The organism is Roseitalea sp. MMSF_3546 (assembly GCF_030732865.1).
Taxonomy (GTDB): Bacteria; Pseudomonadota; Alphaproteobacteria; order Rhizobiales; family Rhizobiaceae; genus Roseitalea.
In genome coordinates, this window is the sequence record NZ_JASHKB010000026.1 from 1 (window position 1) to 56,699 (window position 56,699).

General features: G+C 67.4%; 53 protein-coding genes (1 of these 53 running past the window's edge). 10 read left to right on the forward strand and 43 right to left on the reverse strand.

The features are described 5' to 3' along the window. Positions 1-65: 65 nt before the first annotated feature. Genes RBB34_RS16500 through RBB34_RS16540 form a run of 9 tightly spaced genes read right to left on the reverse strand, consistent with a single transcriptional unit; the run spans position 66 to position 9,512 of the window. Positions 66-1,211 (reverse strand): ABC transporter substrate-binding protein, encoded by a 1,146-nt coding sequence (locus tag RBB34_RS16500; protein WP_306120342.1) that lies wholly within the window; start codon positions 1,209-1,211, stop codon positions 66-68. A gap of 34 nt (positions 1,212-1,245) precedes the next feature. Further along, a complete protein-coding gene (locus RBB34_RS16505; protein ID WP_306120343.1) occupies positions 1,246-1,482 on the reverse strand; it encodes an Lrp/AsnC ligand binding domain-containing protein in 237 nt (78 codons plus the stop codon). 58 nt (positions 1,483-1,540) lie between these two features. Further along, on the reverse strand, positions 1,541-3,175 hold the full coding sequence (locus tag RBB34_RS16510; protein ID WP_306120344.1) for a benzoate-CoA ligase family protein: 1,635 nt from the start codon (positions 3,173-3,175) through the stop codon (positions 1,541-1,543). 16 nt (positions 3,176-3,191) lie between these two features. Next, positions 3,192-4,028: a tryptophan 2,3-dioxygenase gene (kynA, locus tag RBB34_RS16515; protein ID WP_306120345.1), complete on the reverse strand. Its 837-nt coding sequence runs from the start codon at positions 4,026-4,028 to the stop codon at positions 3,192-3,194. Continuing rightward, positions 4,021-5,184: an acyl-CoA dehydrogenase family protein gene (locus RBB34_RS16520; protein ID WP_306120346.1), complete on the reverse strand. Its 1,164-nt coding sequence runs from the start codon at positions 5,182-5,184 to the stop codon at positions 4,021-4,023. Before RBB34_RS16520 ends, kynA begins: the two co-directional genes overlap by 8 nt. Next, a complete protein-coding gene (locus tag RBB34_RS16525; RefSeq protein WP_306120347.1) occupies positions 5,184-5,984 on the reverse strand; it encodes an enoyl-CoA hydratase family protein in 801 nt (266 codons plus the stop codon). Before RBB34_RS16525 ends, RBB34_RS16520 begins: the two co-directional genes overlap by 1 nt. Further along, complete coding sequence (locus RBB34_RS16530; RefSeq protein ID WP_306120348.1) at positions 5,981-6,463, reverse strand: MarR family transcriptional regulator; 483 nt, start codon at positions 6,461-6,463, stop codon at positions 5,981-5,983. The genes RBB34_RS16525 and RBB34_RS16530 overlap by 4 nt, the downstream gene beginning before the upstream one ends. Then, positions 6,460-7,221, reverse strand: a complete 762-nt coding sequence (locus RBB34_RS16535; protein ID WP_306120349.1) for an SDR family oxidoreductase — start codon at positions 7,219-7,221, stop codon at positions 6,460-6,462. Before RBB34_RS16535 ends, RBB34_RS16530 begins: the two co-directional genes overlap by 4 nt. Then, positions 7,218-9,512 (reverse strand): bifunctional salicylyl-CoA 5-hydroxylase/oxidoreductase, encoded by a 2,295-nt coding sequence (locus tag RBB34_RS16540; protein WP_306120350.1) that lies wholly within the window; start codon positions 9,510-9,512, stop codon positions 7,218-7,220. Before RBB34_RS16540 ends, RBB34_RS16535 begins: the two co-directional genes overlap by 4 nt. Before the next feature lie 153 nt (positions 9,513-9,665). Here RBB34_RS16540 and RBB34_RS16545 point away from each other — a divergent pair, with 153 nt between their 5' ends. Next, positions 9,666-11,663: a 3-hydroxyacyl-CoA dehydrogenase NAD-binding domain-containing protein gene (locus RBB34_RS16545; RefSeq protein ID WP_306120351.1), complete on the forward strand. Its 1,998-nt coding sequence runs from the start codon at positions 9,666-9,668 to the stop codon at positions 11,661-11,663. Here RBB34_RS16545 and RBB34_RS16550 read toward each other — a convergent pair whose 3' ends face one another. Both RBB34_RS16550 and RBB34_RS16555 read right to left on the reverse strand, forming a co-directional pair. After that, positions 11,664-12,539 carry an aldose 1-epimerase gene (locus tag RBB34_RS16550; protein WP_306120352.1) on the reverse strand — a complete coding sequence of 292 codons (876 nt, stop codon included), beginning with the start codon at positions 12,537-12,539 and terminating at the stop codon, positions 11,664-11,666. Between the two features lie 25 nt (positions 12,540-12,564). Beyond that, a complete protein-coding gene (locus tag RBB34_RS16555; RefSeq protein ID WP_306120353.1) occupies positions 12,565-13,698 on the reverse strand; it encodes a fumarylacetoacetate hydrolase family protein in 1,134 nt (377 codons plus the stop codon). Between the two features lie 186 nt (positions 13,699-13,884). On the opposite strand from RBB34_RS16555, the gene RBB34_RS16560 reads away from it, so the two are divergent. Further along, on the forward strand, positions 13,885-14,199 hold the full coding sequence (locus RBB34_RS16560) for an antibiotic biosynthesis monooxygenase (RefSeq protein ID WP_306120354.1): 315 nt from the start codon (positions 13,885-13,887) through the stop codon (positions 14,197-14,199). A gap of 15 nt (positions 14,200-14,214) precedes the next feature. Here RBB34_RS16560 and RBB34_RS16565 read toward each other — a convergent pair whose 3' ends face one another. Continuing rightward, complete coding sequence (locus RBB34_RS16565; protein WP_306120355.1) at positions 14,215-14,661, reverse strand: DUF3775 domain-containing protein; 447 nt, start codon at positions 14,659-14,661, stop codon at positions 14,215-14,217. 199 nt (positions 14,662-14,860) lie between these two features. Here RBB34_RS16565 and RBB34_RS16570 point away from each other — a divergent pair, with 199 nt between their 5' ends. After that, on the forward strand, positions 14,861-15,286 hold the full coding sequence (locus tag RBB34_RS16570) for a DUF2267 domain-containing protein (protein ID WP_306120356.1): 426 nt from the start codon (positions 14,861-14,863) through the stop codon (positions 15,284-15,286). Positions 15,287-15,291: 5 nt separating this feature from the next. Here RBB34_RS16570 and RBB34_RS16575 read toward each other — a convergent pair whose 3' ends face one another. From RBB34_RS16575 to RBB34_RS16585, 3 genes are all read right to left on the reverse strand, one after another. Continuing rightward, on the reverse strand, positions 15,292-15,696 hold the full coding sequence (locus RBB34_RS16575; RefSeq protein WP_306120357.1) for a L,D-transpeptidase: 405 nt from the start codon (positions 15,694-15,696) through the stop codon (positions 15,292-15,294). Positions 15,697-15,740: 44 nt separating this feature from the next. Continuing rightward, positions 15,741-16,949 carry a hypothetical protein gene (locus RBB34_RS16580; RefSeq protein WP_306120358.1) on the reverse strand — a complete coding sequence of 403 codons (1,209 nt, stop codon included), beginning with the start codon at positions 16,947-16,949 and terminating at the stop codon, positions 15,741-15,743. A 95-nt stretch (positions 16,950-17,044) separates the two neighbouring features. Beyond that, a complete protein-coding gene (locus RBB34_RS16585; RefSeq protein ID WP_306120359.1) occupies positions 17,045-17,722 on the reverse strand; it encodes a phosphoribosyltransferase family protein in 678 nt (225 codons plus the stop codon). Positions 17,723-17,927: 205 nt separating this feature from the next. Here RBB34_RS16585 and metH point away from each other — a divergent pair, with 205 nt between their 5' ends. Next, on the forward strand, positions 17,928-21,674 hold the full coding sequence (gene metH / locus RBB34_RS16590; RefSeq protein ID WP_306120393.1) for a methionine synthase: 3,747 nt from the start codon (positions 17,928-17,930) through the stop codon (positions 21,672-21,674). A gap of 57 nt (positions 21,675-21,731) precedes the next feature. On the opposite strand, the gene RBB34_RS16595 is transcribed toward metH, so the two are convergent. After that, a complete protein-coding gene (locus tag RBB34_RS16595) occupies positions 21,732-22,721 on the reverse strand; it encodes a pyridoxal-phosphate dependent enzyme (RefSeq protein WP_306120360.1) in 990 nt (329 codons plus the stop codon). A gap of 192 nt (positions 22,722-22,913) precedes the next feature. Between RBB34_RS16595 and RBB34_RS16600 the strand changes: the two genes are divergently transcribed. After that, a complete protein-coding gene (locus tag RBB34_RS16600) occupies positions 22,914-23,750 on the forward strand; it encodes a universal stress protein (RefSeq protein ID WP_306120361.1) in 837 nt (278 codons plus the stop codon). A 16-nt stretch (positions 23,751-23,766) separates the two neighbouring features. Here RBB34_RS16600 and RBB34_RS16605 read toward each other — a convergent pair whose 3' ends face one another. Genes RBB34_RS16605 through RBB34_RS16615 form a run of 3 tightly spaced genes read right to left on the reverse strand, consistent with a single transcriptional unit; the run spans position 23,767 to position 28,071 of the window. Continuing rightward, positions 23,767-24,975, reverse strand: coding sequence for an HlyD family efflux transporter periplasmic adaptor subunit (locus RBB34_RS16605; RefSeq protein ID WP_306120362.1), 1,209 nt, complete (start codon positions 24,973-24,975; stop codon positions 23,767-23,769). Between the two features lie 4 nt (positions 24,976-24,979). Next, positions 24,980-27,343 (reverse strand): ABC transporter permease, encoded by a 2,364-nt coding sequence (locus RBB34_RS16610; protein WP_306120363.1) that lies wholly within the window; start codon positions 27,341-27,343, stop codon positions 24,980-24,982. 2 nt (positions 27,344-27,345) lie between these two features. Then, entirely contained in the window at positions 27,346-28,071 is a 726-nt protein-coding gene (locus tag RBB34_RS16615) for an ABC transporter ATP-binding protein (protein ID WP_306120364.1), read from the reverse strand. A 134-nt stretch (positions 28,072-28,205) separates the two neighbouring features. Between RBB34_RS16615 and RBB34_RS16620 the strand changes: the two genes are divergently transcribed. Continuing rightward, a complete protein-coding gene (locus RBB34_RS16620) occupies positions 28,206-28,403 on the forward strand; it encodes a DUF3329 domain-containing protein (protein ID WP_306120365.1) in 198 nt (65 codons plus the stop codon). Here the strand turns inward: RBB34_RS16620 and RBB34_RS16625 are convergent. The 6 genes from RBB34_RS16625 to RBB34_RS16650 form a co-directional block, all read right to left on the reverse strand. Then, entirely contained in the window at positions 28,373-29,809 is a 1,437-nt protein-coding gene (locus RBB34_RS16625; protein ID WP_306120366.1) for a mannitol dehydrogenase family protein, read from the reverse strand. The two genes, RBB34_RS16620 and RBB34_RS16625, sit on opposite strands and share 31 nt — an antisense overlap. Beyond that, on the reverse strand, positions 29,806-31,221 hold the full coding sequence (gene uxaC / locus RBB34_RS16630; RefSeq protein ID WP_306120367.1) for a glucuronate isomerase: 1,416 nt from the start codon (positions 31,219-31,221) through the stop codon (positions 29,806-29,808). Before uxaC ends, RBB34_RS16625 begins: the two co-directional genes overlap by 4 nt. A gap of 90 nt (positions 31,222-31,311) precedes the next feature. Further along, a complete protein-coding gene (locus tag RBB34_RS16635; RefSeq protein WP_306120368.1) occupies positions 31,312-31,749 on the reverse strand; it encodes a Fur family transcriptional regulator in 438 nt (145 codons plus the stop codon). A 99-nt stretch (positions 31,750-31,848) separates the two neighbouring features. Continuing rightward, the gene (locus RBB34_RS16640) at positions 31,849-32,259 is read right to left on the reverse strand and encodes a Fur family transcriptional regulator (RefSeq protein ID WP_306120369.1); all 411 of its coding nucleotides are present in this window, start codon (positions 32,257-32,259) and stop codon (positions 31,849-31,851) included. A gap of 12 nt (positions 32,260-32,271) precedes the next feature. Next, complete coding sequence (locus RBB34_RS16645) at positions 32,272-33,063, reverse strand: metal ABC transporter permease (RefSeq protein WP_306120370.1); 792 nt, start codon at positions 33,061-33,063, stop codon at positions 32,272-32,274. Then, positions 33,056-33,928: a metal ABC transporter ATP-binding protein gene (locus tag RBB34_RS16650; RefSeq protein ID WP_306120371.1), complete on the reverse strand. Its 873-nt coding sequence runs from the start codon at positions 33,926-33,928 to the stop codon at positions 33,056-33,058. The genes RBB34_RS16645 and RBB34_RS16650 overlap by 8 nt, the downstream gene beginning before the upstream one ends. Before the next feature lie 137 nt (positions 33,929-34,065). Here RBB34_RS16650 and RBB34_RS16655 point away from each other — a divergent pair, with 137 nt between their 5' ends. Continuing rightward, positions 34,066-35,139 (forward strand): zinc ABC transporter substrate-binding protein, encoded by a 1,074-nt coding sequence (locus tag RBB34_RS16655; RefSeq protein ID WP_346432548.1) that lies wholly within the window; start codon positions 34,066-34,068, stop codon positions 35,137-35,139. A 3-nt stretch (positions 35,140-35,142) separates the two neighbouring features. On the opposite strand, the gene RBB34_RS16660 is transcribed toward RBB34_RS16655, so the two are convergent. The 13 genes from RBB34_RS16660 to uxuA all read right to left on the reverse strand — a co-directional run bounded on the left by RBB34_RS16660 (position 35,143) and on the right by uxuA (position 50,278). Continuing rightward, complete coding sequence (locus RBB34_RS16660) at positions 35,143-37,323, reverse strand: SdrD B-like domain-containing protein (protein ID WP_306120373.1); 2,181 nt, start codon at positions 37,321-37,323, stop codon at positions 35,143-35,145. 124 nt (positions 37,324-37,447) lie between these two features. Then, positions 37,448-38,395 (reverse strand): hypothetical protein, encoded by a 948-nt coding sequence (locus tag RBB34_RS16665; protein WP_306120374.1) that lies wholly within the window; start codon positions 38,393-38,395, stop codon positions 37,448-37,450. A gap of 137 nt (positions 38,396-38,532) precedes the next feature. Next, on the reverse strand, positions 38,533-39,342 hold the full coding sequence (gene pcaD, locus RBB34_RS16670; protein ID WP_306120375.1) for a 3-oxoadipate enol-lactonase: 810 nt from the start codon (positions 39,340-39,342) through the stop codon (positions 38,533-38,535). An 8-nt stretch (positions 39,343-39,350) separates the two neighbouring features. After that, positions 39,351-40,430, reverse strand: coding sequence for a Gfo/Idh/MocA family oxidoreductase (locus RBB34_RS16675; protein WP_306120394.1), 1,080 nt, complete (start codon positions 40,428-40,430; stop codon positions 39,351-39,353). Beyond that, positions 40,430-41,455 (reverse strand): Gfo/Idh/MocA family oxidoreductase, encoded by a 1,026-nt coding sequence (locus tag RBB34_RS16680; protein ID WP_306120376.1) that lies wholly within the window; start codon positions 41,453-41,455, stop codon positions 40,430-40,432. The genes RBB34_RS16675 and RBB34_RS16680 overlap by 1 nt, the downstream gene beginning before the upstream one ends. A gap of 3 nt (positions 41,456-41,458) precedes the next feature. Then, entirely contained in the window at positions 41,459-42,499 is a 1,041-nt protein-coding gene (locus RBB34_RS16685; RefSeq protein WP_306120377.1) for a Gfo/Idh/MocA family oxidoreductase, read from the reverse strand. Next, complete coding sequence (gene ugpC / locus RBB34_RS16690) at positions 42,496-43,626, reverse strand: sn-glycerol-3-phosphate ABC transporter ATP-binding protein UgpC (protein ID WP_306120378.1); 1,131 nt, start codon at positions 43,624-43,626, stop codon at positions 42,496-42,498. The genes RBB34_RS16685 and ugpC overlap by 4 nt, the downstream gene beginning before the upstream one ends. Before the next feature lie 18 nt (positions 43,627-43,644). Next, positions 43,645-44,661, reverse strand: a complete 1,017-nt coding sequence (locus RBB34_RS16695) for an NAD(P)-dependent oxidoreductase (RefSeq protein WP_306120379.1) — start codon at positions 44,659-44,661, stop codon at positions 43,645-43,647. Next, positions 44,658-45,743, reverse strand: a complete 1,086-nt coding sequence (locus tag RBB34_RS16700) for a carbohydrate ABC transporter permease (protein ID WP_306120380.1) — start codon at positions 45,741-45,743, stop codon at positions 44,658-44,660. Before RBB34_RS16700 ends, RBB34_RS16695 begins: the two co-directional genes overlap by 4 nt. Then, positions 45,743-46,774 carry a sugar ABC transporter permease gene (locus RBB34_RS16705; protein ID WP_306120381.1) on the reverse strand — a complete coding sequence of 344 codons (1,032 nt, stop codon included), beginning with the start codon at positions 46,772-46,774 and terminating at the stop codon, positions 45,743-45,745. The genes RBB34_RS16700 and RBB34_RS16705 overlap by 1 nt, the downstream gene beginning before the upstream one ends. 235 nt (positions 46,775-47,009) lie before the next feature. Beyond that, a complete protein-coding gene (locus tag RBB34_RS16710) occupies positions 47,010-48,296 on the reverse strand; it encodes an ABC transporter substrate-binding protein (protein ID WP_306120382.1) in 1,287 nt (428 codons plus the stop codon). A 52-nt stretch (positions 48,297-48,348) separates the two neighbouring features. Then, positions 48,349-49,080 carry a GntR family transcriptional regulator gene (locus tag RBB34_RS16715; protein WP_306120383.1) on the reverse strand — a complete coding sequence of 244 codons (732 nt, stop codon included), beginning with the start codon at positions 49,078-49,080 and terminating at the stop codon, positions 48,349-48,351. Next, complete coding sequence (gene uxuA, locus RBB34_RS16720) at positions 49,058-50,278, reverse strand: mannonate dehydratase (protein WP_306120384.1); 1,221 nt, start codon at positions 50,276-50,278, stop codon at positions 49,058-49,060. Before uxuA ends, RBB34_RS16715 begins: the two co-directional genes overlap by 23 nt. Before the next feature lie 74 nt (positions 50,279-50,352). Here uxuA and RBB34_RS16725 point away from each other — a divergent pair, with 74 nt between their 5' ends. Continuing rightward, a complete protein-coding gene (locus RBB34_RS16725; protein ID WP_306120385.1) occupies positions 50,353-51,306 on the forward strand; it encodes an alpha/beta fold hydrolase in 954 nt (317 codons plus the stop codon). A gap of 73 nt (positions 51,307-51,379) precedes the next feature. Here RBB34_RS16725 and preA read toward each other — a convergent pair whose 3' ends face one another. Beyond that, entirely contained in the window at positions 51,380-52,687 is a 1,308-nt protein-coding gene (preA, locus tag RBB34_RS16730; protein WP_306120386.1) for an NAD-dependent dihydropyrimidine dehydrogenase subunit PreA, read from the reverse strand. Positions 52,688-52,751: 64 nt separating this feature from the next. On the opposite strand from preA, the gene RBB34_RS16735 reads away from it, so the two are divergent. Further along, entirely contained in the window at positions 52,752-52,973 is a 222-nt protein-coding gene (locus RBB34_RS16735) for a type II toxin-antitoxin system HicB family antitoxin (protein ID WP_306120387.1), read from the forward strand. 3 nt (positions 52,974-52,976) lie between these two features. After that, complete coding sequence (locus RBB34_RS16740) at positions 52,977-53,210, forward strand: type II toxin-antitoxin system HicA family toxin (protein WP_306120388.1); 234 nt, start codon at positions 52,977-52,979, stop codon at positions 53,208-53,210. Positions 53,211-53,223: 13 nt separating this feature from the next. Here RBB34_RS16740 and RBB34_RS16745 read toward each other — a convergent pair whose 3' ends face one another. From RBB34_RS16745 to RBB34_RS16760, 4 genes are all read right to left on the reverse strand, one after another. Further along, on the reverse strand, positions 53,224-53,598 hold the full coding sequence (locus tag RBB34_RS16745) for a glyoxalase superfamily protein (protein ID WP_306120389.1): 375 nt from the start codon (positions 53,596-53,598) through the stop codon (positions 53,224-53,226). A 180-nt stretch (positions 53,599-53,778) separates the two neighbouring features. Further along, positions 53,779-55,128: an NAD(P)-dependent oxidoreductase gene (locus tag RBB34_RS16750; protein ID WP_306120390.1), complete on the reverse strand. Its 1,350-nt coding sequence runs from the start codon at positions 55,126-55,128 to the stop codon at positions 53,779-53,781. A gap of 298 nt (positions 55,129-55,426) precedes the next feature. After that, entirely contained in the window at positions 55,427-56,425 is a 999-nt protein-coding gene (locus tag RBB34_RS16755; RefSeq protein ID WP_306120391.1) for an ABC transporter substrate-binding protein, read from the reverse strand. Between the two features lie 55 nt (positions 56,426-56,480). Beyond that, positions 56,481-56,699, reverse strand: the 3' end of a protein-coding gene (locus tag RBB34_RS16760) for an ABC transporter permease (RefSeq protein WP_306120392.1). 654 nt of this gene lie beyond the right edge of the window; 219 of the gene's 873 nt are visible here — the last part of the coding sequence; its start codon lies beyond the right edge, outside the window; its stop codon occupies positions 56,481-56,483.

Consider the following 56,699-nt stretch of genomic DNA (forward strand, 5'->3'; position numbering starts at 1 on the left):
GGGGTGGAAGGGCGGGTCAGGGGCCGCGCCGGCGCGGCGCGGCCCCGACCAGGCGTGTCCGGCGATTACATGTCGCACTGGTCGACATAGGCGTCCTGGTGGTCCTCCAGCGCCGTGCCGATGATCCTGTTGGTCAGCACGTCGCCTTCCATGACCACCTCGCGAACATAGATGTCCTGGATCGGATGGTTGTTGGCGCCGAAGGCGAAGTCGCCGCGCGTGGAGGCGAAGTCCGCCTCGCGCAGCGCCGCGCGGAAGGCGTCCATGTCCGAGATATCGGCCTTTTCCATGGCGCTCAGCAGCAGGTTGGCGGTGTCGAAGCCCTGGCTGGCATAGAGCGAGGGCAACCGGTCATATTCGGCCTGAAAGCTCGCAACGAAGGCCCGGTTGGCCTCGTTGTCGAGATCCTTGGACCATTGAGAGGTGTTCTTCACGCCCAGCGCCGCATCGCCCACGGCCTGCAGGATGCCCTGGTCGAAGGAGAAGGCGGGCCCGATCACCGGAATGTCGACGCCGGAATCGGCGTACTGCTTGAGGAACGAGATTCCCATGCCGCCGGGCAGGAAGAAATAGACGCTGTCGGCGCCCGAGGCGCGGATCTGCGCGATCTCGGCGGCATAGTCGGTCTGGCCGAGCGTGGTGAACACCTCGTCGGCCAGTTCGCCCTCGTAAAAGCGCTTGTAGCCGGTCAGCGCGTCCTGGCCGGCCGGATAGTTCGGCGCCATGATGAACGAATTGGTGAAGCCCGCATCATTGGCATAGGCGCCGGCCGCCTCGTGCAGATTGTCGTTCTGCCAGGCGACGTTGAAATAGTTCTCGTGGCAGCCCTGCCCGGCAAGCTGGCTCGGGCCGGCATTGGGCGACAGATAGATGACGCCCTGATTGACCGTGCTCGGCACCACCGCCATGGCCAGGTTCGACCAGATGATGCCGGTCAGGACATCGACGTCCTCGGCCTGGATCATCTTGTCGGCAAGCTGGACGGCGATCTCCGGCTTGCGCTGGTCGTCCTCGATGACGACCTCGATGTTCTCGTTGCCCGACTGCTTGACGGCGAGCATGAAGCCGTCGCGCACATCGATGCCAAGGCCGGCACCGCCGCCCGAAAGCGTGGTGATCATGCCGACCTTCACGTCGCCGTCCTGCGCCATCGCGCTCGTTGCCATCAGCGCCGCCGCCGAGGCCGCCACTATCATGGTCCTGGTTCTCATCTTTGATCCTCCCGTCGATGAGGTTGAAAGGGTGTCAGAATGCCTTGAACGTCAGGGTCGTGAGCGTCCGCTCGATGCCGTCGATGTCATGCACGTGGTCGTTGATGAACTTGCCGACATCGGCGTCCTTGGGAATGTACAGCTTCATCAGGAGCTCGAAATCGCCGCTGGTCGAATACAGTTCGGAATGGATCTCGCGCAACGCGATCTCCTCGGCCACCTTGTAGGTGGTGCCCGGCCGGCAGCGGATCTGGACGAAGACGCAGTTCATGTCTGAAGGCTCCTGACGAAAGGCGTGTCGACGGTTTTGGCCCGGTCCGGGACAGCCGTCAAACCGTTGTTTCCTGCTTCAGGCGGAACCGCTGGATCTTGCCGGTCTGGGTCTTGGGCAGTTCGGTGACGAACTTGATCGAGCGCGGGTACTTGTAGGGCGCGATCTCCGCCTTGACGTGGTTCTGGAGCAGCTTGGCCATTTCCGGGCTCGCCACCGCGCCGCGCCTGAGCACGACATGGGCTTCCACGATATGCCCGCGCGCCTCGTCGGGCACCCCGACCACCGCGCATTCGGCCACGTTCTCATGCGATAGCAGCGCCGCCTCGACCTCGGGCCCGGCGATGTTGTAGCCGGCCGAAACGATGATGTCGTCGCTGCGCGCGGCAAAGTGAAAGTAGCCGTCCGCATCGCGCCAGAAGGAGTCGCCGGTCAGGTTCCAGCCGTTCTGGACATAGTCGCGCTGGCGCTCGTCGGACAGATAGCGGCAGCCGGTCGGCCCACGCACGGCCAGCCGGCCGACTTCGCCATCGCGGGCGTCGGCCCCGTCCTCGCTGACGATCTTGGCCTCATATCCGGTCACCGGCCGGCCGGTGCAGCCCGGCCTGTGATCGTCGAACCGGTTGGAGATGAAGATGTGCAGCATCTCGGTGGCGCCGATCCCGTCCAGTAGCGGCTTGCCGGTCTTCGCCATCCATTCCTCATAGACCGGCGCCGGCAAGGTCTCGCCCGCCGAGACCGCCGCGCGCAGCGAGGACAGGTCGGCCCCCTGCTCCATCGCCGCCAGCATGGCGCGATAGGCGGTTGGCGCGGTGAAGCAGACCGTGGCTTTGTATTTCTCGATGATCTCGATCATCTTCGGCGGCGAGGCCTGTTCGAGCAGCGTCGCCGCCGCTCCGAAACGCAGCGGAAACACGGCCAGCCCGCCGAGCCCGAAGGTGAAGGCGAGCGGCGGCGAGCCGACGAAGACGTCGCGCTCGGTGACGCCGAGCACTTCCTTGGCATAGCCGTCGGCGATGATCAGGATGTCGCGATGGAAATGGGCGGTCGCCTTGGGCGCTCCGGTCGTCCCCGAAGTGAAGCCCAGAAGCGCGACATCGTCGGCGCCGGTCGGAACCGCGTCGAACCGCACCGGCTTTTCGAGCGCCAGCCGGTCGAGTTCGGCGTCGTGGTTGGACGTGCCGTCGAACCCCACCACGGTTTCCAGGAACGGGCTCTGCTTGGCGCAGGCGACGATCTCGTCCATCAGCCGCGTGTCGCACAGGGCATGGGTGATCTCGCCCTTGGCGACGATCTTGGTCAATTCGCCCGTGCGCAGCATCGGCATGGTGTTGACCACCACCGCGCCGGCCTTGGTGGCCGCCAGCCAGCAGGCGACCATGGCCGGATTGTTGGCCGAGCGGATGAGCACCCGGTTGCCCGGCTTGACGCCCAGATCGTCGACCAGTGCATGGGCCAGCCGGTTGGTCCAGTCGGACAGTTCCTTGTAGGTGCGCCGCCGCCCGTTGCCGATCAGTGCGGTGCGGTCGCCAAAGCCCTTCTCGACCATGGCGTCCGTGAGTTCGACGCCCGCGTTCAGCCTTTCGGGATAGTCGAACCCGTCCAGAAGGAAGACCGGCCACTCATCGGCGGGCGGCAGGTTGTCCCGCGCGAAGGTGTCGACATGTGCCGAAGGACCCAATGTGATTGCCATGATCGCCTCCCAACGCTCACAGATCGGTGCGCACGCGCCACAGTTCGGGAAACAGTTCCACCTCCAGCATGCGCCGCAGATAGGTGACCCCGCCGGTTCCGCCGGTGCCGCGCTTGAGCCCGATCACCCGTTCGACGGTGGTAACATGATTGAACCGCCAGCGGCGGAAATAGTCTTCAAGGTCGACCAGCTTCTCGGCCAGTTCGTAAAGCGGCCAATATGTCGTCGTGTCGCGATAGACCGCCGCCCACATGGCCGTCACCTGCGGGTCGGCCTCGTGCGGGCGCTTGCCCGGCGCGGCGATCAGCGCCTGCGGAACGTCCATCCCCTTCTTCGCGGCGTGACGCAGGACGACCTGGTAGAGGCTGGGCGTGTCGAGTTCGTCCTCGAGCATCTGCAGATAGTCCGGCCGGTGGGCGTGCGGGCGCAGCATGGCCAGGTTCCGGTTGCCCAGCGTGAACTCGATCAGCCGATACTGCACGGACTGAAATCCCGAGCTCTGGCCGAGCGAATCGCGGAACCGCGTATAGTCCGACGGCGTCATGGTGCGCAGCACGTCCCAGGCGCCGTTGAGCTGTTCGAGAATGCGGCTGACGCGCGCCAGCAGCTTGAACGCCTCGGGCAAGCGGTCCTCGCCGATCGCTTTGCGCGCGCCGCCCAGCTCCTGCAGCAGCAGCTTCATCCACAGTTCGGACGTCTGGTGCTGGATGATGAAGAGCATCTCGTCAGGCGCGTTCGAGATCGGCCGCTGCGCGCCGAGCACCTTGTCCAGGGCAAGGTAGTCCGAATAGGACATGCGCCCGTCGAAAGCCATCTGGGCGCCGTCTTGGGCCGGATCGAACGGGTCAGCCATCGAATGCTCCCATCGTCTGGCGCGCGATGATGACGCGCTGGACGTCCGAAGCGCCCTCGTAGATGCGCAGCGCCCGGATTTCGCGATAGAGCGTTTCGACCGCCGTGCCCGAGCGCACGCCCTCGCCGCCGTGAAGCTGCACGGCCCGGTCGATCACCTGCTGGGCCTGCTCGGTCGAAAACAGCTTCGCCATCGCCGCCTCGCGGGTGACGCGCGGCGCACCCTTGTCCTTGGCCCAGGCGGCCCGATAGACGAGAAGCGCACTGGCATCGATATCGAGCGCCATGTCGGCGATATGGCCCTGCACCATCTGCAATTCGATCAGCGGCGCCCCTTGCACATGCCGGTCGCGGACACGGGCCAGCGCCTCGTCGAGCGCCCGGCGCGCAAAGCCGAGCGCGGCGGCGGCGACCGTCGAGCGGAAGACGTCGAGCACGCTCATGGCGATCTTGAAGCCGGCCCCGCGTTCGCCGATCAGCGCCGATTGCGGCACGCGGCAACCCGAAAACCGCAAGGTCGCGAGCGGATGCGGGGCGATCGTGTCGAGCCGTTCGACCACCGCGAAGCCCGGCAGGTCCGCCGGCACGATGAAGGCCGAAAGGCCCTTGGCGCCGGGCGCTTCGCCGGTGCGCGCAAAGACGGTGTAGACGTCGGCGATGCCGCCATTGGAAATCCAGGTCTTTTCGCCATCGAGCACGAAATGGTCGCCATCTTGCCGCGCCGTCATGGTCGAGTTGGCGACATCGGAGCCCGATTGCGGCTCGGTCAGCGCAAAGGCGGCGATCGCCTCTCCGGCGCGGACCCTTGGCAACCATTGCGCCTTCTGTGCCCCGGTGCCGAAAAGCGAGATCGCGCCCGTGCCAAGGCCCTGCATGGCGAAGGCGAAATCGGCAAGCCCGTCATGGCGCGCCAGCGTCTCGCGGATCAGGCACAGCGTACGCACATCGAGCCTGGCGTCCGGATCGGCCGGGTCGACGGCGCTGTGGGCGAGCCAGCCGCCCGTGCCCAGCGCGCGCACGATCGCCCGGCAGGCGGCATCGATGTCGCCGTGGTCGATACCGGCCAGCGCCTCCCGACTCCAGTTTTCAAGCGCTTCGGCCAAGCCTTTGTGGCGGCTTTCGAAAAACGGCCAGTCGAGAAAGCTGCGGTCGGCCATCAATCGCCCTCGAACACCGGTTTTTCCTTTGCGACGAACGCCTCGTAGGCGCGCACGAAGTCCCTTGTCTGCATGCAGATCGCCTGGGCCTGCGCCTCGGCCTCGATCGCCTGCTCGATCCCCATCGACCATTCCTGCGCGAGCATGGTCTTGGTCATCATGTGGGCGAAGTTTGGCCCCTCGGCGATGCGCCGTGCAAGCGCCAGGGCATCCTCTTCGAGCGCATCGGCATCGACAAGACGGTTGTAAAAGCCCCAGCGTTCGCCTTCTTCGGCGCTCATCGTCCGGCCGGTATACAGCAGTTCCGCCGCCCGGCCCTGCCCGACGATGCGCGGCAGCATGGCGCAGGCGCCCATGTCGCAGCCGGCAAGGCCGACGCGCGTGAACAGGAAGGCGGTCCTGGCCTGCGGCGTTGCGATCCTCAGATCGGACGCCATGGCGATGATCGCGCCCGCGCCGACGCACACGCCATCGACCGCTGCAACGATCGGCTTGCCGGATCCGACCATCGCCTTGACCAGATCGCCGGTCATGCGCGTGAAGGCCAGCATCTGCTTCATCGACATCTTGGTGAGCGGGCCGATGATGTCGTGCACATCGCCGCCCGAGGAGAAATTGCCACCATTGGGCGCGAAGACCACCGCCTTGATCGCATCGTCGACGGCTAGCGCGCGGAACCAGTCGCGCAGTTCGCCATAGCTGTCGAAGGTCAGCGGATTCTTGCGCTCGGGCCGGTCGAGCCGGACGGTGGCGATGCCGTCCTCGATCGCGCACAGGAAGTGTTGCGGGCCGTCCGTCATCGGCGTGTCTCCAGACCGTCGAGCAATTGGGCGAGCGCGTCGAAGCGATGGGCGAGCCCGTCGGCCTCCTCGGCGGGAAAGTCGCCCAGCAATTCGTCGATCCAGCCCGCATGCGCCTCGGCCTGGCGGGCGAAATGCGCCTTGCCGCGCTCGGTGAGCTGCACCAGAAAGGCGCGGCGGTCGCCCTTGACCGGCACGCGCACGACCAGCCCTTCCTCGACCAGCCGGTCGACAATCCCCGTCACATTGCCGTTGGAGACGCGCAGCACGCCCGAAAGCTGGCTCATCTTCAGCCCTTCGGCATGCCGGTTCAGCGCGGCCATGACGTCGAAACGCGGCAGCGTGGTCGCGAAATCGGTGCGCAGCCGCTCGCGCAACTGCCCCTCGATCTTGCGGCTGACCTTCAGAAGCCGCAGCCACAGCCGCAACCGCGCGCGCGAATGCGCCTCCTGCTTGCGTTCGAGAACCTCGCCCGTCATACCTCGCCCCCCGCAACAGACAGCGCATGGCCGTTGACCGACGCCGCCCGGTCGCCGGCCAGCCACAGCGCCGCCTCGGCCACCTCGTCGGGCTGGATGAACCGGCCCTGCGGATTGCCGGCCTTGAGCGTCTTGCGGGCTTCGTCCGCCGACATGCCGGTCTTTTCGACGATATTGGCGACCGAGCGCTCGAGCATCGGCGTCTCCACGAAGCCCGGACAGATCGCATTGGCCGTGATGCCGGTGCGCCCCAGTTCGACGGCGAGCGCGCGCACGAGCCCGATCACGCCGTGCTTGGCCGCGCAATAGCCGCTCACATAGGGATAGCCCTTCAGCCCCGCCGTCGAGGCGATGGCGATCATCCGGCCCCATTGGGCCTGCTTCATCTCCGACAGCGCCGCCTTGAAGGCGTTGAACACGCCGGTGACGTTGACCGCCAGCATGACATCCAGATCGATCGCCTCCATCGCCGCGAACGGCTTGGACACCGCTTCGCCCGCATTGGCGATGACGATCCCGACCGGGCCGTGATCGGCGCGCGCGGCGGCGAACGCCGCCTTGACCGCGTCTTCTTCGGTGACGTCGCAGGTGCGGTAGTCGATGCGCGAATGGGCATGGGCGAGCGCGGCGAGCGGCTCCTCGCGCCGCGCCATGATGGTCACCTGCGCGCCGGCATCGGCGAAGGTGCGGGCGATGGCCGCGCCGACGCCCGTGCCGCCGCCGGTGACCACCGCGTGACGGCCGGCGAGATCGCTCATACCCGGCCCGCCGTTTCCGCCTGCCGGTCGGCCAGCCGCCACAGCTGGTCGCGGCCGGCCAGATAGGGCAGCGGCCAGTCCTCGTGGCGGTCGCCGATCTCGGCGCCCGCATGCAGCGTCCAGTACGGATCGGCCAGATGCGGCCGCGCCAGGCAGACCAGGTCCGCCCGTCCCGCCATCAGGATCGAGTTGACATGGTCGGGCTCGTAGATGTTGCCGACGGCCATGGTCCTGATATTGGCCTCGTTGCGGATGCGGTCCGAGAACGGGGTCTGGAACATGCGGCCATAGACCGGCCTCGCCTCGGTCGAGGTCTGGCCGGCCGAAACGTCGATGATGTCGGCGCCGGCCTTTTCGAACATGGCCGCGATCGCGACCGCCTCATCGGGGGTCACACCGTCCTCGCCGACCCAGTCGCTCGCCGAGATGCGCACCGACATCGGCTTGTGCTCCGGCCAGGCCGCGCGCATGGCGCCGAACACTTCCAGCGGATAGCGCATCCGGTTTTCGAGGCTGCCGCCATATTCGTCCGTGCGCACATTGGAGAGCGGCGAGATGAACGAGGAGATCAGATAGCCATGGGCGGCGTGCAACTCGATCATGTCGAAGCCGGCCCGCGCGGCCATCTGCGTGGCCGCAACGAACTCCTCGCGCACCCGGTCCATGTCGTCGCGGTCCATGGCGCGCGGCGCCGGATTGTTCGGCGACCAGGCGATCGCCGAGGCCGACATGGTCTGCCAGTTGCCGTCCTTGAGCGGCGCGTCCATCTGTTCCCAGCCGAGCTGGGTCGAGCCCTTGCGGCCCGAATGGCCGATCTGGCAGCAGATCTTGGCCTGGGTCTCGGCATGCACGAAATCGACCAGCCGCTTCCACGCCGCTTCGTGCTCGGGCGCATAAAGCCCCGGGCAGCCCGGCGTGATGCGCCCTTCGGGCGAAACGCAGGTCATCTCGGTATAGACAAGCCCCGCACCGCCCTTGGCCCGCTCGGCGTAATGGACGAAATGCCAGTCGGTCGGGCAGCCCTCGACGGCCTTGTACTGGGCCATGGGCGAGACGACGACACGGTTCTTCAGCGCCATGTCGCGCAGCGCGAATGGGGCGAACATCGGCGCGCGCACCGGCGCATTGGCACCAACGCCCGCCTGCTCCTGGAACCATTTTTCCGCCGAGCGCAGCCATTCGGGATCGCGCAGGCGCAGATTTTCGTGCGAGATGCGCTGCGAACGCGTCAGCAGCGAATAGTTGAACTGCACCGGATCGAGATCGAGATAGCGGTGCACCTCCTCGAACCATTCCAGCGAATTGCGCGCCGCCGATTGCAGCCGCAGAACCTCGAGCCGCCGCTCGTCCTCGTATTTGGCGAAGGCGGCCTGCATGGTCGGTTCGTTGATCAGGTAGTCGGCCAGCGCGATCGCCGATTCCATGGCGAGTTTCGAACCCGAGCCGATCGAAAAATGCGCCGTCGCCGCCGCATCGCCCATCAGCACGATGTTTTCGTGGCTCCAGTTCTGGCAAAGAACGCGCGGGAAATTCAGCCAGGCCGAGCCGCGAATGTGCCGCGCATTGGTCATCAGCGCGTGACCGCCCAGATGGTCCTTGAAGATGTCCTCGCAGACCTCGATCGATTCCTGCTGCGAAAGCTCGCCGAAACCGTAGGCTTGCCAGGTCTCCTCGTCCGTCTCGACGATGAAGGTCGCGGTGTCGTCGTCGAACTGGTAGGCATGCGCCCACACCCAGCCCTTGTCGGTGTGCTCGAAGATGAAGGTGAAGGCATCGTCGAACTTCTGATGCGTGCCCAGCCAGACGAACTTGCACGCCCGCATGTCGATGTCGGGCTTGAAATGGTCGGCGAACTCGGCGCGCGTCTTCGAGTTGAGCCCGTCGGCGGCGACCACCAGATCGTATTTTTCGGCATAGCTCGCCGCGCTTTCCACCTCGGTCTGAAATCGCAGATCGACGCCCAGTTCGCGCGCCCGCTCCTGCAGGACGAGCAGCAATTGCTTGCGCCCGATGCCGCAGAAGCCATGGCCGGTCGACACGATCTTCTGGCCGCGGTAATGCACGGCGATATCGTCCCAATAGGCGAATTGGGCACGGATCGCCTCGGCGCTCCGCGCATCGTTGGCCGCAAGGTTGTCGAGCGTTTCGTCCGACAGCACCACGCCCCAGCCGAAGGTGTCGTCGGGCCGGTTGCGCTCGATGACGACGACCTCGTCATCGGGCCGACGCAGCTTCATGGAGATTGCGAAATAAAGACCTGCCGGTCCTCCGCCAAGACACGCGATCCGCATGGCTGTTGTGTACCTCCGCATAGGTTCTGTCCACTCGCCGGGACGAGGTTACGCAGACCGCGAAACTATTTCAAGCATGAAATTTTCTCGGTTGAAATAGCGCGGGCACCCGCTTATCCGGACACCAAGGCAAGCCATTGAACGGACCTTCCCATGACCAGCACTTCCAAGACCGCTTCCCCCGACGCGCATGAGGCGGCCGTCCGCGTTGCGATCGAGGACCGGATCGCGATCGTGACCATCGACAACCCGCCCGTCAATGCCGCCTCGCATGCGGTGCGCGCCGGACTGCTCGAGGCGGTCCGCACGGCCGAGGAAGCCGGTGCCCGTGCCGCCGTGCTGATCGGCGCCGGCGACAGCTTCGTCGCCGGCGCCGATGTGCGCGAGTTCGGTCAGCCGCCGCGCGCTCCGCTCCTGCCCGAAGTGGTGCGTGCGCTCGAGAAGACGCCCGTGCCCTTCATCGCCGCCATCGACGGCAATGCGCTCGGCGGCGGGCTCGAACTGGCGCTGGGCTGCGCCTACCGCATTGCGACGCCGCGGGCCAAGTTCGGCATGCCCGAGGTCAATCTCGGCCTCATTCCCGGCGCCGGCGGCACGGTGCGCCTGCCGCGTCTGGTGCCCGTGCTCGAAGCGCTGATGATGATCACCTCGGGCAAGCCGGTCGGCACCCGGAAGGCGCTCGATATCGGGCTGATCGACGATGTCGCCGAGGGCGACCTGCTGCAGGCGGCACGCGACCTGGCGCTGCAGATCGACGGAAGGGAGCGCCCGCTCGCGCTGCTGTCGCGCGAGCCCGTCATCGTGCCCGACGTCCATAGCTGGCAGATTGCCGTCAACGACGCAACCAAGAAGACCCGCGGGCAGAACGCGCCGCGCGAGGCGGCAAATGCGCTGCGCGATGCGATCGACATGGCGCCCGACGCCGCGCTGGAGGCCGAGCGCGCCCGCTTTCTCAAGCTCAAGGACGATCCGCAATCGGCGGCGCTGCGCCACATCTTCTTCGCCGAGCGCTCGGTTGCCAGGATGGATCGGCTCAAGGGCGTCGAACCCCGCAAGGTCGACCATGTCGGCATCGTCGGCGGCGGCACGATGGGCGCCGGCATCGCCGCCGCGACGCTGCTCGCCGGTCTGCCGGTCACGCTGATCGAGCGCGACGACGCCGCGCTTGAAGCGGGCCGCGAGCGCGTCGGCAAGCTGCTCGATGGCGCCGAGCGGCGCGGGCTGATCGACACCGCGCGCCGCGCGGCGATCGACGCCTCGCTCGCCGGCGCCACCGATTACGACGCGCTGGCCAGCGCCGATCTGGTCATCGAGGCGGTGTTCGAGGACATGGCTGTCAAGACCGAGGTCTTTGAACGGCTCGACCGGGCGACGCGGCCCGACGCGGTGCTGGCGACCAACACCTCCTATCTCGATGTCGGCGCGATGGCCGAAGTCGTGGCCGATCCGGGGCGGGTCCTGGGCCTGCACTTCTTCTCGCCCGCCCATGTGATGAAGCTGCTTGAGGTCGTCCATCCGCCCAAGGTCGCCGACGACGTGCTGGCAACCGGCTTCGCCTTCGGCAAGCGGCTGCGCAAGATCTGCGTGCCGGCGGGCGTGTGCGACGGCTTCATCGGCAACCGCATCATGTCCGCCTACCGGCGCGAGGCCGGCTATCTGCTCGAGGAGGGCGCGCTGCCCCATGAGGTGGACGCGGCGATGACCGATTACGGCTTCGCCATGGGCATCTACGCCATGCAGGACATGGCCGGCCTCGACATCGCCTGGGCGATGCGCAAGCGCCGCGCGGCGACCCGCGACCCGAACGAGCGCTATGTCGACATCGCCGACACGCTGTGCGAGGCGGGCCGCTTCGGCCAGAAGACCGGCAAGGGCTGGTATCTTCATGACGGCACCTCGCGCACCGGCCGGCCCGACCCCGAGGTCGAGGCGATCATTGTCGACGCCTCGCGCCGCAAGGGCATCGAACGCCGCTCCTTCTCGCATGAGCAGATCATCGACCGCCTGTTGGGTGCGCTGCGCGCCGAGGCCGACGCGGTGCTCGCCGAGGGCATCGCCGCATCGCCCGATGCGATCGATGTCGTCATGGTCAATGGCTACGGTTTTCCGCGCTGGCGCGGCGGACCGATGTTTGCGACCCGCAAGGGCTGATCAGCCCCAGGCGATCTTCATCCAGCCTGACAGGTCCTCGCCCGGCGCCAGGACGGCAAGGCCGGGCAGCCCGTCCATGTTGTGCGCATCGACGGGATGGCTGACCGGCTCGAAACAGAAGAAGTCCGCCTCCGCGCCGGGTGAATAGACGATCGCAACGTCCAGATTGTCCGAGGCGGTGACGGTGCATGGTACCGCCTCGGACGCCTGCGTGACATGCGCCGGCCCGCGCCAGCCCGCGAATGCGTTGTTGATGAGCCCGTCGGGCAGCGCCGCCCCGGCCGAAAACGCCCAGTCGCCGCGCTCATTGACCGGGACCTTTTCGGTCGGCAGGTGCCGATCGTCCTCGAGCCAGACCTCGTCGGCCTCGAACAGCAGCCGCGTTCCGGCCGACCGGGGAAACCAGGGATGAAATCCGAGCCCGAAGGGCAGCGGCGCTTCGGCAGCACTGGTCATGGTGAGCGTCGCAAGCAACGCATCCGCCGACAGCGCATAGGTGATCTCGGCGCGATAGCGCAGCGGTCCGAACGCGCCGTCTTCGAGCACCAGCGTCGTCGCGGTCCTCGACCGCTCCGCCACCGCCCAGCGCCGCTGAAACCCGTCGCCATGGATCGCGAACGGCTCGCCCGCCAAATTGGGCTCCAGGTCATGGCGAGCGCCGCCGAAGGAAAAGCCGCCCTCGATGCGGTTGGAGAACGGCACCAGCAGATTGCAGGCCAGCGCGAACGGGCCGTCCTCGATGCGCCCGGACCACGGCCGCAGCACCGGCCGCGACCGGCCATCGGCCCCGGTCAGCGAAAGATCGGCGATCCCCGCGCCCATTGAAGGCACCACGCTCAGCCGCGCTTCGCCCGCCGCAAGTTCCACCGTGTCCATGCCCTGTCCTCCCCGCATTCCCGGGCTACAGCATGGCGCGGCCCGCCAGATTGCGCATCAGGGCGGCCGTGCCGAACGTCCAGGGCGCGCATTGCGTCGAAAGCCGTACCGTGTTGACGAGCGCGCCCAGCTCGGCATTGGAAATCGTTACCACGTCGCCGAGCTTGTGGGTGAAGCCTTCGCCGGGCTGGTCGCGGTCCTCGGTCGGTGCGAACAGCGTGCCCAGGAACAGCATGAACCCGTCCGGATACTGGTGATGGGCACCGCAGGTCTGGGCCACCAGATCGGCCGGATCGCGGCTGATCTCGGCCATCGAGCTGTGCCCGTTGAGCACGAATCCGTCCGTGCCCGTCACCGTAAGGTCGAGCTTAGCGCGGCGCACCTCGTCAAGGCCGTAGCTGTCGTCGAACAGGCGGATGAACGGGCCGATCGCGCAGGCGGCGTTGTTGTCCTTGGCCTTGCCGAGCAGCAGCGCCGAGCGACCCTCGACATCGCGCAGATTGACGTCATTGCCCAGCGTCGCACCCTTGATGCGCCCGCCGCCATCGACGGCCAGCACCACTTCCGGCTCGGGATTGTTCCATTGCGAGATCGGGTGCAGGCCGACCTCGGCGCCATGGCCGACCGCCGACATCGGCTGGGCCTTGGTGAACACTTCCGCATCCGGCCCGATGCCGACCTCCAGATACTGGCTCCACAGCCCCTCCTCGATCAGCGCCGCCTTGACCCTGGCCGCCTCCGCCGAGCCGGGCACCAGATCGCGCAGGCTGGCTCCGATCGCCGCGCCGATGCGTTCCCGGATCGCCTGGGCGCGGTGCGGATCGCCGGCGGCGCGCTCCTCGATCACGCGCTCGACCATCGAGCCGGCGAAGGTCACCCCGCATGCCTTGATCGCCTGAAGGTCGCACGGCGCGAGCAGCCGCAACGGCCCGCTGCGGCCGGTTTCGACGAGATCGGCCACGCTCCCGAGCGTTTCGCCCGGCGCGCTTCGGGCATGGCCGACCGGATCGTCGAGTTCGAGAAGATCTCGCATGGTCGGCGCCTGCCGCGAAGTGATGTCGACGACCGCGCCCTCGCGCAGCGCGACCAGCGCGGGACCGCCGACATCCTCGCGCCACACCCGACCGACGAATGTCCCCTCGCCGAAGATCGTCTCCATCGTCCCCCCAGCCGGGCGCCCGCCCGGTTCATCGCCTCGCCGCATCGCCTTGGGTTGCGGCCGGGGAATCGGGTAAGCGTTTCGGCCGGCCAAGTCCAGTCCGCGTCACCATGCCCGACCCGATCGTCATTGCTCCGGAACCGTGTTTGGTCGATAACGCCGGCAGCCGATCAGGGAGAGCCTGCAATGTTTGTCGCCATGAACCGGTTTCGGATCAACAAGGGCCACGAGGACGCCTTCGAGGAAGTCTGGCGCAGTCGCGATTCGCGCCTGAAGGACGTTCAGGGCTTCCAGAGCTTCCACCTGCTCAAGGGCGCCTTCGACGAGGACAGCCAGACCACGCTCTATGCCTCGCACACCATCTGGGAAAGCCAGGAGCACTTTTCGGCATGGACACGCTCGGAGCACTTTCGCGCCGCGCACAAGAGCGCAAGGGACACGACCGGCATGTATGCCGGACCGCCGGTCTTCGAGGGCTTTTCATCGGTTCTTGCCGAGTAGAAGCCCTTGCGGGTCTCAAAGATGCGCCAGTTCGTACTCCTCGCAGGACAGATCGAGCTCGGACAACCCGTTGGACAGGTGATCGGCGAGCAGCGGCGTACCGCAAAGATAGCGTGCGGTCTGCTCGTTGCGTGACCGCGCCGCCTCCTCGCGCACCGTGTCCCAGTCCTCGGCGGTATACTCGCCCCTGCCCAGCCACATCAATGCGATCAGGTCGGCCTGCTCGTCGACATTGAGCGCGCTGATCAGCGAGGTCATCTCGGCCCATTCGGGATCGTCGGGATAGTCGGCGAGCACCGAAAGATCGCCGTCATCGGTCGGGTTGGAGGCCGGATCGCGCACCGGCGCGGGATATTTGGCGTCGAACGAGCGCGCCTTGAAGATGATGAAGCACACCTTTTCGAGTGCGACGGTCAGGCCGCCGAAATCGGTCCCGGCCTGGTCGATGGGTGGGTTCGCCATTGTGTCTCTCCCCGCGTGGTGGTTGGCCGGACGGCACCGGCATGATGCGTGTCGTGACGCAACAACCGGCGAGCGTGGCGCCAGGTTCCGATGCGGCACCCCGCCGATGCCGCTTGATGCAACGCAATGCGCCGCCCCTCCATTGGCACGATAACAGCTTGCCAGGGCCCGTGGCGCGGGCACGCAAAGGAGGACCACAATGAGCATCACCGGTATTTCGACGATCGACAATGCACCCCATGACGTCAATGACTGGCTCAAGCAGTTGCGCGCCAGGCTCGACTGGACCGAGAACGGGCGCGCCTATCTGCTCATGCGCACGGTGCTGCACGCGGTCCGGGACTGGCTGACGGTCGACGAAGCGGCGCAGCTGGCCGCGCAGATGCCCATTCTGGTCCGCGGCATCTATTATGAAGGCTGGGACCCTTCCCGCACGCCGGTGCATCCGCGGTCCAAATCGGACTTCGTCGCCCGTGTCGATCATGCCTTCACCAAGGAACCGCTCGAGGACACCGAAAAGGCGATCACGGCCGTCTTCGGTCTGCTCGAGGCCACCATCTCGGCCGGCGAGATCGCCGACGTCAAGCACGCCATGCGCGCCAACATCCAGGAGTTGTGGCCCTGAACGCGTCAATTGCGGATGACGATCCGGGTCGCGGCCATGCCGTGGGCCACCACCAGGTCGAATAGCGTGCGCGCATTGTCCGGATGCAGCCGGACACAGCCATGCGAGGCGGGACGGCCAAGATCGCCGGTCTCGGTCGTTCCGTGGATGGCATAGCCACCGTGAAAGAAGATCGAGTGCGGCATCGGCGCATTGTCGTACTTGCGTGAATACCACATACGCTCCAGCCGGATCGGCCGATAGGTGCCTACCGGCGTGCAATAGCCCGACCGTGCCGTCGAAACCGGCCAGGCGTGCAGCGGACCCGACATGTCGCGCACGTAAAGGCGCTGCTCGGAAAGGTCGATCGTCACCACAAGGCTTGCCGCGAGCGCCGACGCGGGCGCTATGGCGGTTGCGACCAGGGCCACGAGCGCCGCAATGACCGCCCGACGTCGTTGCAGCGGCCTCATTGTCACATCGCCACCGGTTCTGCCGGCGGCGCGCCATTGCCGCCCTGACCTGCGGCAACCGTCCGCGCGCCGCCCCAGCCGGTGCGCCCCAAGACGTAAAGGACGATCGCGCCAAGGCCGTAGAGCACCACCGCCAGGTTGATCAGCCAGCCGAGCACCGGCACGAAGTTCACGATCGCCAGCGCGACCAGGCCGACCGCCAGCATGACCAGCTTGGCCGGATTGGTCTGCGGGTCGAAGCCGAACGCAGCCGCCAGCCGGAACGACAGCACGAAGGCGCCCAGCAGATAGGCCACCGTCCAGGCCAGCACGATGAACAAGATCACGATCGGAATGAAGGGCAGCCCGACCAGAGTCATGGCGCTGACGGGTACCAGGCCGAACAGGGTCGCAAGGGCGACGAAACCGGCCAACACGGCCAGCCCCGGCCGCTCGGTCGCAGCTTCCCGCGCCCGTTGCACGCCCGCCGGCATGAAGGCCAGAAACACCGCCGCGATCACCAGAAGGAAGGCGAGGGTCAGCACGAAGCCCAGAAAGACGGCCAACATGGACGGCCAGACCATGGCCATGGGCTCGTCGACCATGTCGCGCCACTCACCGAACCCGTCCATCGTGTCGATCTCGATGAACCGCACCCGGTCGGCCGGGATCACGCCTTCGGGAATGTCGATGCGCGATGGCGCCGCATAGGTCAGCGCGCCGCCAATGGTCGCATCGCCGCCAAAGGTGATCTCGGCGCCGGCCAGACGGACATCGCCGGTGACCGGCGCGTCAAGGCGCACCGATCCGCCCGAGGCCAGCAGGCTGCCGGCGATCGGCCCCTCGATGCGCACCGTCCCGCCCGAAAGCCGGGCATTGCCGGCGACTTCGGCGCCATCGCGCAGGCGCACCGAAAAGCCCGAGGCCGTGACGTCTTCGCCGACCGTGGCGTCGATCGTCACGCTGGCGCCGGCGGCATAGAGGTCCGAGCCGATCTCGCCGTCGACATCGACGTCGAAGCCGGCCGCGTGGCCGTCACCGGCGACCGAGCCGTCGAGCACGACATTGAAGCCACCCACGAAGGCATCGCGGCCGGACGAGCCGGAAATCGTCGCATTGGCGCCGCCGTCATAGACATCGCCGCCGATCACCTGCGGTGTCTGGGCGCCGACATGGGCGGTCGCAGCCAAGGCGAAAAGGGCTGCAAGCAAAGGCGTAATGGTCGATCTCATTGGCTGCGCCTCCGATCTCAATGGATTGTCATCTTCACCACATCGTCAGTCATCGACAGGCATATGCCCGCTCCGGCCTGTCCCCGGGGACCGGTTCACCCCTTCGGCTCCTGCCCGGCGGCGTTGGGCGCGGCCTGCGCCCGGCGCAGCGCCTCGACCACTTCGACATCGTCGACCTGGCGGAAATCATCGTAATAGGCGCCCACGGCGAAGAACGGGTCCGGCTGCAGCACGCACACCACCTCGTCGGCCTCCTCGGCCAGCCGTGCCACGGTCGAAGGCGGAGCGACGGGCAGCGCCAGCACGATGCGCGCCGGCCCGCTCTGTCGCACCAGGCGCAGCGCCTCGCGCGCGGTCGCCCCCGTTGCGACGCCGTCATCGACCAGGATGACGGTCCGGCCCTTCAGCGGCACGGCAGGATGATCGGCGAAATACAGCTTGCGGCGTCGCTCGAGCTCGGGCAGTTCGGCGCGCGCCAGTTCGATCACCTGATCGCGGCTCAGACCCAGATCGCGGGCAATGCCCTCATTGACCGTCACCTGCATGGCGTGGCCGTCGGAGACGGCGCCCACCGCCAGTTCGCGATGGCCCGGCGCGCCGACCTTGCGGATCAGCAGCACGTCCATCGGCAGGCCAAGCGCCTTGGCGACCACCGCCGCCACCGGTACACCGCCGCGTGGCAGCCCGACGACGACCGCCCCGGCCGTGTCCACATGCTCAAGCCGGCGGGCGAGGGCCTGCCCCGCCTCGATGCGGTCTGCGAACGCGCTCATGGGAGCCCGATACACCCAAGGGGTCGGCCCCGCATTGATTTTGGTCAAGACATGCCGCACGGAGGCAAGGAAACCAAAGCCGCATATTGACATAAAGATATCCTTATGTGACCTTGCAAATCGATTTCCCCGAGGACCTATGATGACCAAGCCGGCTTCGACCGAAACGCCCGCGCGCCGCAAGGCCGCCCCGCAAGCTGACGATATGTTCAAGGTCGACGCCGAGCGCGCGGCCGACATCGCCGCCGCGCTGCGCAAGGCGGCCTCCGAGCGCATCCTGATCATGGACGGTGCCATGGGCACCGAGATCCAGGCACTCGGGCTCGGCGAGGACGACTACCGCGGCGAACTGTTCGCCGGCAGCGAGCATCCGCTCAAGGGCAACAACGACCTGTTGTCGCTTACCAGGCCCGACGCGATCGAGGACATCCATTACCGCTATGCCATGGCCGGCGCGGACATTCTGGAAACCAACACCTTTTCGTCGACGACGATCGCCCAGGCCGACTATCACCTGGAAGACCAGGTCTTCGAACTCAACCGGCAAAGCGCGATCCTTGCCCGACGCGCCGCCGAACGGGCCCGGGCCGAGGATGGCCGCCGGCGCTTCGTCGCCGGCGCGCTGGGGCCGACCAACCGCACCGCGTCGATCTCCCCGGACGTCAACAATCCCGGCTATCGCGCGGTGACCTTCGACGATCTGCGCATCGCCTATGCCGAGCAGGTCGAGGGACTGATCGCCGGCGGCACCGAGATCGTCCTGATCGAGACCATCTTCGACACGCTCAACGCCAAGGCGGCGATCTTTGCCGCGCACGAGGTGTTCGAACGGACCGGCATCAGGCTTCCGGTGATGATCTCGGGCACGATCACCGATCTGTCAGGTCGCACCCTTTCGGGGCAGACCCCGACCGCCTTCTGGCACTCGGTGCGCCATGCCGATCCGTTCACCATCGGACTCAACTGCGCGCTGGGGGCCGATGCCATGCGCGCCCACCTGGCCGAATTGGCCGGCATCGCCGATGCGCTCACCTGCGCCTATCCCAATGCCGGCCTGCCCAACGAGATGGGCGAATATGACGAGAGCCCCGAATTCATGGCCAACCAGATCGCCCGCTTCGCCGAGGAGGGCCTGGTCAATGTGGTCGGCGGCTGCTGCGGGTCGACCCCGGCCCACATCGCCGCCATCGCCGAGGCCGTCGGCGGGTTCGCGCCGCGCACGGTGCCGCAGATCGAGCGCCGCATGCGGCTGTCGGGCCTCGAGCCGTTCACGCTGACCGACGACATTCCCTTCGTCAATGTCGGCGAGCGCACCAATGTCACCGGCTCGGCGCGCTTCCGCAAGCTGATCAAGCAGAACGACTACGCCACCGCGCTCGAGGTCGCCCGCCAGCAGGTCGAGGGCGGCGCGCAGATCATCGACGTGAACATGGACGAGGGGCTGATCGATTCGGCCGCCGCGATGACCGAGTTCCTCAACCTGATCGCCGCCGAACCCGATATCGCCCGCGTGCCGGTGATGATCGATTCGTCGAAGTGGGAGGTGATCGAGGCCGGCCTGAAATGCGTCCAGGGCAAATCGGTCGTCAACTCGATCTCGCTGAAGGAAGGCGAGGAGGAATTCCTGCGCCACGCCCGGCTGTGCCGTGCCTATGGCGCCGCGGTGATTGTCATGGCCTTCGACGAGGAGGGCCAGGCCGACACCCGGGATCGCAAGGTCGAGATCTGCACGCGCGCCTACGAGCTGCTGACCGGGACGGTCGGCTTTCCGCCCGAGGACATCATCTTCGATCCCAACATCTTCGCCGTCGCCACCGGCATCGAGGAGCACGACAATTACGGCGTCGACTTCATCGAGGCGACGCGGCAGATCACGACCACGCTGCCCCATGTGCATATCTCGGGCGGCGTCTCGAACCTGTCCTTTTCCTTCCGCGGCAACGAGCCGGTGCGCGAGGCGATGCATGCGGTGTTTCTGTACCACTGCATCCAGGCGGGCATGGACATGGGCATCGTCAATGCCGGCCAGCTCGCCGTCTACGAGGCCATCGATCCCGAGCTGCGCGAGGCATGCGAGGATGTCGTCCTCAACCGCCGCTCCGATGCGACCGAGCGCCTTCTCGAACTTGCCGAACGCTACAAGGGCGAAGGCGGCGCCAAGGGCCGCCAGAAGGATCTGAGCTGGCGCGAGCAGCCGGTCGACAAGCGCCTCGAACATGCCCTGGTCAACGGCATCACCGACTATATCGTCGAGGACACCGAGGAAGCGCGGCAGGCCGCCGAACGCCCGCTGCACGTCATCGAGGGCCCGCTCATGGCCGGCATGAACGTGGTCGGCGACCTGTTCGGCGCCGGCAAGATGTTCCTGCCGCAGGTCGTCAAGTCGGCGCGCGTCATGAAGCAGGCCGTCGCCGTTCTCACGCCCTATCTGGAGGCCGAAAAGGCCGAAAGCGGCATCGAGGGCACCGGCAGCGCCGGCAAGATCGTGCTCGCTACCGTCAAGGGCGACGTGCACGACATCGGCAAGAACATCGTCGGCGTCGTGCTCGCCTGCAACAATTACGAGATCGTCGATCTGGGCGTCATGGTGCCGGCAGCGAAGATCCTGGAGACCGCGCGCGCCGAAAAGGCCGACATCATCGGCCTGTCGGGCCTGATCACGCCCTCGCTCGACGAGATGGTCGATGTCGCCACCGAGATGGAGCGCGAGGGTTTCGATCTGCCGCTGCTGATCGGCGGGGCGACGACGAGCCGCGTGCACACCGCCGTCAAGATCCACCCGCAATACGAGCGCGGCCAGGCGATCTACGTGACCGACGCCAGCCGCGCCGTGGGCGTCGTCTCGGCGCTGCTGTCGCCCGAAAGCCGCGACGGCTACATCGACACGATCCGCGCCGAGTATCGCCAGGTCGCCGAAAAGCATGCCCGCGCCGAGGCCGACAAGCGCCGGCTGCCGCTGGCCGCCGCGCGCAAGAACGCGGTCAGGCTCGACTGGGAGGGCTACACCCCGCCCGCCCCCAGCTTCACCGGCACGCGCGTCTTCGACGACTGGGACCTGTCGGAGCTGGCCCGCTATATCGACTGGACGCCGTTCTTCCAGACCTGGGAACTCAAGGGCCGCTACCCCAAGATCCTCGAGGACGAGGACCAGGGCGAGGTCGCCCGCCAGCTCTTCGGCGAAGCCCAGGCCATGCTCGACAAGATCATCGCCGAGAAATGGTTCCGCCCGCGCGCGGCGATCGGCTTCTGGCCGGCCAATGCGGTCGGCGACGACATCCGCCTTTTCACCGACGACACCCGCTCGCACGAACTCGCCACGCTGCACACGCTGCGCCAGCAGGTGCAAAAGCGCGACGGTCGGCCCAATGTCGCCCTCGCCGACTTCGTCGCGCCCGAGGGCAGCGGCAAGCCGGACTGGGTCGGCGGTTTCGTCGTCACCGCCGGCATCGAGGAAGTGGCCATCGCCGAGCGCTTCGAACGCGCCAATGACGACTATTCGGCAATCATGGTCAAGGCGCTCGCCGACCGGTTTGCCGAGGCGTTCGCCGAGCGCATGCACGAGCAGGTGCGTCGCCGGTACTGGGGCTATGCGCCCGAGGAGGACCTGACCAATGACGCGTTGATCGCGGAGGGCTATGCCGGCATCCGGCCGGCACCGGGCTATCCCGCCCAGCCCGACCATACCGAGAAGCCGACCCTGTTCGAGCTGCTCGATGCCGAGGCGGCGACCGGCGTGTCGCTGACCGAAAGCTACGCCATGTGGCCCGGCTCATCGGTATCGGGGCTCTACCTGTCCCATCCCGAAAGCTACTATTTCGGCGTCGCCAAGGTCGAGCGCGACCAGGTCGAGGACTATGCCGCGCGCAAGGGAATGGAGGTCGCCGAGGTCGAGCGCTGGCTGGGACCGGTGCTCAACTACAATCCGCAGCAATTGCTGGAAGCGGCCGAGTAGATTCGGTCCTCGGGGCGGCGCCGCAACGGGCAGGACCGCTCATCGGCGGTGCGGCCCTCACCCGGCCCATGGCAGCCGATCCAGATCGACATTGCCCCCGGTGAGGATGACGCCGACGCGCTGGCCGGCGAAAACGGCCCGATTGGCCAGGATTGCCGCCACGGGCACCGCGCAGGACGGCTCGATGACGATCTTCATGCGCTCCCAGACAAGGCGCATGGCGGCGATGATCTCCGGCTCGCCGACGGCGAAGACGTCGCGCACATGATCGGACACGCAGGCCCAGGTCAGATCGCCGAGCGGTGCCTTCAGGCCATCGGCCACGGTCACGGGCGCGTCCGCCGGCTCGGCAGGGCGCCCGGCGCGCAGCGAGCGACGGGCATGGTCGGCCGCCTGCGGTTCCGCCCCATAGACGACCACCGACGGCTTGCGCTCGGAGATGAAGAGCCCGGTGCCGGAAATCAGCCCGCCACCGCCGACCGGGGCGATGACCGCGTCGATCGCGTCGAGTTGGGCAAGCAGTTCAGCGGCGCACGTGCCCTGCCCGGCGATCACGAGCGGATCGTTGTAGGGATGGATCGCGACGGCGCCGGTCTGCGCGACGATCGCCTCGAGCGTTGCCTGGCGGGCCGAGGCCGAGGGGGCACATTCGACGATCGCACCGCCATAGCCGCGAACCGCCGCCTTCTTGGCCGCATTGGCGTTTTCGGGCATGACGATGGTCGCTTCTATGCCGCGGCGCGCGGCCGCATAGGCGATCGCCTGGCCGTGATTGCCGGACGAATGGGTGACAACGCCCCGTCTCGCATCGTCGTCGGCCAGTGCGAGCACGGCGTTGCTGGCACCGCGCGCCTTGAACGAGCCGGTCTTCTGGAAGTTTTCGCACTTGAAGAACACCGTTGCGCCCGCCAGAGCGTCCACGAAGGACGAGGTCAGTACCGGCGTCCGGTGGATGTGACCGGCGATTCGCTGGGCCGCCAGGTCGACATCCCGCGCCGCGGGCGGTTCCGCGCGCGTCCGCCCGGCGGTTTCCGGCATCTGCGTCATGGCGCGGCACTCCTGCATTTGCCCGTTGCGTACAAGCGTCTGCCCCGGCGAACGAACCGGGCATGCGCGGATCGAGGCGGCATGATGGCTTCGGTCTTTTCCCGCCACAAGCCGTGCCAGCTTGACCAGGATCAACCGCGCCGCGGCTCACCTGGTGCACGCTCGGGCAAAACGACGAACGGGAGGCCGGCCATGCTCGCCAGGACCATCATCTACCCCATTCACATGGACCAGGATCCGGCCGAACTCAATCCGGTCATCGAGATGTGCCGGGCCGGCGACGCCCATCTGACGGTGCTCGTGATCGGCCTGTCGCCGCCACCGCCGATCGCGGTCGATACGGTGATCCTGTCCGACACCTGGGCCAACCAGGCCGAAAGCCGCAAGAGCGAACTGCGCGAAAGGGCCGCGCAGATCGAGCACCGTTTGATGCAAAGCGCCATTTCGGCCGAGGTCAAGCGCGCCCTGATGGTCGACAGCTCCGTCGAAATGACGGTGGCCGAACATGCCTTCTTCGCCGATCTGGTGATGCTGCCGCGCACGCTACCGGGCACGCACGGGCTCAACGAGCACGTCGCCGCCGGTGCCATGTTCGGCGGCGGCAAGCCGGTCGTCGTCGGCCAGCCGGACCAGTTCGGCGCGCTCGACTGGAAGACCGTCCTGGTCGCCTGGGACAACGAACGTGCGGCCGCACGCGCCGTCTCCGAGGCGATCCCGCTGCTCAAGCGCGCCGAGCAGGTGCGCATCGCCTGCGTCGATCCCGATGCGATCCGCACCGCTTCGGGCGAGGCGCCGGGCTGGGACATGGCGACCTATCTGGCCCGCCACGGCATCGAGGTCGTCGTCGACACGCTGTCGAGCGGCTCGCGTCCGACATCGCAGACGATCGGCAATTTCGCCGCCGAGATCGGCGCCGACGCCATCGTCATGGGCGCCTATGGCCATTCGCGGCTGCGCCAGCGCTTTCTGGGCGGCACGACGAGCGCCATCATGAAGGCCTGCGACCTGCCGGTGCTGATGGCGCATTGAGCACGCCGCGCGCCGTTCAGGCGCCGCCGGCCGTGCGGTCCTCGATTCGCCGGCCGTCGCGCAGAACGTCGCTGGGAAACACGACGACGCGCTCGCCTTCCTCCAGCCCGCCGAGCACCTGCGCCGAGGTGTCGTTGAGCCGGCCGACCTCGACGGTGCGCAGCCGCGCCACATCGCCCTCGGCGACGAACACCGCCCACTGGCCGTCGCTGCGGAACAGCGCGCCGATCGGCATGTGCAGCACATCCCCGCTCTCCCACAGCGTCAGTTCGGTGACCACGCGGTAGCCATGGCCGAGCCCGGCGGGCACCGCATCGAGATCGATGATCACATTGACCCGCTGCTCCTCGATGCCGAGCGCGGAGACCTTGGTGAACGCCGCCGGCTCGACCTTGCGCACCGTGCCCGAAAGCGCCTCGCCGCCCCAGTCGGTGATCGTCGCCTTCGTGCCCGCACCGATCCGCACCGCATCGGACGACAACAGATCGACCGCCACTTCCAGATCGTCCGGCCGCCCCAGTTCGGCGACGACCGTGCCCACGCCGACCGCCTGTTCGCTGCGCACATCGACCGACAGCACCACGCCGTCGATCGGCGCGCGCAGGGTCACGCAGCACGTGTCGCCACCGCCGCCATTGCCCGCTTCGCCCGGTTGCGCCAGCCGCGCGCGGGCGCTTTCGAGTTCGGCCAGGCGCAGATCGATATTGGCGAGCGCGCTTTCCACCTGCGCTTCCTGAAGCTGCAATTCGCCGCGCGCCCGCTCCAGTTCACGCTCGGAGACGACATTGGTGCGGGCCAGTTCCTGGGCGCGTTCATAGTCCGAGCGCGCCAGCTCGAGCGCGGTCTGGGCGCGCGCATATTCGACCTTGGCGAGCGCCACCGCCGATTGTGCCGCCTCGATCGCCGCCTGGAGCTCGGTGCGCGTCCGCTCGTCGATGAAGGGCGGATCGAGCGGGCGGATCGCGGCGATGGCGGCGCCCTCATCGACGACATCGCCCTCCTCCAGCGCGATCCGGTCGAGATTGCCGGCAACCGTCGAGGAGACCGAATAGACATCGCGCACGCGGGTGACGCCCTCCTCCTCGATCGTCACCGCCATGGCGCCGCGCTCGACGGTGCCCAGGTCGACCAGCACCGGCTGCTCGCGGGTTGCCACATAGATGCCGTAGCCGACGATGGCGAGCACCACGATCCCGAAGAGCCAGCGTGTCCAAGCGCGCTTCATCGCCTCACTCCCGTGTCTTGAGGACTTCGATCAGATCGAACCGGTCGATCCGGCGGCGCACGATCAGCGCCGAAAACAGCCCCGCGGCGATCACCACCAGGCTGGCCGTTGCAAAGGTCGCCTGGTCGACGACCAGCGGTATGCGGAACAGGTCGCTCTCGAAGCCGCGCGCCACCGACCAGGCGAATCCGTAGCCGATCAGCCAGCCCAGCGGCTGGGCGAGCGCGACCACCACGCCCAGTTCGACCAGCAGGACGCTGGAGACCTCGGCCCGCGTGAAGCCGAACACCCGCAGGCTGGCCAGCTCCCGTGCGCGCTCGGAAAGCTGGATGCGCGCCGAATTGTAGATCACCCCGAAGGTGATGATCACCGCGAGCACCGAATAGACGACGATCGAGATGACGACATTCTGCTCGATGGTCGCGCGGAACTGTTCGCGCGACAGGCGCAGCAATGCGATCGAGGCGATGCCCGGGGTTTGCTTGACCGCGTCGTAGACATCGTCCAGCCGGTCCGGATCGATCTTGATGCGCGCCCCCGACACGCGCGCGCCCTCGCGCATCAGCCGGTCGAGCGCGGCGATGTTCATGTAGCCGGTCAGCCCGACATAGCTCTGCACCACCGCCGCGACCGGGACGCTGACCGTCAGGTTCTCGCGGCTGAGGAAATCGACCTCGACCGCATCGCCCACCCTCAGACCGAGCTTGTCGGCGACGCGCTCGGACAGCAGCAGCCCCGACGAGGGCAGCACGATCGGTTCGGCATCGACATCGAGCACCCGCGACAACTGGGTTTGCCGCGGCAGGCCTTCGATCACCATGCGCAGTTCGACATGCCGGTTCGTCAACGTCACCGGGGTCTGGCGGAACGGCTCGGCACGCATCACCCCCTCGATATCGGCGAGCGCGCGCAACGCGTCGGGGTGCCGATCGCCGGCGAAGGTGACGGCGGCGTCCTCGCGCGCGGTCTGAAAGAAGATCTGGTCGATCATGTAGTCGATCGAATCGAAGGAGAACAATGCCGTGACCAGAAGCCCGACCGAGAACGAAGTGCCGAGCGTCGTCAGCCCGGTGCGCACCGGCCGACGCCACAAATGCCGCAGCGCCATGGTGGTCAGCTGCGAAAAGACCGAATGAAGCGCGCCCAGCCCGATGCCCAGCGTGTGGTAGCGGGCCGGGGCGGGCGGGCGCATCGCCACCGCCGGCGGCAGCACGACGACCGAACGGATGGCGCTCGCCGCCCCGGCGAGCGCGGCGGCGACCGTCACCGCCCCGGCGATGAAGAACAGATCGGCGCTGTGGGCGAAGACCAGGAAGGGAAAGGAGAAGAATTCGCCATAAAGCCGCGTCAGCGCCCCGCCGACCCAGGAGCCGGCAATGCCGCCGATGACCAGGCCGATCGCGCAGATGACGATGACCAGCTTGGCATAGTGCCAGGCCACGTGCAGGCTGGAAAAGCCGACCGCCTTCAACAGCCCGATCTGCTCGCGTTCGAGCGCGATCAGCCGCGACAGGATCATGTTGACCAGAAAGGCCGAGATGAACAGGAAGATCGGCGGGATCACGCCGGCCATGGCCTGCAGCTGGTCGAGTTCGGCCTGCAGGAAGGCGTGGCTGATCTGGTCGTCGCGGTCATGGGCGCCGGCGCCGCCATAGCGGTCGAGCCTTTCGTCGACCGCCTCGATGATACGGTCCATGTCGGCATTGCGCAGCACCGTCAGCGACACGTCGTTGAACGCGCCGGTCATGTCGAAGGCCGCCTCGAGCGCCGAGCGCGACATGAACAATATGCCGTAGCGGCGCTGGTCGGGCACCATGTCGCCGGGGCCGATCGCGTAGATGAACTCCGGCGACAGCACGATGCCGGTGATGGTCAGTTGCCGCTTCTTGCCGTTGATCAGCGCACCGAACGTGTCGCCGGGCGCAAAGCCGTGCGCCTCGGCGAAGGTCTCGACGACGGCGACCTCGCCGGGCCGGGTCGGCTCGGGCAGCCGGCCGCGGCGGATATAGAGCCGGTTGACCGACGGTTCACCGAAATCGGGCAGCGAGACCGCCAGCGCCGCCGCCGGCTCGACCATGCCCTCGATGTCGAGGATCAACGACTTGACGATGCGCGTTTCCACCGCCGCCACGCCCTCGATGGCCGTCAGTCCGGCCTTGAGGTGCTCGGGCGCCCGGTTGGCCGTGGCGAACACGTTGCCGAACAGGTAGCGCTCGTAGAAGGCGGCGCGCGTCTCCTCCAGCGAGCGCGTCGCGCCCAGCGCCAGGATCAGCGTCATCACCCCGCAGGCCATGACCAGCGCCACGGCCAGCACCTGCGCCCACAGCCGGCCCAGATCGCGCAGCAATTTGCGGTCGAGGATCTCCATGGCTACCAGACCACCTCGGACGGCGGCACGGGGTTCTCGTTCACCACCATCTGCACGATCTTGCCGTCGTGGAAATGGAACACGCGGTCGGCGATGCGCCGAGTCGCCGCGTTGTGCGTGATGATTGCGGTGGTGGTGCCGAACTCGGCGTTCACGCGCGTCAGCGCCTCGAGCACGACCACGCCGGTCTTGGAGTCGAGCGCGCCGGTGGGCTCGTCGCACAACAGCACCTCGGGCCGCTTGGCGATGGCGCGGGCGATGGCCACCCGCTGCTGTTCGCCGCCCGAAAGCTGCGCCGGAAAGTGCGTCATGCGATCGCTCAGATCGACCATCGCCAGCGCTTCTTCCGGCGTCATCGGATCGCGGGCGATCTCGGTGACGAGCGCGACGTTCTCCCAGGCGGTCAGGCTGGGAATGAGATTGTAGAACTGGAAGACGAAGCCGACATTGCGGCGCCGGAACCGGGTCAGTTGCCGCGCGCCGAAGGCGGTCATGTCCTCGCCCTCGAACTCGACGCGCCCGTCGGTCGCCTGGTCGAGCCCGCCGATGATGTTCAGGAGCGTCGACTTGCCGCTGCCCGACGGGCCGAGCAGCACCGCCATCTCGCCCTCGTAAAGGGTCATGTCGACGCCATTGAGCGCGCGCACCTCGACCTCCCCGGTCACATAGACCTTGGTCAGATCCTCGACGTGGAAGACGGGTCGCGCTTGCGTATCGATGGCGGCCATGGCTGTACGCTACCCCACAAGGCCGACAAGCTCTTGACGCGGATCAAGACCGCGCGGCAAAGGCGATCACAATTGACCTTGGCCGCACCGTGATGGCAAGCACGACCGGTCATATGCAGGGAAAGGGTCCGCCGGTGAAGTTCGGGTTCGATCACCCCATGTTCAAGCCGCTCTGGGTGCGCATCGCGGTTGTCGCCGTGGCGGGTCTGTGGGGATTGTTCGAATTGTCGACGGGCGCCTATCTGTGGGCGCTGATCTTCCTGGCGCTGGCGGGCGTGGCCTTTCATGGCCTGTTCATCGCCTACGAGCCACCCGAAACCGACAGGGACTGAACCGCGCGCACCACATCGGCCCGGAAGTCGGTCGCTTCGGCCAGTTCGCCGAACACGGCGCGAATGGAAACCATCGCTTCGGCAAAGTCCGGCCCGCCGGGCGCATGGGTCCGGGCGATCTCGACGAACCGCCCGGACATGGGATCGTCGACCGCGCCGCCCCTTTCGGCGACATAGGCGATCCAGGCGGCGACCGCGCGCGTCAGGCGCTCGTGCGAGGCGCCGGCCTTGCGTCTGTCGGCGATGGTGGCCAGCAGGCGCTGCGGCACCTTCTGGCTGCCATCCATGGCGATCTGCGCGGTGCGGTGCCTGAGCGCCGCGTTGGCGAAGCGGTCGGCGAGCGCACGCGCATAGGCGCCAAGATCGGTATCGGGCACGTCCAGCGTGGGGACGATCTCCTCGGCCCACATCGCCTGCACGAAATCGGCGATCGCCGCATCGCCGACCGCCTCGGCCACGGTCTGGTGGCCGGCAAGCTGACCCAGATAGGCGATCGCCGAATGCGCGCCGTTGAGCATGCGCAGCTTCATCGCCTCGAACGGGGCGACATCGGCGACAATCTGCGCGCCAACGGCGCCGAAGTCGGGGCGCGGGCCGCCGAAACCGTCCTCGATCACCCATTGGCTGAACGGCTCGGTGACCACCGGCCAGGCATCGTCGAGCCCGGTCAGCGCCGCCATCGCCGCGCGGTCGGCGTCGGTCGTCGCCGGCACGATGCGGTCGACCATGGTGCTCGGAAAGGCGACGTTTCCGGCGATCCAGTCCGACAGCGCCGCATCGCTCAGCGCGGCGAACTGGGCGAGGACGCGTTTCGTCACATGCCCGTTCTCCGGCAGGTTGTCGCAGGACAGCACGGTGAAGGGCGCAATGCCGCGCGCGCGCCGCATCCGGATCGCGGCGACCAGCAGGCCCGGTGCCGAGTGCGGCGCGTCCGGGTTTTCAAGATCGGCGCGCACGGCGCGATTGTCCGCATCGAGATTGGCAGTGGCAGGGTCGTGGCAATAGCCCTTTTCGGTCACCGTCAGCGAAACGATGCGGATGCGCGGATCGGCGAGCCGTTCGATCAGGGCGGCCGGGTCGGCGCCGGCGTGGATCACCTCCAGCACCGAACCGATGATGCGCGCGCACGTGTCATCGCCCTCGCGCACGCCCAGCGTATAGAGCCCGTCCTGCGGCGTCAGCGCCTCGGCCATGTCGGGCCGGCGCAGGCTCGCCCCGACGATGCCCCAGCCGGGATCGGCCGCCAGTATGTCGTCGACATAGACCGCCTGGTGCGCGCGGTGGAAATTGCCGATCCCAAGATGCACGATACCGGGCGTGACGCGCGCACGATCATGGGCCGGCCGGCGCACATCGGCGCTGGCGCGGTCAACGGTGGCGTTGCTCAGGCGCGGACGGTCGGTCATCGGTCAAATCCATAGGCACGGCGGGCGAGATTGACGGTCAGGTCCTCGGCCAGTGCGAACGCCTCGTCCTCGCGCAGGCGGTGGTCGGCGACGCGCTCGGCCAGGAAGGCGCAGTCGATGCGCCGCGCCATGTCGTGCCGGGCCGGGATCGAGGGAAAGGCGCGCGTGTCGTCATTGAAGCCGACCGTGTTGTACAATCCCGCCGTTTCGGTGGTCAGTTCGCGAAAGCGCCTGATGCCGTCGGGGCTGTCGAAGAACCACCAGGCCGGGCCGAGCTTCAGGCACGGATACACGCCGGCCATCGGCGCCAGTTCGCGCCCATACGCCGTCTCGTCGAGCGTGAAGACGATGACGGTCAGACCCGGCGCGTGACCGACCGCATCGAGCATCGGCTTGAGCGCGCCGACATAATCGGTCGGCATCGGAATGTCGAAGCCCTTGTCGCGGCCGAACGCCTTGAAGATGTGCGCGCTGTGATCGCGCCACGAGCCCGGATGAATCTGCATGACCATACCGTCCTCGACGCTCATCTTCGCCATCTCGGTCAGCATCTGCGCGCGGAACAGCGCCGCATCGCCCTTGTCCGCGCGCCCGCTGCGCAGCCGGTCGAAGATCGCCTCGCATTCGGCGCGCGCAAGGTTCGCCGTTCGCGCCGAGGCGAGGCCATGATCGGTCGCCGTCGCGCCGTGGTCGCGGAAGTAGGCGCGCCGGGCACGATGGGCATCGAGATACCCCGCCCATGTGCCAATGTCGCAGCCGGTCACGGCGCCGAATGCATCCAGATTGGCAGCGAAATCCTCATGGTCGGGATCGATCAGCGCATCGGGCCGATAGGTGGTCACCACCCGGCCCGGCCAGCCGCTGGCGGCAATCGCCCGGTGACGGCGCAGATCGTCGAGCGCCCCCTCGGTTGTCGCCAGGACCTCGATGCCGAAGCGTTCGAACAGCGCGCGTGGCCGATAGGCGTCGGTCTTCAGCCGCGCGTCGATCGCCGCGTAGCAGGCCTCCGCATTGTCAGGACCAAGCGGCTCGGTCAGCCCGAACAGCGTCTCGAAGGTGTGATCGAGCCAAAGCCGCGTCGGCGTGCCGGCAAACAGGTGGTAGTGGGCGGCGAAGACGCGCCAGATGGCGCGCGGATCGGTCTCGACCGGCCCGCCGTCGCGGCGCGCGATGCCAAGGCTTTCCAGCGCCACGCCCTGGCTGTGCAGCATGCGGAAGATGTAGTGGTCGGGCACGATGAGCAGCCGCGCCGGGTCGGGGAACGGTGCATTGTCGGCGAACCAGGCCGGATCGCAATGGCCGTGCGGACTGACGATCGGCAGGCCGGCGACGTGGTCGTAGAGCCGTCGGGCGATGGCGCGCACGCCCGGATCGGCCGGCAACAGGCGGTCGGGATGGTTGAGGGCAGCCATGCCTGCCCTATGCGTCAGAATGCCCGCGCGATCAAACGCTTTCGGGCCGCCGCGGAACCATCACGGCGGGCCGCCGGGTCGCATCGGCCGTCAGCGCCGCGCCCGCTTCTTGCGTCCATACAGTTCGAGCTTGTGATAGACGATGTCGTAGCCCAGTTCGGCGGCGATCTCCGCCTGCAGTTTTTCGATCTTGTCGGAGCGGAACTCGATCACGTCGCCCGTCTCCAGGTCGATCATGTGATCGTGGTGCGGCGCGTCCGCCGTCTCGAAGCGCGCCGGCGCGCCCTCGAAGGACAACCGGTGGACGACACCGCGATTTTCCAGCACCGAGAGCGTGCGGTAGACCGTCGACAGCGACACGGTCGGCTCGATCTCGCTCGCCCGCCCGAACAGATCGTTCGCGTCGGGATGATCGTCCGATTCGGCCAGGCATTGCAGGATGGCGCTGCGCTGGCGCGTGATGCGCACACCCTCGTCGCGCAGGGCCTCCTCGAGATCACTCGCGCTCATGATCTTGGCTTCGCTCATGGCGCCTTCTCGCCCAGTTGCGACGCATTTGCAAGGCGCAGATGCGAATGGCGCCCGCCGGACAGCCGGACCGTTCCACGCGTTGGTGCTGAACAGGGCCTAGGCTGCGGCGCAGCCGGCGCACAGCCCGCGCAGCTCGACCACCGAGCCATGCAGGGCGAAATCCAGCCCGTCGGCAATCGTCTTCAGCCGGCGCGCCAGGTTCGGATCGTCGACCTCGCGCACCTCGCCGCATCGATCGCAGATCGCAAAGGCGATCGTGGCGTGGCTCCGGCAGTCGGGCTTCTGGCAGGCAACGAACGCGTTCAGGCTCTCCAGCCGATGCACGCGACCGGCGGCCACCAGCTTGTCGAGCGCGCGATAGACCTGCAGCGGCGCGCGAAAGCCGTTCTCGCGCAGAAGATCAAGGATTGCATAGGCGCTCAGCGGGCCGTCGGCCTCCGACAGCGTGTCCAGCACCAGCGCCTGGTTGCGGGTCAGGCGCGGCTCCTCGCTCGGCTTGGCGTGCATGGTCATGTCCCGTCAGGATCGGCGCATCAGCGGCGCCAAGCTTAGCACGAAAAGGATGAGCGCTGCGACCACGATGGACGGGCCGGACGGCGTGTCCCATTGCAGCGAGCCGAACAGGCCGGCGATGACCGCCGCCACGCCGGCCAGCGCGGCGATGATCGCCATCTGCTCGGGCCCGCCCGCAAAGCGCCGCGCCGTCGCCGCCGGAATGATCAGCATCGCGGTGATCAGCAGCACGCCGACGATCTTCATCGCGATGGCGACGACGATCGCCATGAGAACCATGAAGACGATGTCGGTGCGCGCCGGCGCCATGCCCTCGGCCTTGGCCAGTTCGCGGCTGACGGTCGCGGCGAACAGCGGTTTCCAGATGACCACCAGCCCGGCGAGCACCGCTGCCCCGCCCAGATAGATCACCGCGATATCGGTGCGCGACACCGCCAGGATGTCGCCGACCAGAAAGCTCATCAGATCGACCCGCACCCAGGTCATGAAGGCGAGCGCCACCAGACCCAGCGCCAGCGCGGAATGGGACAGAAGGCCCAGGATCGCATCGGTTGCCAGCGTCGCCCGGCTCTGCAGGGCATAGAGCGCGAGCGAGACCAGGATCGCGACTGCGAACACCCCGACCGTGATCTGCGCCTCCAGCAGCAGCGCCAGCGCCACGCCCAGAAGCGCGGCGTGGGAAAGCGTGTCGCCATAATAGGCCAGACGCCGCCAGATGACGAAGCAGCCCAGCGGCCCCGCCACCAGCGCCACGCCGGTGCCGGCAACGAGCGCACGCACGAAGAAGTCGTCAAGCATCGCCCTGCCCCTTGCCGCGCCGTTCCGGCTCGGACGGCCGAGCCGTCCCGCCGGGCGGGTGCCCCTGGGCGTGATGATGGCCGTCCCCGGGGTGGCAATGATCGGTGACGGTGCCGTCGGCATGGCGCACGCGCCCGTCGGGCAGATGGGTGTGATCGTGGTGATGCTCGTAAAGTGCCAGGGCCGAGGCTGCCCGGTCGCCGAACAGCTCGCGATAGGCCGCGCTCTCGGCGACCGCCGTCGGCGTGCCTTCGCAGCACACATGCCCGTTCAGGCAGACGACGCGGTCGGTGGCGGCCATCACCACATGAAGATCGTGCGAGATCAGCAGGATCCCGCAGGCCCAGTCGTCGCGGATGCGCGCGATCAACTCGTAGAGCGCGATCTCGCCGGTATAGTCGACGCCCTGCACCGGCTCGTCGAGCACCAGAAGATCGGGCTTGCGGCCGAGCGCGCGCGCCAGCATGACGCGCTGGAACTCGCCGCCCGACAGCGTCCGAAGCTGGTTCTGGCGCAGATGGGCGACACCGGTGCTGGTCAGCGCCGCCTCGACCTCGTCGTCCGAGGGATGGCCGGTCAGCCGCATGAAGCGCGCCACCGTGACCGGCAGCGTCCAGTCGAGCGCCAGTTCCTGGGGCACATAGCCCACGCGCAGGCCCGGCCGGCGCACGGCCGTGCCCTCGTCGGGTGCCATCAGGCCGAGCGCGAGCTTTGCCGTGGTCGACTTGCCCGACCCGTTCGGGCCGACCAGGGTGACGATCTCGCCCGGTCGCACCGCCATGTCGACGCCGCGCACGAGCCAGCGGCCGGCGCGACGGGCGCCCGCATTGGTCAACTGGACGAGAGGGTCGGCGGGCTTGAGCATCAAGCGCTCCAAATCGAGCCTTGTCGCAAGGACAGGCACTTGCGCTGGCTTATCTCACAGGCTATCACCGCACGCAACGATGTTACAGTATAACATTACCCAACGATCGCCATTGCCGAAGGGAGACAATGATGGGAATGCGCCGCATCTTGACGCTGGCCGCGCTTGCCGTGGCCGCCGCCAGCCCCGCACGGGCAGATATGACTGTCATCGCCTCGATCAAGCCGGTCCATTCGCTGGTCGCCGGCGTGATGGGAAGCACCGGCACGCCGCAGGTGCTCGTCGAGGGCGCCGCCTCCCCGCACAATTACAGCCTCCGGCCGTCGCAGGCGGCCAGCCTCGCCGATGCCGATCTGGTCGTCTGGATCGGGCCGGAACTCGAGGCATTCCTCGAAAAGCCGATCGAGACGATCGCCGCCGATGCGCGCAGCCTGGCGCTGGCCGAGACCGACGGCGCAACGTTGCTCGAGCAGCGCGCCGGCGGAGCCTTCGAGGACCACGACCATGCCCATGGCGATGATCATGCCCATGGCGATGATCATGCCCATGACGATGATCATGCCCATGACGATGATCATGCCCATGACGATCACCACGATGACGACCACGCCCATGACGACCACCACGATGACGACCACGCCCATGACGAGCACCACGATGACGACCACCATCATGGCGATGGTCACGCCCATGACTCCCATCTCTGGCTCGATCCCGACAATGCCAGGGTCTTCGTCGGCGCCATCGCCGCGGCGCTTGCCGACATCGACCCCGCCAACGCCCAGACATATCGGGACAATGCCGGCACCCTCGCCGACCGGCTCGATGCGCTGCAAGCCGAGGTCGCCGAAACGCTCGAACCCGTCCGCGATGCCCGCTTCATTGTCTTTCATGACGCATACCAGTATTTCGAGAACCGCTTCGGCCTGCGCGCCTCGGGCTCGATCACGGTCAATCCCGAGGTCGCGCCCGGCGCCGACCGGCTGCGCGAGATCAAGGCAAGGATCGCCGAACTCGATGGCGCCTGCGTCTTCGCCGAGCCGCAATTCGACCCCCGCGTGATCGAGATCGTCACCGAGGGCACGGGCGCAACATCCGGCGTACTCGACCCGCTCGGCGCCGAACTGCCGGCGGGGCCGGACCATTACTTCGCGCTGATCCGCACCATGGCCGAGGCGTTCACCGCATGCCTGGGCGGCACCGGGCGATAAGCGTCACCGGGCGCCGACAATGCGCGTTTGAACCGGCGAGGCCGGCAGTTGCCGGCGCCGCCACTCCTCGGCGAGCAGCTCCTCGATGGCGCCCAGCCGCGCCTGGGCCAGCGCCATGTCCTCGCCGCGCCGGTGATAGGTCAGCCGCATCACCGACGGCCCGTCGACCGCGGTGAAGGCGACGGCGAGGATGCCGTTGCGCAACGCTTCGGAGGGAACCGCACTGCCCGGATCGAAGGCCGGACCCGCCAGGTCGATGCTGACGACCGGCAAGGGCGCCGCGCCGAACTCGACCCGCACGGGCAGGTCCGGCGACACCGGCACCGTCACCGGGTTCGGGCCGATCAGCCGCATGCCCTCGGGCAGGGTCGCCGTGTCGAGCCGCAGCGCCATCTCCGCGCCCTCGGGCCGCCCCTCGCAGGCCAGCACGAAGCGCCCGGCCGGGCCGGTCGTGGCCACGATCCCGCCATCGGCGGTCAGGCGCACATCGGCAATCCCACGCTCGGCCGGATCCATCGCCGCATTGCGATTGGCATCGACGAAGACCACTCCGCCGATCTCCGGGCAGGCCGGATCGGCCAGGCCCTCGATGCGCAGCCGCACCCGTGCCGGCCGCGCCGCCGCGCGCCCGTCGCCGCCGAGCAGTTGCGACACGGCGTCGACGACGCCGCTGACCGCCGCATCGGTGACGCGCGCCTCGAAGCGGACCGTCGCGCTCTGGCCGGGCGCAAGCTCGAGCGGGCCGAAGCGCAGGCCGCGCCCGGCGGTCTCCGGCTCGAAGGCCGCGCCGTCGACGCGCGCCGTGCCGGGCGCATAGACGAGCGGGTCGGGCAGCCGCTCGACCAGGGTCAGCGTATCGGCCGTCACCTCGCCGTCATTGGCGATATCCACCGTCAGGACGACCACATCGCCCTGCCTTGCCGCCGCGCTGTCGGCGGTCTTGGAGACCGACAGGCCCGTGCCGGTGCGCGCGAACAGCGGCATCAGCGGAACATGGTTGAAGACCACCGCCGGATCGCCCTGCGCGATCGCCAGCACCCGGTGGTGCCGCGCTTGCAGGCCATCGGGCGGCGGCACGGCGGTCGGCTGCACATGGCACGGACCGCCGGCGATCGCATCGCCCGGACACGCACCCACATCGAGCGCGGCCTCGCCCGCACCGGCGACCGGCTCGTAGCCGCCCGGTGGGGCGACCGCGATGCGATATGTCGTGCGCCCGGCCGGGCATTGCGGCGCCGCGCCGAAGACGATCGAGAGACGATACTGGCCGCTCGCGCCGGTCATCTGCCCCTGCTGGCCCGGCAGCAGGCAAGCCGGCGGCAGCGGCTCGCCCTCCGCGTCCACAAGGCGCACCACCGCCCCCGTCACCGGCGCTCCGCTGATCGCGTCGAAGACAACGCCCGTCGGATTGACCGCGATATTGCGGTCGATGAGCACCGATCCGGGTTCGACGGCGAAGGCGTCGGCGCGGGCGACGCCGAGCCCGGTCAGCGTGTCGGTGACCACAAGCGCGTAGGTGCCCGCGTCAAAGCCCTGAAAGGCGAACTGGCCGGCCGAGCCGGTCGCCGACACCGCCACCGCCTCGCCGGCTGCGTCGATCAGTTCGACCCGATAGCCGGCGAGCCCCGGATCGAAGCCGTCGAGCGCGCCGTTCTGGTCGGCGTCCTGAAAGACCGTGCCGGCGAGAAGCGGGCGCGAACGCGCGACGGTCAGGGCCACCCGCGCGCGCGCGCAATTGGTCGGATGGGCGTCTTCGCAGGCCCGATATGTCATCTCGAATGTGCCGGGCGGGGCATGACGGGCCACATCGAGCGTGCCGTCGGAATTCAGCGTCAACCCTTCGGGCCAGGGCTCGACCGGCCGGGCCACGAGTCCTTCGGCTCCCGGCGACTGGCCGTCCAGCGTGTCGTTGGTCAGAACGTTGACGACCGCCCTGGCCGGCTCGGCCGAGTCGACGATCTCCGGCACCGTATCGCCGGCCGCCGAAACGACCCCGAGCAGGCCGATGGTCACGGTCCCGGAGCCAGCCGTCACCTCGGCGCCGCCCGGCGCGAGCGCGCGCGCGCTCGCCCGGTTCTCGATATCGGCGCGCGCCGCGCCCAGGCCGGCGGCAAGCAGCGCCAGCGCCAGCAGCGGCCCGGCGCCCATGCGGCGCCGGCGCCCGCGCTCATCCCGTCTTGTCACCGAGGCACGCATCGACCGCAAAGAACCACACCTTGCCCAAGGTTCGCAGCGTTTACCGCCTGCCCGACGGATGCGGCCAAATCATGCGTGGCGCGCCGTTGCCCGGCCGGCCCGCCGCAACCGGTCACTCGGGCTGCTGCGCGTCGATATCGGCTTGCTCGATCACGTAGCTGGCCTGAAACACCGCCGTCTCGCCCGGCGCGAGCTCGGCGACGCTCTCGGGCGTCACCGGCGACAGCGTGCCTTGCCCGGTGAAGGTGGCCGGCCCGTCCTCCACGCTCACGTCGCGCAGCGTCACATTGCCGGTATTGGTGACCGTGAATTCGTAGGTCACCGTATCGCCGGCCGCCCAGCCCACCGTCTGCACCGCGGCCCCGTTCTTGGCGATCTTCTCCATGCTCAGCGACGGCAGGGACGGGATGTTGGTGGTCACGGCCAACTGGGTCTGTTCGCTCTCGGCATCGGGCATCACCGTCACGCCGGTGGGGTCGGTGGCCGTCGCGGAGACGGTGTTGACGACGCTGTCGGTTGCCTGCGCGGCGGCATCGATGTCGGCCTGGGTGAGACCGTAGGAGGCCCGGTAGCGCCAGCTCTCGCCCGGCGACAGTTCGCCGTTGCTGCCAACATCGCTGCTCGCGGCCAGAACCGGCTCGGACCATCGGCCGGCGGCCGGCTGGCCGTTGAACGTCGGCCCGGGCGCATCGACGCTGATATCGGTCAGGGTCACATTGCCCGCATTGGTCACGGTGACGGCGTAGTCGATCCGGTCGCCGGCATCGACCATCATCTCGCTGGCGCCGTTGCCGATGGTCGGCCGGCCCTCGTCGATGCTCAGGGCGACGAGAAGGCGGGCGGCCTGCGTTTCGGTCTCGATGGCCACGGAATCCGTGCCGGTGACGGCGCCCGCCTCGCCGCCCGGCGCGGTGCCCGTCGCCCGGCCCTCATTGACGATCTGGGCCGGAGCCGGAGCGGCAATCCCGGCAAGGCAAGCAGCGGCGATCAGCGTGCGAAGCAAGCGGCCAAAACGCGCCCGCTCTCCGAGACCGCGACTGATGTGGTCCTGCTGTGTCATGCGCATCGTCTGTCCCTGCTGGTTCGCCTTTGCCTGCATTGTCCATGAATGCGGCGTGGTTTCAAACCGCCCGGCGGCAAAAAAACGGCCGATTGTCAAACGCACGACAAAAACCGGGCGCCGCGCGCCCGCACGGCTCACGTGCCCGGCGGCGGCCCGGCCACCTCCCGGGCGAAGGCGCGGACGATGTTGGCCAGCGCCTCGGGCCGTTCGACACATGGAATATGGCCGCAATCGGTCAGCACATCATAGCGCGCATCGGGGATCAGCTTGGCCATCTCGCCCACCACTTCGGGCGGCGTCGAGCCGTCCTGATCGCCGACGACGCAGGCGGCCGGCACGGTCAGCGCCCGCGCGATGTCGGTGAAATCGGCATCGCGAATGGCCGCGCAGGTGCCCGCATATCCGGCCGGCGGCTGGCGCACCAGCATGTTCCGGTATCCGGCAAGCTCGGCATTGGCCGGATGGCGAAACTCGGGCGTGAACCAGCGTTCGAGCACCGGCTCGGCGAGCGCGGCGATGCCGCCGGTCTGGACGGTCTCGATCCGCTCGTTCCACACCGCCTCGCTGCCGATCCTGGGCGCGGTGTCGCACAGCACCAGCGCGCGCACCAGTTCGGGCCGGCTGCCGGCGAGCCCGAGCGCGATCAGCCCGCCCACCGACAGCCCGCAGACGATCGCCTGGCTGACCGAAAGATGGTCGAGCAGGCCGGCCAGATCGCCCACATGATCATCCATCGCATAGGGCGCCTCGCCCACATCCGAAAGCCCGTGACCGCGCTTGTCATACATCACGAGCGCGAAATCGCCGACCAGCCGCACGATCACGTCGCGCCAGATGCGGAAATCGGTGCCCAGCGCGTTGGCGAACACGATCGTCGGCTTGCCCTCGGCCGCCCCGATCACCTGAAAGTGCAGCGTGACGCCGTTGATGTTCGCGAACTGCATGGTGGCTCCTATCCGGTCAGCATTGGCGCCCAGTCCGAACAGATCGGTTCGGCCCGGTCAAGCGGCAGCGCGACGGTCGCGCCCGTCCGCGCGGCCCGGTAGACCGCGGCCACCAGTTCGATCGAGCGCACGCCGTCATCGGCGGTGACCAGCGCAGCGGGTCGGCCCTCCAGATGATCGGCGATGGCGGCGAACTGGCCGGCATAGCCGACCGGGCGCGCCGCGACCGTCTCGGCCATCTCGGCCAGCGCGTCGTCGAGCGCCACCTGGGTCAGCGGTGCGCGCGCCTCGAACGTCCAGTCATCGGCGCCGGGCGCATAGGGATTGCGCCCGCTTTCGGCCGTCAGCGTCTCGAAGACGAACCGCAGGCGCGAGGTGTCGCGCGCCCCGCCCAGCGTGATCGATGAGGTCACCAGCGCGCCCGAGGCGCAGCGCATGGCAAGCGCGGCGCAGTCCTCGGTCTCGATGGCGTTGACGCGCGTGTCGACCATGGCCGACACGGCCGTCACCGGCCCCAGGAATCCGCTGACGAGGTCATGCGCGTGAATGGCATGGCCGAGCACCGCCCCGCCGCGTTCGCTGGCCCATTTGCCGCGCCAAGGCACGGCGTAATAGTCCGCGCCGCGGTTCCAGTGCGTCTCGATTGTGGCGACCAGCGGCGTGCCGGCCAGCCCGCGCCGCTGCAGTTCGGCCAGTTGGTAGAGCCCGTGCCCGTAGCGGTACTGGAAGATCGGCGCGAGCAGCCTGCCGGTGTTGCGCGCCGCATCGGCCATGCGGTCGGCCTCGACGACCGAACCGGCCAGCGGCTTCTCGCAGATCACGTGCTTGCCCGCGGCGAACGCCTCGAGCGCGACCGGCGCGTGCAGATGCGGCGGCAGGCAGATGTCGACAATGTCGATATCGGGGTCGGCCAGCACCTCCGGCAGCGCCTCGACCGCCGCGCAGTGATCGTCATGGGCGGCGACGCGTTCGGCCCTGGCCCGATCGAGATCGCAGACGGCAACGACACGGAACCGCGCGCGCAATTGCCCATAGGCGAGCATATGCGCCTCGCCGATCCCCGCGCCGGCGATCGCGACCTTGAGCATCACGTCCCTTTCAGCTTGCCGATGCGCGCCGCCTGCGCCTGCGCCTTGAGCGCCAGTTCCATCACCTTCAGGCAGTGCGTCTGCGTCATGGCCGTCTCGGTGCGGTTCTGCACGTCGGCGGCGAGCCGTTCGAAATAGGTCAGCCTTTCGCCCGAGGCGTCGAAATATTCGCAGCGCTCGCCATTGACCAGATAGACATGGTCGGTGCCCTCGCGCCCGCACAGATCGACATATTTGCGCAGTTCGATCGTGCCCTCGGTCCCCAGAATGACCAGCCGGCCGTCGCCCCAGCTCGGCAGCGCGTCGGGCGTGTACCAGTCGACCCGGATATAGCCGGTGCCCTTGTCCGAGCGCAGCAGGATCTCGCCGAAATCCTGAAGACCCGGATCGTCCGGATTGGCGAAATTGCCGACCGCGGACGCAACGATCTGCGCATCATCGGAGCCGGTGAAGAACAGGAACTGGTCGATCTGGTGCGAAGCGATGTCGCAGATGATCCCGCCATACTGGTCCTCGACGAAGAACCAGTCCGGCCGCAAGTGCCGGTTCAGCCGATGCGGGCCCAGGCCGACGGTCTGCACCACCTGCCCGACCGCGCCCTCGGCCACCAGCTCGGCTGCCTTCTGCACGGCCGGCACCTCGAAACGCTCGGAAAAGTCGATCGACCAGATGCGCCCGGTCTCGGCGACGGTCCGCCTGATCGCCTCGAGCTGGTCCAGCGTGGTGCAGCCGGGCTTGTCGGTCATCACGTCCTTGCCGGCCTGCATCGCCTCGATGGCGCGCTCGGCGCGCCGCGCCGGAATGTCGGCGATCAGGATCAGGTCGATCTCCGGGTCGTCGAGCAGCGCCCTGCGGTCGGCGACGCGCGGCACGTGCGGGAAGCGCTTGAGGAACCCGGCGACCGGCTGCGGCTCGCCATCGGTCCACCAGCCCTTGCAGGTCGCACCGGCATCGAGCATGCCCTGCAACTGGCCATAGATGTGCCGGTGATCGACGCCGATCACCCCGACGCTGAGCTGTGCCATGGATCAGGCTCCGTTGGAGATTTCGACGGCGCGCCGCTCGCGCGAGGAGGCGACCAGCGCGTCGATGAGATAGTGGACATGCAGCGCATCGCGCCCGGTCACGGCCGGCTCGCGCCCGGCCGCGATCGCCTCGATGAAATCGGTGATCAGGTCGCGGTGCCAGTCGAAGGGAAACGCCATCGGGTCGGCGCCACCGCCCGTGCCGTCGGCGCTTTCGCCGAAACGTTCGCTACGCCCGTCGCGCCAGTTGACCGTCAGCGTGCCCGATTGCAGATGCGCGCTCGCCTTTTCGCAGTCGAGCGTGATCGATTCGGCCTCGCCGGGAAAGGCGGCGACGGTCGCCATCACCGCGCCCATCGCGCCGTTGCGGAAATGCAGCCCGCCGGCGACGAAATCCTCCGATTCCATCTCGTGGAAAGGCGTCGTGCCGGCAACGGCCTGCACCTCGGCGACCGGGCCGGCGATCGACAGCATCAGATCGAGCGTGTGGATGGCCTGGCTGATCAGCACGCCGCCGCCGTCGCGCGCATAGCTGCCCCGGCCCGGCTCGTCATAATAGCTCTGCTCGCGCCACCAGGGCACCGAGGCGCGCGCCAGCCCGATCGCGCCCAGCGCGCCCGAGTGAACCAGCTTGTCGAGCTTGCGCGAGGCCTGCCGGAACCGGTGCTGGAAGACGATGCCGAGCTGCACCCCCGCCGCCTCGCAGATCGCCACGATCTCCTCGGCCGCTTCCGAAGTCCGCTCGACGGGTTTTTCCATCAGGATGTGCTTGCCCGCCCCGGCAAAGCGCCGCACCAGGTCGAGCCTCTGATTGGGCGGCGTGATGATGATGACCGCCCTGACCGCCGGATCGTCCGCCAACGCCTCCAGCGAGGCCGCCTCGGCAAATCCGTGCTCGGCGCAGAAGGCCGCCCGCTTGTCGGCCCCGCGCGAATAGACGCCGCGCACCGCGATGCAGTCGTCCAGCGATCTCAGCGCCTGCGCGTGCGGCTTGGCGGCCATGCCCGTGCCGACCACGCCGATCCCGATACGCCCCGCGCTCATGCCTGCGCTCCTTCGACTTCCATCCCGGCGGCGGCGCCGTTTTCGATTCCATTGGCAACGACTTGGCCGTCGGCGTTGAACAGGTGCATCACCTTTCGCTGGAAGCGCAGATGCACCATTTCTCCCTCGCTCACCGGAAACTGGCCGAGCTGGTGCACCGTGATCTGCGGCAGCCCTTCGGGCGTGCAGAACAGGTAGGTCTCCCCGCCCAACTGCTCGGTCAGGTCGACCGGAGCGGAAATGTCGGCCTGGGCCGCATCGACGATGTCCATGTGTTCGGGACGGATGCCGAAGGTGACATTGTCGCCCGGCGCGATGCCCGCAATGGCCGGCAGCGCGATGCGCTGGCTGCCGGCGACCAGATCGATGCCGCCGCCCTCGCCGGGTTCGGCCACCGCCTCCATCAGGTTCATCCGCGGCGAGCCGATGAAACCGGCAACGAAGGTGTTTTGCGGGCAGTTGTAGAGTTCGAGCGGCGTGCCGATCTGTTCGATGCGGCCCTGATTGAGCACGACGATCACATCGGCCAGCGTCATCGCCTCCACCTGGTCATGCGTGACATAGATCATCGTGCCGCCCAGCTTGTTGTGCAGCGCCGCGATCTCCTTGCGCATGGCAACGCGCAGTTCGGCGTCCAGATTGGACAGCGGCTCGTCGAACAGGAAGGCCTTGGGATCGCGCACGATCGCCCGCCCGATGGCCACGCGCTGGCGCTGGCCGCCCGAAAGCGCCTTGGGCCGCCGGTTCAGATAGGGCGTGATCTGCAGCATCGCGGCCGCTTCCTGCACGCGGCTTTCGATCTCCGCGCGCGCCATCTTCGAGTTTTCGAGCCCGAACGCCATGTTCTTGTAGACGCTCATATGCGGATAGAGCGCATAGGACTGGAAGACCATGGCAAGCCCGCGCTCGGAGGCGGGGATGGCGTTGACCACCGTGCCATCGATGACGACCTCGCCGCCGGTGACCTGTTCGAGCCCGGCGATGATGCGCAGGAGGGTGGACTTGCCGCAGCCCGACGGGCCGACGAATACAACGAACTGACCCGAGCCCACATGCAGGTCGATGCCGTGGATCACCTCGACATCGCCATAGGCCTTCAGGACGCTTTTGAGCTCGATTTCAGTCACACCGCCTCCCCGTGCATGCTATCGGCTGCGGGCCATGGCGGCCAGCCTCGGCTCGGCGCGCTGCAGCCGCATGGGCGGCAGGCCGCGCAGGATCTGGCGCACATCGTCGACGATCATGGACCGCATCGCCGCATAGGTCGAGGCCAGCCCGCCGGCCAGATGCGCCGAGAACAACGCGTTGCGCGTGTCCCGCCACGGGGCGTGCGCCGGCACCGGCTCGTCGGGAAAGACGTCGACGGCGACGCGCAGCCGGCCGCTGTCGGCTTCGGCCATGAGCGCCTCGAAATCGACCACCTCGGCGCGCGAGGCAAGAACGAGGCTTGCACCCTCGGGCATGCGCGCCAGCCGGTCGGCGCCCAGGAAGCCTTCGTTCTGCGCGGTCACCCCGGCGAGCACGAAGACCACGCGGCGCGATGAAAGCAGCGCGTCGAGCGCCATCGGCTCTAGATCGCAACTTTCCAGATAGGCGTCCGACAGGCCCGGATCGTGCACCGCGATCCGGGACGTGAACGCTCGCAGGAGCGGCACCAGCGCCCGGCCCAGATTGCCGTAGCCGATCAGCCCGACCGGCGCGCCGAACAGGCTGTAGGCGGCGCGGTTGCCCTCCCCGCCATAGCGCTCGCTGCCCTTGCGGAAGGCGGCATCGGCCCGCGGCAGCCCGCGCGCCAGCGCGATCGCCTGGCCCAGGCAGTATTCGGCGACCGGCGGGCCCATCACCGGCGCCACGGTCAGCACCTGCACGCCCTTGGCCTGCGCGTGCGCATAGTCGATGTTCGGCTCCCAGTTCGCCTTGACGTTGACGATCGCCTTCAGATTCGCCGCCCGGTCGAGCCGGTCGCGGTCCATGGCGGTCTGGCCGATGATGATCGCCACCTCGTCGAGCACGCTCTCGACCAGCGCGTCGGGCGCGCGCGCGCCGAAATGGGTGACCAGCCGGCCCATCGAGCGCAGCGCCGCCTCGGTGTCCGGCGTGAACACCATCGCCTCGGTTCGAGGGAACGGATCGACGAAGATGAGCGGCAGGGGCGCGGTCATTTCATGCCCGAGGAAGCGATGCCGGTGGTGATGAAGCGCTGCAGGAAGGCGAAGACCACGGTCACCGGGATCAGCGCCACGACCGTCATCGCCAGCACGAAATGCCATTGCACGTTCAGTTCGCCCTGGAAGGCGTTCAGTCCGATCTGCAGCGTGTAGACCTCCGACCGGTTGAGCACGATCAGCGGCCACAGGAAATCGTTCCAGCGCCACATCACCGAGAATATCGCCAGCACCGCGATCGCCGGCAGCGACAAGGGCAGCACGATGCGCCAGTAGATCTGCCATTCGGACGCCTTGTCCATGCGCGCCGCCTCGATCAGGTCGCGCGGAATCGTCAGCATGTATTGCCTGAGCAGGAACACGCCCGTGGGCGTCGCGCAGCCCGGTATGATCACCGCCCACAGCGTGTTGACCATGCCAAGCTGGGTGACGACCAGATAGGTCGGCACCAGGATGATGGTGATCGGGATCATCAGCGTGCCGATGACGAACAGCATCACCGCGTTGCGCCCCCGGAACTCGTAGATCGCCAGCCCGTAGGCGGCCATCGAGTTGATCAGCAGCGTGATCAGCGTCGCCGCCGCCGTCACGATGACCGAATTGTTCAGGTATGTCAGGAAGTTGAACGTCTCGAGCGGCTTGGTATAGTTCTCCCAGGCGACACGGAACTCGCGGATCGGCTCGCGGTCGTCGATCGACACCTGGATGCGCTCTTCAGGGTTTTCGGGATCGACCATCTGGCTCATGATGCCGATGCGCCGGATCTGCGCCATCTGCCGGACGGTGCCGTCCTCGAAGGTCACCTCGAACAGTGGCAGCGGCTCGTCGAAGCCCTGCACCTCCACCTGCACCTGGCCGAGCGGCAAAAGCGTCGGCGGAAACTCCTGAAGGCCGGCCTGCGTCTTGAACGAGGACAGCACCAGCCAGACCACCGGCAGGAACATCAGCGCCACGCCGAAGGCGAGGTAGACATAGGTGAAGATGTCGGTCCAGTGCCAGCCACGCCCGTTCGGCCCGCCGCGCCGTGCGGTCGCAAGGCCCCCGATCGTCCGGCTCGGCGTGGCGGCGATGTCGGCCATCAGCCCTGGTCCCTCCTGCGCACGACCGCCAGTTGCAGCAATGTCAGGACGAACAGCACCACGCCCAGGACCACCGAGGCGGCCGAGGCCAGGCCGAAATTCTGCACCTGGCTGGCAAAGCCGGTGGTGTAGATGTACTGGACGATGAACTGCGTCGCCGTGCCCGGCCCGCCGCCGGTCAGCACGAACACCTCGTCGAACACCTGCACCGACTTGATCAGCGCCAGCACGATGACCACGAGCATGTTCGGCCACAAAAGCGGCAGCGTGATGCGCCAGAACACGCGCTCGGGCTTGGTGCCGTCCATCTCGGCGGCTTCGTAAAGGTCCGGCGGGATCGCCTGCAGCCCGGCCAGCAGGATCAGCGTGTAAAAGCCCATATTGGCCCAGATCGACACGAAGATCGCCCAGAACATCGCCCATTGCGGATCGACGAAGAACAGGATGCGATCGAGCCCCAGCCCGACAAGGCCGGCATTGAGAACGCCGTCGCGCAGCAGGATCCACTTCCAGATCAGCGCGACCACGACCGGCGACAGCAGCACGGGGAAGAAGAACGCCGCTCTGTAGAACCCGCGATAGCGGATGTCCCGATTGAGGATCAGGGCGGTGATCAGCGAGAACAGCACCATGAGCGACACCTGGAAGGTGACGAACACGACCGTGTTGTAGATGCCGCGCCAGAACCGGTCCTCGCGGCAGGTCGTCGGGTCGAAATGGTTGGCGCAGGCGGCCAGATATTCGTACTGCTCAAGGCCCACATAGGGCCGGTCGGTCAGGAAGAGGTTGGTGCCGCCGGTGACCGAGAAGGCGAAATTGATGAACAGCGGAATGATGACGAACAGGCCGAAAAAGACCATGTTCGGCAGGATGAAGAAATAGGGCATCGCGCCGATGCCGAAGATCCGCTGCACGAAGCGGAACGGGATCTCCAGTATGGCAAAGACCACGCGCGCCGGGATCGCCGCGACCGCCTTGGCACGGTCGGTCAGCGTCACCGGTTCGGGCGGTGCGATGTCGGTTGAAGCCATGGTCCGATCCATCACCTTCGAACCTGGCGCGAACGCACGTCGTCAACAGCGCTGAGACGGCATTTCATCGCCACGTCATACCGGGACTGGCCCCGGTATTTAGACTGCGGTTGCCCGCTCGGATTGCGGGACACCCGCGACATGCGCGGGCGCCCCGCAATGGCGAAGCAGACGGCCACTTTCGGATCAGGTGCACGAAACAAGGCCGAAAGCGGCCATTGGCCCACAGGCCCGATCAGCCGTCGCGCTCGCGCTCGGCGATCTGCTGGGCGACGTCCTGCTCCATGCGCTCATAGGCCTCTTCGAGCGTCAGCTCGCCCACGATCGCCTCGCCCAGCCGCGAGATCAGCGCGTTGAACATCACGCGGTTGTTCACATAGCCCTGAAGATCGAACGCGATCGGCGAGATCGACGGCACGGCGGCCGCGAACGTCGACAGCGCATGCTTGGCGCGCGGATCGTCGGTTTCGAAGTCGACGCCACTCTCGGCCAGTCCCAGATGCCCGGGAATGAACAGCGTGCGCGCGTAGAACTCCGACAGCACCTCCTCGCTCGACAGGTAATCCATCAGCGTGCCGACCTCTTCGGGATGCTCGGTGTCCTTGAGCGCGACCAGCGCCGCGCCGCCGGGCATGCCGGTGCAGGCGGCCGGCCCGCACGGCGCCGGAACCGCCCACCAGTCGAACGCATCGCCGATCGTCTCGGCGAATTGCGGGATTTGCCACGAGCCGGACATGTAAAGGACGACATTGGCGTTGGCGAAGTCCTCATTGGCGCCCAGATACTGGTTGCCCGAGACCGAGCCCCACAACTCCTTGGGCATGGTGCCGTCCTGGTGCCAGTCATGGAGTTTCTGGGCCATCATCTTCAGCCCCTCATCGACCAGCGCCGGCTCGCCGTCTTCGGTGAACATCTGCGCGCCCATCGAGATCGCCGGGCCGGCAACGCGGTGGCCGGAGCGGTCCCAGGCCATCGGATAGGGGACGCCCGTTGCCTCGGCGACCTGGCTGGACGCTTCGGCCCAGTCGTCCCAGGTCGCGCCTTCGCCGGGCATCTCCACGCCGGCCTGCTCGAACAGCGTCTTGTTGACATAGGGGCCGGTGACGGTGAGCTGCGTCATGAAGCCGGTAATGGCACTGTCATTGCCCGGCTCGCGCTTCCACTCCAGGAACGGGCCGAAATTGTTCTCCCAGTACTCGGGATCGGAGATGTACGGCGTCAGGTCGAGATAGTATTGCGCCAGTCCGCCAAGGTCGGTCACGCGGGCCAGATCGGGTCCCTCGCCGGCGGCGAGTTGCACCGGCAGGCTTTCCAGAATCGCCTTGTAGGGCACGGTGTCCAGAACCACGGTGATGTCCGGGTTCTGCTCCTCGAAGGTGTCGAGCAGGTCACGCATGACCTCGCCCTCATTGCCGTCATTGTACCAGGTCATGCGCAGTTCGGTCTGCGCCATGGCCGATCCGGCCATCAGCGCAAAGCCGGCCGCGCTGACAGCCAGGGTCCTGGTCAGTGTCTTGGTCATGGGTATCTCCTCCCGAAAAGATAGCTGATCGTCGGTCACGCCACGCCTTGGCCTATGGTTCGCCCGGTGGCGGTTGCGCCGGATCGTGGCCCGACGCGCCCGCGGTTTCAAGTACGGAATCGATGTGTGCGGCCATTCGTGCCGCCGCGGTCTCGCCCTGGCCCGCCTCGATCGCCGCGACGATGCCCAGATGCTGGCGATAGGCGGCCAGCGAGCGCCCTTCGATGGACGACATCAGCACCAGCCTTTCCCGGTCGATATGCGCCTTCATCGTCTGCACCAGCGACCAGCCATTGGGCGCGCCGGCGAGCGCGGCGAGTTCGGCATGGAACGCCTCGTCATGGGCAAAGAAGGTCCGGTAGTCGTCGCGCTCGGCGGCCAGGCGCTGCTGGTCGAGAAGCGGCCGCAGCGCCGCCAGATCGGCGCTGCGCGCGGCGAGCCGGCGCACGACGGCGCATTCGATGGCCCGGCGCACGAACAGTGCCTCGTCGAAACGGGCTCCATCGCGCGGCGCGACCACGGTGCCGGCCTGCGGGCGCACCTGGACAAGACCCTCGCGCGCCAGCCTCTGTATCGCCGCGCGCAGCGGCGTGCGGCTGACCGAAACGATGCGGGCGAGGTCGGCCTCGCTGACCAGCGTGCCCGGCGGCAGGCGGCCATCGATGATGGCGGCGCGCAACAGCGCGTAGATCTGCGGCGCGATCGGGCTGTCGCGCGCCACCGATGCCCCGGCGAGCGCGCCGCCAAGGTCGAAGGCGGCATCATGCGGCGCCTTGCGCGGCATGACCCTTTTCGACGGCCGCCATGATGCCGCGCAGTTCGGCCAGCCCCTTGAGCCGGCCGATGGCCGGATAGCCGGGCTGGGCGCCGCGCGCCGCATCGTCGAGGATCTCGTGGCCGTGATCGGGCCGCATCGGGATCTCGCAATCGTGCCGCCCCTCGGCCCGGCGCCGCGCCTGCTCGGCCATCAGCGCGGCGACGACGGCGACCATGTCGGTGCCGCCTTCAAGATGCTCGTCCTCGACAAACGAGCACGGCACGCCCTCGGTGGTGCGCGTGACGTTGCGCAGATGGACGAAATGGATGCGCGGGCCGAACTCACGCACCATGGCGGCAATATCGTTGTCCGGCCGGGCGCCGAACGAGCCCGCGCACAATGTCAGTCCGATGGCCGGGCTGCTAACGGCGGCGAAGGCGTCGCGCACATCCCCGGCGGTCGACCACACGCGCGGCAGGCCGAGCAGCGCAAATGGCGGATCGTCGGGATGGCAACACAGCCGCAGGCCGAGCCGTTCGGCCGTGGGCGCCACCTCGGCGAGGAAATCGACATGGTGCCGGCGCAGCCGGTCGGCGTCGATCTGCGCGTAGTCGGCCAGCTTGTCGCGCACATCGGCCGTCGTCCAGCGCTCGGCCGAGCCGGGCAGTCCGGCGGTCACGTTCTCGGCGAGCGCCTGCTTGCGCTCACCGCTCATATGGGTGAACCGGTCGGCGGCCTGCCGGACGATCGGCTCGTCATAATCGCCCTGCGCGCCCGGCCGGCGCAATATGTGCATGTCGAAGGCGGCAAAATCGACGAGGTCGAAGATCATCGCCGTGCCGCCGGTCCGCGTCGGCGCGCGCAGATCGGTGCGCGTCCAGTCGAGCACCGGCATGAAGTTGTAGCAGATCGTCGCGATGCCGCATCGCGCCAGGTTTTCCAGGCTTTGCCTGTAACGCTCGATATCCCCGCGCCAGTCGCCCGACTGCGTCTTGATCGCCTCGGAGACCGGCAGGCTCTCGACGACGTCCCAGCTCAGCCCGGTCGGCGTGCCGTCGGCTTTGCGGCCGACCTCGGCCTGCCGTTTTTCGATCTCGGCCACCGGCCACACCGCGCCGGTCGCGATATGGTGCAGGGCAGTGACGATGCCCTGCGCACCGGCCTGCCGCGCATCGGCGAGCGTGACCTTGTCGACCGGCCCGAACCAACGCCATGTCTGCCGCATGAACTGCCCTCTTTGCTCTTTTCGAGGGACACTAGTATACCAGTAGCGTCGCTGACAAGCGGGAAGGACGAGCATTGCCTGCGATCGACCGTGAACGGGTGCGGCATCTGCTCGGCGTTGGCGGCGGGACGCAGGCGGCGGGGACGCTCGACATCGTGTCCGCCACAGCCGAAGACGGCTTCGTGCGCCACGCCGTTGCGCTCGCCATCGATGACCGGGCCATTGCCGGCACGCTGCTGCTGCCAGAGGACACGAAGCGTCCCGTGCCCGCCGTGCTCTACTGCCACGCCCATGGCAACCGCCATGACATAGGCGCGGCCGAACTCATGGACGGGCGCCCGGCGCTGCAATCGCCTTACGGCCCGGCCCTGGCGCGGCGCGGCCATGCGGTGCTGTGCATCGACATGCCCGGCTTCGGCACGCGGCAGGCGGAGGGCCCCGAAAGCGCGCTCGCCAAGGCCGCCCATTGGCGCGGTCGGACCCTGTTCGGTCAAATGCTCGACGATCTGACCGCCGCGCTCGATGCGCTTGCAACTCACCCGGCGGTCGATCCGACCCGCATCGCCACGCTCGGCCTGTCCATGGGCGCGACCCATGCCTACTGGCTCGCCGCGCTGGATGAGCGCATTGCCGCCTGTGCGCATCTGTGCGCGTTCTCGAACATCGGTCCGCTGATCGCGGCCGGCGCCCACGATCTGCACGGACCATACATGACCGTGCCCGGCCTTCTGGCCCATGGCGACATGGCCGACATCGCCGCGCTGATCGCCCCGCGTCCGCAAATGGTCGCAGCGGGCCTCAAGGATCCGCTGACCCCGCCCGAGGCCCTGAATCCGGCCCTCAGCCGATTGCGCCAGGCCTATGATTCACAGGGCGTTTCCGATGCCCTCACCGTGCTGACATCGCCGGACACCGGCCATGAAGAAACACCCCGGTTGCGCATGGCGGTGTTGGGGTTTCTGGAGCGGCACTTGAGCGGCGCATCCGCCTCGTCCTTCGAGGCTCGCCAATCATCACCCTCATCCTGAGGTGCGAGCATAGCGAGCCTCGAAGGACGAGGGTGATGATTGCCTCACACCTCAGGATGAGGCGGAACGCCCCCTACTCCGCCGCCTCCTTGAAGGTGGCCGGATTGTTGGGGTGCTCGGTCCAGTTTCCATAGTCCGGATCGACCGGCTCTTTCGTGCGCGGGTCGACGCCGGCGATCCGCTCCATCGTAATGCAATCGTCCACCGGGCACACATTGACGCAAAGATTGCAGCCCACGCACTCTTCGTCGATCACCTCGAACTTGCGCACGCCATCGACCATGTTGGTGATCGCCTGGTGCGATGTGTCCTCGCAGGCGATGTGGCAGCGCCCGCACGAGATGCACAGATCCTGGTTGATCCGCGCCTTGGTGACGTAGTTGAGGTTCAGATACTGCCAGTCGGTGACGTTCGGCACCGCCATGCCGCGAAAGTCCTCGATCGTCCGGTAGCCCTTTTCGTCCATCCACGCCTCGAGCCCGGCGATCATCTCCTGGACGATCTTGAAGCCATAGGTCATCGCCGCGGTGCACACCTGCACAGTGCCGCACCCAAGGGCGATGAACTCGGCCGCATCGCGCCAGGTGGTGACCCCGCCAATGCCCGAGATCGGCAGGCCATGGGTTTGCGCATCGCGGGCGATCTCGGCGACCATGTTCAGCGCAATGGGTTTCACTGCCGGGCCGCAATAGCCGCCATGGCTCCCCTTTCCGTCGATGGAGGGTTCGGGCGACATCGAATCGAGGTCGACCGAGACGATCGAGGAGATGGTGTTGATCAACGAGACCGCGTCGGCCCCGCCCGCCTTCGCCGCCCGGGCCGGATAGCGGATGTCGGTGATGTTGGGGGTCAGCTTGACGATCACCGGCAGGTCGGAGTGCTGCTTGCACCATTCGGCGACCATCTGGATATATTCGGGGACCTGCCCGACCGCCGAGCCCATGCCGCGCTCGCTCATGCCGTGCGGGCAGCCGAAATTGAGCTCGACCGCATCGGCGCCGGTCTGCTCGACCATTTTCAGGATGTTCTTCCAGGGTTCCTCTTCACAGGGCACCATCAGCGAGACGATCATCGCCCGGTCGGGCCAGTTCTTCTTGACCGTCTCGATCTCGCGCAGATTGGTGTCGAGCGCCCGATCGGTGATCAGTTCGATGTTGTTCAGGCCGATCAGCCGCCGGTCCGGCCCCCAGATCGCGCCATAGCGCGGCCCGTTGACATTGACGATGGGCGGATCCTCGCCGAGGGTTTTCCAGACCACGCCGCCCCAGCCCGCCTCGAAGGCGCGCTCGACATTGTACTGCTTGTCGGTGGGCGGCGCCGAGGCCAGCCAGAACGGGTTGGGAGAGGAAACGCCGAGAAAGCTGGTTGTCAGGTCTGCCATGGGATTTCCTCCATTGTCTCGCTATAGTCACGCCATGCGACGCCATCGATCAGGAGCAAGCGCCTTGCGTCAGTTTACCATCAATCTTCATCCGCAGCCCGAAGGCGGCTATACCGTTCTTGTCCCCGCGCTGCCCGAGGTCGTCACGGAAGGCGAGACGCGGGAGCAGGCTCTGGCCAATGCGCGCGAGGCGATCGAACTTGTCATCGAACAGTACCGCGCGGAGGGGTGGGACATTCCCGATGATGTGGCCACGGAGGTCGACCGGCTGACCGTGGCGGCATAGCGCTTGGTACGCCGCCTACCCGTCGTCAGCGGCAAACGGGTTGTCCGCGCTCTCCAGAAGCACGGATTCGAGGTGCGACGTATCAGTGGAAGCCACCATCTGCTTCGCCATCCCGGCCCGCCTGTGCGCAACGTCACTGTTCCCGTGCACGGCAACAAACCCCTGAAACGAGCCACCCTTGCGTCCATCATCAGGCAGGCCGGCCTTTCCGTCGACGCCTTCGTCGCTCTGCTGTGACCGCCCGCCATCCTCATTGCCCGGCAACCGTCTGCAGCAGCACGAGATTGCCCTCGCTGTCGTGGATCATCGCCCAGCGCACGCCGGGCTCCCAGGGCGCGTCGTCCGGGCCGGACTGGATGGCAACGCCCTTCGAGGTCAGATCCTCGCACAGCGCATCGACGTCGTCGGTCGCCAGCACCAGCGCCGGCTTGTCCTGCGGCTCGATCGTCGAGTGCTGGTCGAAATGCAACATGGTGCGCGCGCCGGGAATCTGCATGAAGATCCAGCGGCTGTCGCCATAGGGCGCGTCGCGCTCGACGCGCATGCCCAGCATGTCGCGATAGAATTCGACCGCCCGGTACATGTCGACCACGCCGATCGACTGAAAGTGGATATGGCTCAGCATGGCGCGGCTCCTGCTGCCTGCAGACCGTTTGGAACACTCCCCCCTCTGTCCCTTCGGGACATCTCCCCCACAAGGGGGGAGAGCGGGCGCCAAGGCACCCCGAACGCGCCTACCCTCCCCCCTTGTGGGGGAGATGTCGGCAAAGCCGACAGTGGGGGGTATCGCATCGCTTGCACTACCCTACCCCGTCAGCGCGTCATGGATGGAGGCGGCGGCGATCTTGCCGTCCTCGACCGCGACCACGGTCAGATCGTCGCCGCCTTCGATGCAGTCGCCGCCCGCCCAGATCTTGGCATGCGATGTCCTGCGGTCCCCGTCGGTGACGATCCGGCCCCTGGCGAGTTCCAGCGCAACATCGCCGAACAGCCCCTCGACCGGTTTCTGGCCGATCGCCTTGAAAACCTGGTCGGCGGGCAAAGTCACCGTTTCGCCGGTGCCCGAGAGCGTCCCGTTCATCGCCGTGTATTCGAGCGTGATGCCGGTCACCGCGCCGGCCTCGTTGCGCTGCAAGGCCCGCGGTTGCAGCCAGTGGCGGATCGTCACGCCATGGGTCTGCGCCACCTCCTGCTCGTATTCGGACGCGTTCATCTGTTCGGGCCCGCGCCGGTAGCAGATCGTCACCGTCTCCGCCCCAAGGAGCTTGGTCTGCACGGCAACGTCGATTGCCGTCATGCCGCCGCCGATGACCACGACATTGCGGCCCACAGGCAGGTCTGACAGTTCGCCCGCCTGGCGCAGCGCTTCGATATAGGCGACCGCATCGATGCAGTTGTCGGCATCCTCGCCGTCAAGGCCAAGATCGTTGACGCCCGGCAGACCCATGCCCAGGAAGACCGCATCGTACTCGGCCGCCAGCGCGTCCAGCGCCACATCGCGCCCGAGCGACACGCCATTCCTGATCTCGATGCCGCCGATGCCGGTGATGAAGTCGACCTCGCGTTGCGCAAAGCCGTCCGTCGTCTTGTAGGCGGCAATGCCGTGCTCGTTCAGCCCGCCCGGCTTGTCGCGCGCCTCGAAGATCGTCACGTCATGGCCGTTGCGGGCCAGCGCGTGGGCGCAGGCGAGCCCTGCCGGCCCGGCGCCGACCACGGCGACGCACTTGCCGGTCGGCGCGGCCCGCTCATAAGGGTGCGCCTCGACCGTCTCCATGAAATGGTCCGTCGCATAGCGCTGCAGGAGGCCGATCTTGACCGGCTTGCCCTCGGCCACCTCGCGCACGCACACCTCCTCGCACAGCGTCTCGGTGGGGCAGACGCGCGCGCACATGCCGCCCATGATGTTCTGGTCGAAGATGGTCCTGGCCGCCCCGTTCGCATTGCCCGTCGAGATCTGCCGAATGAACATCGGAATGTCGATCGACGTCGGACACGCCTGCATGCAGGGCGCGTCGTAGCAGAAATAGCACCGGTCGGCCTCGACCACGGCCTCGTGCCGGTCGAGCGGTTCGTGCAGGTCGTCGAAATTGTCCGCATACTGCTCGGCCGAAAGCCGGCCGGCCTTCACATCCGGTGAAGCAGTCCCATGCGCCATGGCGCATCCTCCGTCCTGTGGTCCTGCGGTGCGCGGCTCTTGCCGGCCGGTCACCCGATGACGGGAGCTTTCAATAATTTGATCAAGAGGTCAAATTTTTTCTGAGACCGTTTTTGACACGTTGCTACACGTCATTCCGGAACTTGATTCCGGAATCCATTACGCGGTCCTGATCCGTGGATTCCGGAATCAAGTTCCGGAATGACGCCGTGTGAATGCCGCGGTGACGCGCCATTGCACAAAAAAGGCCGCCCGCGAACGCGGACGGCCCCTTGGGAATCGAAATGCGAGCGGGCGCCTACATCCCCTTGACCTTGTTCATCACGTCATCGGTCCAGGCACCTTCCGGACGATCGGTGATCACCGGGTCCGAGCCGCCCGAAAGCAGCGAGTCGACGGTGGTTTCGGCGGCCGAAACATCGAGTGTGCCATCGGAATCGCCGACCAGCTTGCAGATCTCGCCGACCATGCGCACCTGGTGCTCCATGGTCTGCGCGCCGGTCGCGTCGTTCTCCAGCACGATCTCGGCGGCTTCCTCCTGGTTCTCGCAGGCATACTCCCAGCCGCGCATGGAAGCGGCGACAAAGCTTGTCAGCTTGTCGACCATCGCCGGGTCCTCGAGGTTTTCCTCGGTCGTGTAGAGCCCGTCCTCGAGCGTCGCCACGCCCTGGTCGGTGTAGTTGAACACGACCAGATCGTCCGGCGAGAAGCCGGCATCGATCACCTGCCAGTATTCGTTGTAGGTCATCGTCGAGATACAGTCGGCCTGCTCCTGGATCAGCGGGTCGACGTTGAAGCCCTGGCGCAGCACCTCGACGCCATCCTCGCCACCCTCGGTCGGAATGCCGAGCTGGCTCATCCACGACAGGAACGGGAACTCGTTGCCCGCGAACCACACGCCCAGCGTCTTGCCGCGGAAGTCCTCCGGGCTCTCGATGCCCGTCTCGGCCCGGCACGTCAGCATCATGCCCGAACGCTCGAAGGGCTGGGCGATGTTGACCAGCGGAACGCCCTTTTCGCGCGCGGCGAGCGCGGCCGGCATCCACTCGACGATCACGTCGGCGCCGCCGCCGGCGATCACCTGCGGCGGGGCGATGTCCGGCCCGCCCGGATTGATGGTCACGTCGAGACCGGCTTCCTCATAGAAGCCCTTGTCCTTGGCGACGTAGTATCCGGCGAACTGGCCCTGCGTGACCCATTTGAGCTGCAGCGTCAGCTCGTCGTCCTGGGCGTTGGCCGCCGAGGCGGCAACGAGCCCCATCGCGGTTCCCGCGGTCAGTGCAATCCATTTGCGCATATTGGTTCTCCCTGTTTGCTCATGGACGTCTCGAACCTGGCATCCTCATCCCGTCTTATGGTCGCTCGCTTCGCATGGACGGATGCCAGAATGTCACGGACCGCTCGATCAGGGCGATGAGCCCGTAGGAAAGCGAGCCGGCGAGCGCGGCGACGAAAATGGTGGCCCAGACCATGTCGACATTGAGCCGTCCGATCTCCGCGGAGATGCGAAAGCCCATGCCGACAATGGGCGTGCCGAAGAACTCTGCGACGATTGCGCCGATCAAAGCAAG

Bases quoted from the DNA above. Each gene is read 5' to 3' on its own strand.
- RBB34_RS16700 (WP_306120380.1), bottom strand. From the start codon at position 45,743: ATGGCCGACATCGCCGCCACGCCGAGCCGGACGATCGGGGGCCTTGCG.
- RBB34_RS16715 (WP_306120383.1), bottom strand. From the start codon at position 49,080: ATGCCGCGCAAGGCGCCGCATGATGCCGCCTTCGACCTTGGCGGCGCG.
- RBB34_RS16560 (WP_306120354.1), top strand. From the start codon at position 13,885: ATGTTTGTCGCCATGAACCGGTTTCGGATCAACAAGGGCCACGAGGAC.
- RBB34_RS16545 (WP_306120351.1), top strand. From the start codon at position 9,666: ATGACCAGCACTTCCAAGACCGCTTCCCCCGACGCGCATGAGGCGGCC.
- preA (WP_306120386.1), bottom strand. From the start codon at position 52,687: ATGGCAGACCTGACAACCAGCTTTCTCGGCGTTTCCTCTCCCAACCCG.
- RBB34_RS16710 (WP_306120382.1), bottom strand. From the start codon at position 48,296: ATGACCAAGACACTGACCAGGACCCTGGCTGTCAGCGCGGCCGGCTTT.
- RBB34_RS16585 (WP_306120359.1), bottom strand. From the start codon at position 17,722: ATGAGCGCGTTCGCAGACCGCATCGAGGCGGGGCAGGCCCTCGCCCGC.
- RBB34_RS16640 (WP_306120369.1), bottom strand. From the start codon at position 32,259: ATGCACGCCAAGCCGAGCGAGGAGCCGCGCCTGACCCGCAACCAGGCG.
- RBB34_RS16675 (WP_306120394.1), bottom strand. From the start codon at position 40,430: ATGCTCAAGGTCGCGATCGCCGGCGCGGGGATCGGCGAGGCGCATATG.
- RBB34_RS16610 (WP_306120363.1), bottom strand. From the start codon at position 27,343: ATGGAGATCCTCGACCGCAAATTGCTGCGCGATCTGGGCCGGCTGTGG.
- RBB34_RS16745 (WP_306120389.1), bottom strand. From the start codon at position 53,598: ATGCTGAGCCATATCCACTTTCAGTCGATCGGCGTGGTCGACATGTAC.
- RBB34_RS16510 (WP_306120344.1), bottom strand. From the start codon at position 3,175: ATGGCAATCACATTGGGTCCTTCGGCACATGTCGACACCTTCGCGCGG.
- RBB34_RS16685 (WP_306120377.1), bottom strand. From the start codon at position 42,499: ATGAGCGCGGGGCGTATCGGGATCGGCGTGGTCGGCACGGGCATGGCC.
- RBB34_RS16530 (WP_306120348.1), bottom strand. From the start codon at position 6,463: ATGACGGGCGAGGTTCTCGAACGCAAGCAGGAGGCGCATTCGCGCGCG.
- metH (WP_306120393.1), top strand. From the start codon at position 17,928: ATGTTCAAGGTCGACGCCGAGCGCGCGGCCGACATCGCCGCCGCGCTG.
- RBB34_RS16500 (WP_306120342.1), bottom strand. From the start codon at position 1,211: ATGAGAACCAGGACCATGATAGTGGCGGCCTCGGCGGCGGCGCTGATG.
- RBB34_RS16505 (WP_306120343.1), bottom strand. From the start codon at position 1,482: ATGAACTGCGTCTTCGTCCAGATCCGCTGCCGGCCGGGCACCACCTAC.
- RBB34_RS16605 (WP_306120362.1), bottom strand. From the start codon at position 24,975: ATGAAGCGCGCTTGGACACGCTGGCTCTTCGGGATCGTGGTGCTCGCC.
- RBB34_RS16655 (WP_346432548.1), top strand. From the start codon at position 34,066: ATGCGCCGCATCTTGACGCTGGCCGCGCTTGCCGTGGCCGCCGCCAGC.
- RBB34_RS16680 (WP_306120376.1), bottom strand. From the start codon at position 41,455: ATGGCACAGCTCAGCGTCGGGGTGATCGGCGTCGATCACCGGCACATC.
- RBB34_RS16550 (WP_306120352.1), bottom strand. From the start codon at position 12,539: ATGGACACGGTGGAACTTGCGGCGGGCGAAGCGCGGCTGAGCGTGGTG.
- RBB34_RS16535 (WP_306120349.1), bottom strand. From the start codon at position 7,221: ATGAGCGATCTCGCCGGCCGTCACGCGGTGGTCACCGGCGGCGGCACG.
- RBB34_RS16625 (WP_306120366.1), bottom strand. From the start codon at position 29,809: ATGACCGACCGTCCGCGCCTGAGCAACGCCACCGTTGACCGCGCCAGC.
- RBB34_RS16570 (WP_306120356.1), top strand. From the start codon at position 14,861: ATGAGCATCACCGGTATTTCGACGATCGACAATGCACCCCATGACGTC.
- RBB34_RS16595 (WP_306120360.1), bottom strand. From the start codon at position 22,721: ATGACGCAGATGCCGGAAACCGCCGGGCGGACGCGCGCGGAACCGCCC.
- RBB34_RS16705 (WP_306120381.1), bottom strand. From the start codon at position 46,774: ATGGCTTCAACCGACATCGCACCGCCCGAACCGGTGACGCTGACCGAC.
- uxaC (WP_306120367.1), bottom strand. From the start codon at position 31,221: ATGGCTGCCCTCAACCATCCCGACCGCCTGTTGCCGGCCGATCCGGGC.
- RBB34_RS16755 (WP_306120391.1), bottom strand. From the start codon at position 56,425: ATGCGCAAATGGATTGCACTGACCGCGGGAACCGCGATGGGGCTCGTT.
- RBB34_RS16555 (WP_306120353.1), bottom strand. From the start codon at position 13,698: ATGGAGACGATCTTCGGCGAGGGGACATTCGTCGGTCGGGTGTGGCGC.
- RBB34_RS16750 (WP_306120390.1), bottom strand. From the start codon at position 55,128: ATGGCGCATGGGACTGCTTCACCGGATGTGAAGGCCGGCCGGCTTTCG.
- RBB34_RS16525 (WP_306120347.1), bottom strand. From the start codon at position 5,984: ATGACGGACGGCCCGCAACACTTCCTGTGCGCGATCGAGGACGGCATC.
- RBB34_RS16695 (WP_306120379.1), bottom strand. From the start codon at position 44,661: ATGACCGCGCCCCTGCCGCTCATCTTCGTCGATCCGTTCCCTCGAACC.
- RBB34_RS16650 (WP_306120371.1), bottom strand. From the start codon at position 33,928: ATGCTCAAGCCCGCCGACCCTCTCGTCCAGTTGACCAATGCGGGCGCC.
- RBB34_RS16580 (WP_306120358.1), bottom strand. From the start codon at position 16,949: ATGAGATCGACCATTACGCCTTTGCTTGCAGCCCTTTTCGCCTTGGCT.
- kynA (WP_306120345.1), bottom strand. From the start codon at position 4,028: ATGGCTGACCCGTTCGATCCGGCCCAAGACGGCGCCCAGATGGCTTTC.
- pcaD (WP_306120375.1), bottom strand. From the start codon at position 39,342: ATGCAGTTCGCGAACATCAACGGCGTCACGCTGCACTTTCAGGTGATC.
- uxuA (WP_306120384.1), bottom strand. From the start codon at position 50,278: ATGCGGCAGACATGGCGTTGGTTCGGGCCGGTCGACAAGGTCACGCTC.
- RBB34_RS16645 (WP_306120370.1), bottom strand. From the start codon at position 33,063: ATGCTTGACGACTTCTTCGTGCGTGCGCTCGTTGCCGGCACCGGCGTG.
- RBB34_RS16565 (WP_306120355.1), bottom strand. From the start codon at position 14,661: ATGGCGAACCCACCCATCGACCAGGCCGGGACCGATTTCGGCGGCCTG.
- RBB34_RS16540 (WP_306120350.1), bottom strand. From the start codon at position 9,512: ATGCGGATCGCGTGTCTTGGCGGAGGACCGGCAGGTCTTTATTTCGCA.
- RBB34_RS16665 (WP_306120374.1), bottom strand. From the start codon at position 38,395: ATGACACAGCAGGACCACATCAGTCGCGGTCTCGGAGAGCGGGCGCGT.
- RBB34_RS16600 (WP_306120361.1), top strand. From the start codon at position 22,914: ATGCTCGCCAGGACCATCATCTACCCCATTCACATGGACCAGGATCCG.
- RBB34_RS16635 (WP_306120368.1), bottom strand. From the start codon at position 31,749: ATGAGCGAAGCCAAGATCATGAGCGCGAGTGATCTCGAGGAGGCCCTG.
- RBB34_RS16520 (WP_306120346.1), bottom strand. From the start codon at position 5,184: ATGGCCGACCGCAGCTTTCTCGACTGGCCGTTTTTCGAAAGCCGCCAC.
- RBB34_RS16615 (WP_306120364.1), bottom strand. From the start codon at position 28,071: ATGGCCGCCATCGATACGCAAGCGCGACCCGTCTTCCACGTCGAGGAT.